The organism is Bacillus sp. FSL W8-0519, from assembly GCF_038005585.1.
Classification (GTDB): Bacteria; Bacillota; Bacilli; order Bacillales; family Bacillaceae_G; genus Bacillus_A; species Bacillus_A paranthracis.
The window spans coordinates 4,870,637-4,928,307 of the sequence record NZ_JBBOTL010000001.1 but is presented as its reverse complement, the minus strand read 5'-3'; the positions used below and the strand labels follow the sequence as shown (position 1 = coordinate 4,928,307).

The following is a 57,671-nucleotide window of genomic DNA, read 5'->3' as shown; positions in this document are numbered from 1 at the left end:
GATATTTAGATGAGCTTTCTGGTGGTCAAAGACAAAGGGCATATGTAGCGATGGTATTGTGCCAAGAGACTGAATATGTACTTTTGGATGAGCCGCTGAACAACCTTGATGTTGCTCGATCTGTTCAAATGATGGAGCATTTGAGACGTGCGGCTAATGAATTTGGAAGAACAATTTTGACTGTTATGCATGACATAAATTTTGCAGCCAAATACTCTGATAAAATTTGTGCGATGAAAGATGGACAAATTGCTGCTTTTGGAACAGTAGAAGAAGTTATGGACTCAACACTTTTGACAGATATTTTTGAAACAAAAATAGAGATTATTAATGGTCCTTATGGGCCGATCGCTGTTTATTAGTTATAAAATGTATACTGTAGCTGCTGTCTATATTTTATAGGCAGCAGTTTTTTTATCAGAAGAATTAACAAACCTTTTATCAGCGCTTCAAAAGCTAACGAAGGTAATTGAAGAGCTGTAGTGGTTGTTACATGTAAAAAGAAGCATAAGCTGACCGTTTTGGTCAGCTTATGCTTCTTCATGTTCTAAATATCAAATATAGATTTTTAATCAAACAAATTAAAAACTAAATTTTGGTTTCATATCACCTGTATAAGGTTCATGTTCAACAAATACAGTGATGTCTTTCCCTGCTTGGTCTTTACCAGTTCTTTTATAAGTAAATTTCTTATTATTTAGTTCAGTAAGTTCAAGAGCCGCACCATATTTATTATTTCCAATTGAAACATGAGCTCTTATTTTATTTTCGTGCAACACATCGAAGTAGCCATAGTCACCGCGGCTTTGGCCTGTTTCGCCATTGAAGAACTCATATTTATTAGACTTGTCATCGAATTTTGCTAGACTTATAAAATTCGAATTAAATTGTGTTACGTCATTACCAGTTTCATCTAATACTTTTGTTCCGTGCCAAAGGGTTCCACCTAAAATCTTATCTCCATCAACGTTTTTAACGATATCGCCTGTAGTCGTGTTCAGCTGCTTGTCCGGATCAGTGAAAGAAAGCTCTTTTTCTTTATATGGAACATGTTCAACGAAAACTTCTACATCTTTACCGTTAGCATCTTTCCCCATTCGTTTATAAGTAAATATATTCTTATTTAGCTTTGTCATATCAACAACAGCTTGATATTTCATTGATTCTGAAATTAATATTCTCTTCTTCCCATCATTTGTGATAAAGAAAGTTCCTTTATCGCCACGACTTGCACCTGTTTTAGCATCAAAAAATTCATATCTTCCAGACTTTGCATCATATTTTGCAAGACCAATGAAGTTTGCATTTTCTTTTGTTAAGTCATTTTTATCTTTATCTAATACTCGTGTACCTTGCCAATTTGTGTCGCTAAGAATGTTAGCCATTTTTTGGCCTTTCGTTAACTTGTTTTCCTTTTTTGTTTCTTTAGCAGCTTGTTCTTGTTTCGGCTTACTATGATTTTCTTCGGCTTTCGTACCAACGCACCCTGTTAGTGCGATTGTGAGTCCGAGCAATATAGATGATAGTGCTTTCGTTTTTTTATTCATTTTTATCGTCTCCTCATTTTATAAATGTAAGTTGTACGGTTTGTGATTATAGTAATAGTTACTACGTTTATTATGTTAATACTCGAGTATAAACTGCCTCTAAATAAAACATTAAAAAAAGATAAACTAATTCCTAAAATTTTTTCATACTTATAAAAAGGTCTTTTACATGAGGTGAATGTAAATCTCTCATTTTGAAAAACGGCGTAATTAAATGGGCGGATTCATATTATGTTTACAGTGCGATTTTAGATGTGATGCTATACTGTGTATAGGATTTTATGTGTGTATGTTGTGTCGTTTTTTGTCGGTAAGTCGATATTCTATGTCGAATCGTCGATATAATGAAAAAATCGTTGATATATTGTGAGTTATCGTCGATATATTTGAAAAATCGTCGATATATTTTGGGGAGGGCTAAAGATGATTGTGAAAGAACGGCAAATGTCGATTTATTTACGGCAATTAGAAGCGTTATTTAGGCGATTACCAGCTCATCATCCGAAACGAGATATGATTGTAGAAAGTTTAGCGAAGCATAAGGCTGGTTATAAAGGTGAACAAGCTATTAATTATCCGCTAAGTTTTCTCTCGGAGGAAAAATATCGTATTTTGCACGATATAAGGTTGTTTGATCAAAATTACCATTTTCAAATTGATACGATTATCATTTCAGCATATTTTCTTCTTTTCCTCGAAATAAAAAATATAGCAGGTACGTTACTATTTGATTCAAAGTTTAATCAACTTATTAGAATATCAGAGGGAAATTCAGAAGGCTTTCCAGATCCAATTCTACAAGTGAAAAGACAAGAGGAACAGCTTAGGAAATGGTTAAGTCTAAATGGATTTTCTCGTTTTCCAATTGAATCACTTGTTGTGATTAGTAACCCCCGAACTATTATTAAAGCTTCAGATGATAATCTCCTTAATACAATTATCCACAGTGCAAATTTACCTAATAAAATCAAATGGTTTGAGAGTAAATATAAGAAAAAAGCTATAAAAAATGTAGATATTCTTATTCGTCAAATAGTAGCCAACCATGCTCCATTACGGCAAAATATTCTTGAACAATTTAAAATTAAAAAAGAAGAGTTGTTACACGGTGTACAATGTGAGGTATGTTCTGTACTACCAATGTTTAAATTGAAAAAAGGCTGGTATTGTTCGAACTGTAAAGCTATCTCTAAAGTGGCGCATGAATTTGCTTTAAAAGATTACGTACTTCTTATTGGTGACACTTGTACAAATATGCAGTTGAAGAAATTTCTTAACGTTCAATCGAGTGCGACTGTCAAAAGACTCCTCCAAACAATGAACATCCCACACACCGGCACCAACAAAGGACGAACCTATGATTTAACCCACCTCCAATTATAATTTTGCTATAATGAATAAGTACTTATACGAAGGGGAGTTTAATGAGAAAATGAAATCATTCAATATTGATCATTTTATCGCGAGTGTTTTACAGTGGATATTAAATATAGCGCTAATTATATTATCCATTGTCTTATCTATCTTTTTAATTAATGAGACGATTACTTTTATTCAATACATATTTTCAGCGAAGAAGTATACGTCATATAAATTAGTTGAAAGTATCATCGTCTATTTCTTATACTTCGAGTTCATAGCATTAATCATTAAGTATTTTAAATCGAATTATCATTTCCCGTTACGTTATTTCATTTATATCGGAATTACGGCGTTAATTCGATTAATTATTGTGTCTCATGAGGAACCGATGGAGACGTTATTATACGCAGGAGCAATTCTTATTTTAGTTATCGCTTTATACATATCAAATATGAGAGATTTGAGAAAAGAGTAGTAGCGCAGACATAAGTTTGCACTACTTTTTTACATCTTGACCTTCAAGTTACTTAAAGGTTTACAATAAAATTAGGGCGTTTGAAATTGAAAAAAATTGAGAAATTAAGTGAAGAGGTTTCTTTTACTTGGAGGTTATAGAAATGAATCAGGAATTGAAATTGCGTCCATTAGAGCGAGAAGATTTAAAGTTTGTACACGAACTTAATAATAATGCACATATTATGTCATATTGGTTTGAAGAGCCGTATGAGGCATTTGTGGAGCTACAAGACTTATACGATAAACATATACATGATCAAAGTGAACGCCGATTTATCGTTGAAAAAGACAATGAAATGGTTGGATTAGTCGAGTTAGTGGAAATCGATTATATTCACCGTAGAACAGAATTCCAAATTATTATTGATCCAAATTATCAAGGATATGGTTATGCAGCGGAAGCGACGCGTTTAGCGATGGATTATGCTTTTTCTGTATTAAATATGCATAAGATTTATTTAGTGGTGGATAAGGAAAATGAAAAAGCGGTACATGTTTATAAAAAGGTTGGATTTATGGTAGAAGGTGAACTGTTAGACGAGTTTTTCGTTGACGGTAACTATCATAATGCGATAAGAATGTGTATGTTCCAAAAGGCATACTTTGGCACAAAATAACCGTTTGGAAGAGCTATAGTAGGGAATCCGTTAATTGAAATAAAACACTCACCATGAAATAGAAACATACGATATGGAAGAAAAATAATAAGTGAGTTGAATCATAATGAATCATTATTTTTATAGTGGTAGACAAGTGGGAGCAGCTATTACGCTCGCTGGGGCGCAGGAGACCATTCATGCTATGAATCAAGCGATTCAAATGCAGCAACAAGCATATTTGGCACAAATGATGCAAGGACAGTATATGCCATACTCACAATTTCCGATGCAAAGTGTGAATTATGATGTGTATCCAGCTAGTTTCTTTTCCATTCCATATGGTGGGACTTATTTCTTATGAAAGAAAGCGACTGATAAGAGTCGCTTTCTTTTTTATATTCCGCCTAGCTGCATTCCAAGGAATGCGAAGAGGATACCAACTATGTAAGTAGCGCTTAAATATAAAAGGAATGTGCTAAAGCTTTTACGATTGAGAAGCTGAACAGATTCTAGTTTAAACGTCGAGAATGTTGTGAATGCACCCATAAATCCAGTACCTAATAATAATTGCCAACCTGTAGTGACTCCGTTGCCAATTATATATCCGAGTAAAAACGCTCCTGTTATATTAATGAGAAATGTAGCAATTGGAAAGGAAGTTTTATTTCTTTTTTTAAACCAATTGCTAATTGCAAATCGCGTAATCGCACCGAAAAATCCCCCTGTTGCGACTAATAAAGCTTCCATCATAAGTGATCACCTTCCGTAAGATGTTTCTTAAGTAAGAAATTACCTAGTGTATAGCCAAGTCCAGACATAATGAGGCCACCAAGTATGCTGCATGATACATATAAGAAGGCTATGCTCCACTCGGAATGATTGATCAATTGAATAGTTTCTACACTAAATGTTGAAAACGTCGTAAAAGAACCAATGAATCCTGTCCCGATGCCTGTGATTACATCTGAAGATAAGATGTTGAGCTTAGCGATATACGTAGTCAGCCACGCTAATAAGAAGCAGCCGACTAAGTTAATCAGTAATGTAGCTAGTGGAAATGTATAATGCCAAGATTCATGAATCGTAAGACCTAAATAATAACGAGAAAGGGCCCCTAATATACCGGCAATGCCGACGATAATATAAATCAATTTTCTCACCTCTTTAAATAGCTTGCTCAAAAAAATAGACTCCTACCAGTAGATACTGGTAGGAGTCATTAGCTAAGCAGCGTTTATGGCGAACTCCATCGCCTATGATTATTACATATAGTGTACTAAACATTGCGCTTGATTTCCAGTGAAGGAGTTAGGGGATTTTGTATTTTTGATAATGTAAGAGCAAGAGTTATTGTTTATAAACTAAATATAGTGATATAAGGTTTTTGATATGATAAAATATTTGTTATGTCTGTCATTCGGTTTTAGTTAACTGAAAATAAGGAAAATTAAGTTGTGTGTTTTAGAAAAGGGGCGTTTATTTGAAGAAGTTATTAAAAATAGTACTTATATGTATTTTAGTAGCATTGGGAGTTGTAGGTGTTTTTTTAGGGTATATGACACTTACTAAAGAACAGCCTGCGGATAGTGTAAGTTTGAAGGTGGAAAATAATAAAGAGCGCGTATTAGCGACAGGAAATGAATTTAAAGTTACAACATTTAATATTGGATATGCTGGATTAGATCAGGAGCAAGATTTCTTTATGGATGGGGGAAAGGGATCTGGTTCAAGTAGTAAAGAGCAAACGGAAGTTAACCTAAAGAATATGCTTTCGTTTTTACAAAATGAGAATAGTGATTTTGCGCTACTACAAGAAGTTGATATAAAATCACTTCGATCATTTGATGTGAATGAACATGAATTTTTGAAAAAAGGATTACCTGATTATGTTTCGTCATTTGGCAAGAACTACGATACGAAATGGGTTCCAGTGCCAATAACAAATCCAATGGGATATGCGGAGGCTGGGTTAAGTACGTTTTCTAAATACACTGTCCAAGAAGCGAAGAGACTCCAGCTTCCTGGAATGGAGCCTTGGCCGAAGCGTTTATTTGATTTAGATCGGGCGATTGTTGAACATACAATCCCTGTTAATAATGGAAAGCATGTTAGACTTGTAAACTTACATTTGTCTGCGTACGATGAAGGCGGGAAAATTAGAAAACAGCAAGTAGAGTTTTTAAAAGAATATATGAACAAGCATTATAAAAATGGTGATTACGTAATAATGGGCGGAGATTGGAATCAATTAGTTTCTGACGTTCAATTAAGTGATCCGAAGTTTGTGAAGGAGCGTCCTGAGTGGTTAGTAGAGTTACCGAAGGACTTTACTGATGGTGGCTTTAAATGGGCTGTAGACCCGTCTGTTATGACAGTGAGAGACGATGTGAAGAAATATGTAGAAGGTGAAAACTTCGTCACGATTATTGATGGCTTTATCGTTTCACCGAATGTTGAGATTGTAAATGTGCAAGGAAAAGATTTAAAGTTTGAAAATAGTGATCATAACCCAGTGAGTGCGGTATTTAAGCTGAAGTAATTAAGTGCAGAAGGTGGGACTATATATGGAATGGTTAAAGAAAACTTGTTTTTCTAACCTTGAGAAAGAATCACAGAAAAATCATTTATTACTGTTTATTACGATTTGTAGTTTCTTCCTTGGAATCATCGCAATTGGGTATTACGGATATATTTTTACAGAGAGAGCAATCGCGTTTTGGGTTTGTGGCATTTCTGTCGTTGTATTTGGAACACTTCTTACTTTTATAAAAAGCATGGAAACGACGTATAAATATATCATGACATTTATGTTACTTATGATGTCTTTCATTATGGTACAAGCTTTTAATGAAAGCCCAGCTGTATTTCAAATGGTCTATTTTACACTAGCCGTTTCACTTATTTATTTAAGTGAACGTCTCGTTGTAATTCTAGGCGGAGTGGCAGTTGTAATCACATTTATTCTTTGTAGTTATTGGCCAGAGCAATTTTTTGCTTATACAGCTGCATCTGAAGCTGCAAATTTCGCAAGCTTGTTAGCAATCGTAACAATCGCTATGTGGAGCGTCACGAAAATTGGTTCTAACTTGCTAGCTCGTTTAAGTGATGAGAAGCAAGAAGTAATGAGAAAAGCTCAGGAATTAGAAGAAACGCAAAGACTTATTGAGGAAACGGTTGTAAAACTAGATCATAATTTCAATTATTTAAGACAAAATATGAATACATCGATGGAGTCAATGAGTGAAATCAATTTCGCTTTTGAAGAGGTAGCAGTTGGTACGCAATCACAATCAGAGATGATGCATCGTTCGGTAGAAGTATTGAATGATATGGAGGGAAATATTGAACAAATTATTTCTCAAGTAAGAAATGCATCGATTCGTATTGATGAAAGCTTAGAAATTTCAAAGGGTAGTGTACATACTTTAAGAAACTTTGAAGTAAATATGAAAAGTTTAAATGATGTTGTTTCACAATCAGGAGTTATATTTAGAGATTTAATGATGCAATCGAAACAAATTAATGAAATTGTAGATGTAATAACGAATATTTCAAGTCAGACGAGTTTGCTAGCTTTAAATGCAAATATTGAAGCTGCAAGAGCAGGTGAGCATGGGAAAGGATTTGCGATTGTAGCGAATGAAGTATTAAAGCTTGCAGAAGAATCGAATCGTTCTGCGGGAAGAATTCAAGGGATTTTGAAGGATTTTAGTAATCAAGCAAGTAAGGTAGAAGTGCAGGTAGAGAAATCAGAAAGAGTACAAGAAGAATGTAATGAAATGTTAGTAAGTGTTTTAACAAATGTAACGGATTTAGGGAAATTTATTGATGAAATTAATGATGTAATGAGGGAAATCGTTGGTCATCAAGAAAGTTTCCAAGTTAAAACGACGAATATCGTAAAGGATGTTACACATGCTTCCAATGTAATACAGCAAACTTCTGCGGCTACAGAAGAAGTGTTAGCAAGTGTGGAAGAAGAAAAACATCGAAATGATACATCTGTGAAGACATTACATACTGTTAGCGAGCAAGTGAAATTGTTAGAAGATATTTTAGAAAAGTAATATCACTTAAAAAGGGCACAACGTTTGTGCCCTTTTTTCATTTAAACGAAGACTTGCTCGGATTTTAATTGCTTTTCTGCTCGTTTTCTGCCAAGCTTAAGAAGATGAAATTCAGCTAATAGCGGAATTAAAATACTTCAAAGAAAGAATTAAATAGGTGACGTATATGATCGAAGTTAAGACTTCTGAACTTAGTGATGGAGAATTTAATAGAGGTGTATTTGCAACTCGTGATATTAAAAAAGGTGAGTTGATACACGCAGCGCCAGTTATCTCTTATCCGAATGAACAGCATGAACACATTGAGAAAACATTACTTGCTGACTACGCATTTGAGTATGGGATTAATCATACGGCAATCCTTTTAGGATACGGCATGTTATTCAATCATTCATATACACCGAATGCGACGTATGATATTGTCTTTGAGAATCATACATTTAACTTCTATGCTTATAAAGATATAAAAGCAGGAGAAGAAATCTTAATCAATTATAATGGTGAAGTGGATAACGATGAACTGTTATGGTTTGATAAAGAAAAAGAAGAGAACGAAAAGTAATTTAAAATAAGTAATGAAAAAGATGCCTTTACCTATGTAAAAGCATCTTTTTTGTTGATGAAAATAAAGTAAAGATTACAAAAAAATACCACTTTATTTTCGTGTGGTATAGTAAGATACTGAAGGGTAGTGTTTTGAAAAAGTAATATATTTTACAAATTGTTGTCTTTCTGATGACATGTCAAGTTTAGTAGCCCATTTGGGTTGCTTTATTATGCAATATATATTTTAATATGAGTGGCACCTCTTATAAATTAAGAGGTTAATAGGTGTCTCGAATTGATTTTGGGTACACTGTATCCACCACTTTAAGTTCGTTCATGTATGTGGGGATATTATGGGCCCGTATAACGGGATAAAAAGAATATAGAAATAGAGGAATCGTAAAATGAATATGCAAGAGGTTTATGAATATTTAAGTACGGTATTGCCTGAAGGTCATGTGAAACAAGATGAAATGTTAAAGAATCATACGCATATTAAAGTTGGTGGAAAAGCAGATGTGTTCGTTGCGCCGACAAATTATGATGAAATTCAAGAAGTTATTAAATATGCGAACAAATATAATATTCCAGTTACGTTTTTAGGAAATGGATCGAATGTTATTATTAAAGATGGTGGAATTCGCGGGATTACAGTAAGTTTAATTCATATTACAGGTGTTACTGTAACAGGAACGACGATTGTAGCACAGTGCGGTGCAGCAATTATTGATGTATCACGTATTGCATTAGAACATAACTTAACAGGGCTTGAGTTTGCTTGTGGTATTCCAGGTTCAGTTGGCGGAGCATTATATATGAATGCAGGTGCATACGGCGGTGAGATTTCGTTTGTATTAACAGAAGCTGTCGTAATGACAGGTGATGGAGAGCTACGTACTTTGACGAAAGAAGCATTTGAATTTGGATATCGTAAGAGTGTATTTGCGAACAACCATTACATTATTCTTGAAGCGAGATTTGAACTTGAAGAAGGTGTACATGAAGAAATTAAAGCAAAAATGGATGATTTAACGTTTAAACGTGAGTCAAAACAGCCTCTAGAATATCCTTCATGTGGTAGTGTATTTAAACGCCCACCAAATAACTTTGCTGGTAAATTGATTCAAGACTCAGGGTTACAAGGTAAGCGAATTGGTGGAGTAGAAGTTTCTCTAAAACATGCTGGATTTATGGTGAATGTTGATAACGGAACAGCACAAGATTACATCGATTTAATTCACTTCGTACAAAAAACAGTTGAAGAGAAATTTGGCGTGAAGTTAGAGCGTGAAGTAAGGATTATTGGAGAAGATAAAGAATAACATATACGTATGAAACTGCGAATTATTTTAAAATAATATTTGGGTATTGTTGACAATTTGTTTTCAATTCAATATAATGGCTAATAATTTAACAAATAACATACGTTGAAAGAGCCCAGTAGCAGTTTGTCACTGTTAACGAGAGAGCTAGGGGATGCTGGAACCTAGCACAAACAAATTTGCGAATTACACTCTGGAGTATCTTAGGTAATGCTAAGCGGATTGGCAATCGATATTATTGCTAAGAGTGGTATGAGTAGCTATGCTATTTATACAAACTGGGTGGTAACACGGTGAATCATCGTCCCTATGTCATAGACATAGGGACTTTTTGTTTTTAAAAAATAAAGGGGATGACAAAAGATGAACATTATTGATGAATTAGAATGGCGCGGCGCCATTAATCAACAGACTGACGCAGAAGGTTTACGTAAGCTAGTAGAAGAGAAAAAGATTTCGCTATACTGCGGAGTTGATCCGACTGGTGATAGTATGCATATCGGACATTTGATTCCGTTTATGATGATGAAAAGATTCCAGTTAGCTGGCCATCATCCAGTTATTTTAATTGGCGGAGCAACAGGAACAATCGGTGATCCGAGTGGGCGTCAATCAGAGCGCCAACTTCAAACGTTAGAAGTAGTTCAACATAATGTGGATGCGTTAACAGCGCAAATGAAAAAGCTATTTGATTTTGGCGGAAATAGCGAAGTAAAGATGGTAAATAACTACGACTGGACACATGAAATAAATATTATTGAGTTTTTACGTGATTACGGGAAAAACTTTAGCATTAATAGCATGTTAGCAAAAGATATCGTAGCAAGTCGTTTAGATACAGGAATTTCTTTCACAGAATTTACGTACCAAATTTTGCAAGCGATGGACTTCCATCATTTATACATGAAAGAGGATGTTCAATTGCAAATTGGCGGTAGTGACCAATGGGGAAATATTACGAGTGGCTTAGATTTAATTCGTAAGTTAGAAGGGCACGAAGCAAAAGTATTTGGATTGACGATTCCGTTATTATTGAAATCAGATGGTACGAAGTTTGGTAAATCAGCAGGTGGTGCAGTTTGGCTTGATCCTGAAAAAACAACACCATTTGAGTTTTACCAGTTCTGGGTGAATACAGATGATCGTGATGTCGTTAAATACTTGAAATACTTTACATTCTTAACGAAAGAGCGCATCGATGAATTGGCAGTGAAGGTAGAAACAGAGCCTCATAAACGTGAAGCGCAAAAAGTATTAGCGGAAGAAATGACGAAATTCGTTCATGGAGAGGAAGCATTGCTGCAAGCTGTGAAAATTACAGCAGCGTTATTTAGCGGAGATATTAAATCGTTAACAGCTGATGAAATTGAGCAAGGCTTTAAAGAAATGCCAACATTCCAGTCTTCAAAAGAGACGAAAAACATCGTAGAATGGCTAGTTGATTTAGGAATTGAACCATCTAGACGACAAGCGCGTGAAGATATTAATAACGGAGCTATTTCTATGAATGGCGAAAAAGTAACGGATGTAGGTACGGATGTTACGGTAGAGAATTCATTTGATGGACGATTTATTATTATTCGTAAAGGGAAGAAGAACTACAGCCTTGTGAAGTTAGGATAATGAAGAAGGTTTAAAAGTTATATCGGCGATTTTTTGAATATATCGACCGTAACTCGAAACATATCGGCGATTTTCAAAATATATCAGCGCAAATCCGAATATATCAGCGATTTCCCCGATATATCGATTTACTGACAAAAAGCGACAATAAGAGCTGTTCCGAACGGGACAGCTTTCATTATAAAAAGTCAGTATATTTAGATAAATTTAAAGGGTATATAATTTTTTTGCCGAATAAATAAGTTAGAGAAAATTACGGATAAAAATAGCCCGAACCATGCAGGGCATGATTCGGGCTTATATTCAGATTAGTAAGCTAAGCTGAATAGACCTTTAATGTGTGATAAGTAACGAACGTTACTTGCTTCTTTCATTAATGATGCTGGTAAGCCTTTAAGTGGAGTATTGCTTGCTCCGATTGTAGCAACCGCATCTTTACGTCCTAGACTAGCAAGTGTTCCAGAGTTTACAGGTGCGAACTCTTCGAATGCTTTGCCTTCTAGTGCTGCGTATAAGTTGTATCCAATTAACTCACCCATTTGCCAAGCGATTTGTGCAGTTGGTGGGTATGGACGTCCGTCTGGAGCGAAGACAACAGCGCTGTCTCCAGCAACGAATACGTTTTTGTGAGAAGTAGATTGTAGGTATGCATCAACTGTTGCACGACCACGGTTTACTTCAAGACCTGATTCACCGATTAGTGGGTTACCTTGAACGCCGCCCGTCCAAACGAATGTGTTAGCAACAAGTTTTTGACCGTCTTTTAAGTCGATTTCATTGCCAGCAACGTTTGTTACAGGAAGACCAGTTAAGAATGTAACGCCGCGTGCTTCTAGGCTAGTAGTTGCACGTTCGATTAAGTGGTCTGGTAATACTGGAAGGATTTTTGGACCTGCTTCAACAAGAAGAAGTTTAACTTCTTTTGGATTTACGCCGTGGCTTTTTGCAAGTTTAGGCATAATGTCAGCAAGCTCACCAACTAGCTCAACGCCAGTTAATCCGCCACCACCGATTACGATTGTAGCATCAGCTTCGTTTTTCGTTTTCGCGTATTCACGAATACGATCTTCAACGTGTTTGTAGATTTTGTTTGCATCAGCAGCAGATTTTAATACCATGCTGTTTTCTTCTAGTCCTGGAATACCGAAGTAAGCAGTTTTACTTCCTAAAGCAACTACAAGTGCATCGTAAGATAAAGTAGTGCCGCCAGCTAGTTTAATTTCTTTGCTATCAACTGAGAATGACTCAACTGTTGCGATTTTTAGATCGATGTCTTTACCTTTGAAAAGCTTTGTAAGTGGCATTGCAACTGCTTGCTCAGACACGTTACCAGCTGCAAGGCGGTGTAGTTCAGTGATGATTTGGTGTGTTGGGTATTGGTTAATCACTGTAACTTGTGCTTCTGATTTGCTGTAATATTTACGTACGTTTAAAGCGGCAAGAAGACCGCCATAACCAGCGCCTAAGATGACAATTTGTTTTGACATAGTATGATATCCCCCGTCTTTACTAATTGTTGTTATAAGTTAACTTATTTATTGTTACGTTCTGCACTAATTTGAAGATATGCGTTCACAAAGCGGAACATTTTTTGTGCTTGTGGATCTTTTAGTAATTTTAAAAGACCGAATAGGCCGATAACTTCGTTGCTTTCGTCAGCACGATCTTTCGCTTCGATTGCAGTAGCAGCCATGCTTTTCACTGTATCTTTTACAGGTTCTACAAGCTCTGTGATTGCACCAACAGTGTCGCTTTTTAATACTTCATCAGTAGCAACAGTTTGAGCGAAGTCATAAGACTTAGTTAAAATGTTAACAAGCTCAGTTAGCTTTGGAAGCTGTTCTACTAGTGTTGTTAATGATTCTTGTACCTCAGGTTTTAACAACTGATCAAGTACATCAAGTTGTCCTTGGCTAGCAGAAATTTGTACAGTTTCTTGTTCTGGCTTTGTTTGAGTCATAGTTTCTGGCATCTCCAATTCTCCTTTACGATAGCAATACTCTTATTTTTGATAAGTAAGATAGTAAACGGTTACGAAACTTTATACAAAGTTTCACAAAACACAATAAAATGCCTTTAAATTTATGACAGCAAGTAAGCTGCAAACATAAATCTAAAACCATAACGTCTTACTTATTATTTATGAACTGTCCGATATATGGCTTGTCCGCATAATGGAAAAGCTCCGTTACCGGAAAGTGTATATAATATATATCCTATATTATATACTATATACACCTATGTTAACATAAAAATGATTCCTAATTATTTCATATCGAGCGTATAACGTAGTACTGACAAGGTATGAAAGCGTATAAAATATTTTGTTTCAATTAGAAATGTACATATATAATAAGAAAAAAAGGAAAAAATGAACAAATTCATGTTCGTTTTTTCCTTTTTCCTATTATTCGCCTTCCGCAATTAGCATCGATGTCTTACCTTCTTTTTCAAGATGGCATTCGCCCCAAGAACAAAGAGAATCAAGAATGGATTCTAAAGACCAGCCGTAATCAGTAAGAGAATATTCTACTTTTGGTGGGACTTGGTTGTATACTTTTCTTTGAATAACGCCGTCGTCTTCTAATTCACGTAATTGTTGTGTTAACATTTTTTGTGTAATACCAGGCATTGAGCGTTTTAATTCACTCGTTCTCTTTGTACCTTTCGTTAAGTGACAAAGGATAACAACTTTCCATTTGCCGCCGATAACTTCTAAAGTTGCCTCTACAGGAATATTGTATTGCTTCATATGAAACCCTCCCATTGTGAGTAAAATAAGTTAAATCATACAAATGTTACTTTTTAGTACCTATAGCACTTTAAAGTACGTACTTTTTATCATGTTAAATATGTTTCATAATAGCACATGTAAGAGGCAAATGAGTAGTACGGTACTGAAAAGTGACTATGTTACTTTTTGGTGCCTATCGTACTTTAAAGTGCGTTCTTCAAAAAAAGAATGAAACCATTCATAATAGCATTTGTAGAGATTAAATATTTTTTTAGAAGATAAAAGGGCCTTTTTATCGCACTATTATGATTGGATTTCTTGTAATAAGGAGGAATTCAATTGAGTTCATATACAGTACCATCTTCGGAAGTTCAGACGAATCGAAGAAGTATGTTTGCTTTATTAGCACTAGCAATTAGTGCGTTCGGGATTGGTACGACCGAGTTTATTAGTGTCGGTTTATTACCATCTATTTCAAAAGATTTAAATGTTTCTGTTACAACAGCTGGTTTAACTGTTTCCCTATACGCATTAGGTGCGGCAGTAGGAGCTCCTGTTTTAACAGCGCTAACGGCTAGTATGTCGAGAAAGACATTATTAATGTGGATTATGGTTATTTTCATTATTGGTAATGGGATCGCGGCAGTAGCAACAAGTTTCACTATATTAATTATCGCAAGGGTTGTATCTGCGTTTGCACATGGTGTGTTTATGTCGATAGGATCTACAATTGCGGCTGCAATCGTCCCAGAGAATAAACGTGCTAGCGCCATTGCGATTATGTTTACTGGATTAACAGTTGCGACTATTACAGGTGTACCAATTGGAACGTTTATCGGTCAACAATTTGGCTGGAGAGCGTCATTTATGGCGATTGTCGTAATTGGAATTATTGCTTTTATCGCAAACAGTATACTCGTCCCATCTAATTTAAAAAATGGTGTACCTGTATCATTTCGTGATCAATTCAAACTAATTAAAAATGGAAGACTGTTACTTGTTTTCATTATTACTGCACTTGGATACGGCGGTACATTCGTAACATTTACGTATTTATCACCTCTATTACAAGAAGTAACAGGATTTGAAGCGAGTACCGTTACCATCATTTTATTAGTGTATGGAATTGCAATTGCGATAGGGAATATGGTTGGCGGAAAATTATCGAATCATAATCCGATTCGAGCGCTATTTTACATGTTCTTAATTCAAGCGATTATATTATTTGTTTTAACATTTACAGCGCCATTTAAAGTAGCTGGATTAATCACAATTATTTTCATGGGACTATTCGCATTTATGAATGTTCCGGGGCTACAAGTATATGTAGTTATATTGGCAGAGCGCTTTGTTCCGAGTGCGGTTGATGTTGCTTCAGCAATTAATATTGCCGCATTTAACGGAGGAATCGCTTTAGGTTCTTATATAGGTGGCCTTGTAACGAATTCGTTAGGATTAATCCATACTGCTTGGGTAGGCGGTCTTATGGTAGTAGCCGCTGTGATTTTAACAGCGTGGAGCATGACATTAGAAAAAAGAGATCAAGTAAAATAAAAGGAGAGAAAATAAAATGAAAAACTTACAAAGTAAAGCAGTATTAAATAACGGTGTAGAAATGCCTTGGTTCGGTTTAGGTGTATTTAAAGTAGAAGAAGGACCAGAACTTGTAGAAGCTGTAAAATCAGCGATTAAAGCAGGATACCGCAGCATCGATACAGCTGCAATTTACGGAAATGAAAAAGCTGTAGGTGAAGGAATCCGTGCAGGTATCGAAGCAACTGGTATTTCAAGAGAAGATTTATTCATCACTTCAAAAGTGTGGAACGCAGACCAAGGATATGAAACAACAATCGCTGCATACGAAGAGAGTCTAAAAAAATTAGGACTAGATTATTTAGATTTATATCTTGTTCACTGGCCTTCAGAAGGAAAATATAAAGATACGTGGAGAGCGTTAGAAACACTTTATAAAGAAAAGCGCGTACGTGCAATTGGTGTAAGTAACTTCCAAATCCATCACTTACAAGATGTAATGAAAGATGCAGAAATTAAACCAATGATTAACCAAGTAGAATACCACCCTCGTTTAACACAAAAAGAACTACAAGCTTTCTGTAAAGAACAAGGTATTCAAATGGAAGCATGGTCACCATTAATGCAAGGTCAATTATTAGATAACGAAACATTACAAGAGATTGCTGAGAAACACGGCAAAACAACAGCGCAAGTGATTTTACGTTGGGATCTTCAAAATGGAGTAATTACAATTCCAAAATCAACGAAAGAACACCGTATCATTGCAAATGCTGATGTATTTAACTTTGAATTAACGAAAGAAGATATGGAAAAAATCGATGCGTTAAACCAAAATCACCGCGTTGGTCCAGATCCTGATAACTTCGATTTCTAAGATTAGGGTAAGAAAGAAGAGTGCGTAAAAGCACTCTTTTTTTTGCATAAAAATAGTTTCTAAATAAATACTACTTAGTATCAAGTTTGTTATAAGGGGCTGTAAACATGAATATAAAGCAATCGTTCAAACTTTTAGCTATGTTTTTAAGTGTTTTATTTGTGTTATTCCCGCTTCAAAAAGCATTCGCAGAAGTCATGGACCATACAAAGTATCAAATGGATTGGAGTTACAGTAAGTCTAAGAAGAAACCAATCCGAACAGAGCTTATTAAAACGGCAGATGGCAAAATTGCTTTTTGCTTAAATGTAGATTTAAAATCTCCAAGCGGTCAAGATTTACCGGAAATGGGGAAAGTGGATATTAACGTATACCGTGTATTATTAAATGGATATCCACAAAAGAGCCCGCAAGAATTAGGTGTTTCTGATTGGAGAGAAGCTCATTATGCAACGCAGCTTGCAGTATGGAATGCGTTAAAACAAATCGATATTAATGATTTAGATTTCCGCAATAAAAATGTAGAAAAGGTAACGAAAGATATCGTTGCAAAAGCAAGTGCTAGTGAAGAGTTACAAGAAATTACAATGAGTGTAACTCCTACAGAAGAACAAGAAGCAGTATTGAAAAATGATTTCTTTGAAACAGGCTTATATACAGTAGAAACAAATGCAAAAAGTGGAACGTATAAAGTGCAAGCAACAGGTGCACCAGCGGGAGCGAAATTTGTAAATGAAAAAGGCGAAGCAAAAACGGAATTTAATGTAGGAGAAAAGTTCCGCATTTTAGTTCCGAAACAAACACCAGCTGGTGGATTTAGCTTTAAAGTAATCGGGAAATTAACGAAGCTACAAGGCATTGCGCATAAAGGTACACCAACAATTCAAAATGCAGTTGTATTACTTGAGCGCAGTGAAGAAGAAACAAGTCCGGAGTTATCAGTAAGTTGGAAAAAAGGAAATGGTCATGATAATAATAAACCACATACTCCAAACGAACCGCATAAACCAAATCAATATAAAAGGTAAGATAAAAAAGCATTGGTTAACACCAATGCTTTTTATCTATGAAACATAAAATTATATTAAGATAATTATTAACCAAATAAAACATTGTTTTTATGTTGTGAAAGATATTCAAATATAATAAAATCCGAACGTTAAGATTAACTGATTAAATTCACAAAATTGTAACATTATTCTAATTGAAAAGGCTATCAAACAAAGTAGAAAGCATGTACAATTCAGTTGGAAAAACTACCTATAGATGGTCATATATGAAGAAAATGTAAGATTCTATTGCTATTTTTATTTTTAGATGTATAGATGACAATACTATAATGATATCTTTTGCTATTCTTTTTTTATGTACGAATAGAACTCATCACAAATAGAGAGAAGTGAGGAGGACATATTACATAAAAATTTTACAAAGTAAGAAAGCGAATACATGGAGGGAAATGCGGTAGTAATAGATACAGGTGCGCGAGGTATTCGTCTATTTATTACATGTTTTTATAAAAATAATAGGATTTTTCATTAAATAAATATATAGGATGGTTTTTCTAAATAAAGGAACAGGGGACACAGATTATGTCGAAGAAGAAAAAGAGTAGGGTATTAGTAGCTGGTATTTGTTTAGCTACGTTGTTAACGCCATATGGACTTGAATTACCTAAGGTGTATGCAGAGATGGCAGTTGAAGACAAGGAGAAACAGCAAGAAGAGCGAGTGTACCAATTGCTGCCAAAAGGTGATGTAGAAGGGATGCGTGAGTTGCATCAGCGGGGAATGAGTTTTTCTCCTTATGAACCAACGGGCATTTATGTAAAGCCAGATGAAGAAGTAGTTATTCAAGTAGAAGGGACTCAACAGATTAAAGCTTATATTGGTACATATTCTTATGAAAAGGAAGAACCTAAACAATTCAATTTACATCCTGGTGAGAATAAAATTTCTTCTTCAAATGGGGGACTATTATACTTTTACAATTATCACAACACAGGAGAAGTAGTCGCTAAAGTGAAAAAAGGTGGTACACCAAATCCTTTATTTATTTTAGGAAAGCATACGACAAAAGATTGGAAGCGTATGTTGGCAGAAAACCCTGATCCATATGCAATAGAAATGAAGGGAGAAAATAGTTTATTAACTATGCATCCTGAAACTGTGGCGGAACATTTGAAGCAAGAAGATCCAGCTGCGCTATTAAAGAAGCACGATGAAATAATTAATATAGAACATAAGATATCAGGTTTATCAAAAGATGGTGCGGGTGTTGCGAATCAAGGTAAACATTCCATTCATTTTGTTGAAGACTGGTATACAGACGATTATATGTATGCGACTTATTATCGAACAGCTTATAGTAAAGGCAATTTAGGGTCAGTACTAAATCTAGAAGAGTTAACTAATGATGGATGGGGGCCTTGGCATGAAGTTGGACATCAACATCAACAAGAAACTTGGTTATGGGATGGACTTGGAGAAGTAACCGTTAATATTTATTCTTTGGCAGTTCAAACTACATTCGGGCATAAAACAAGGTTAGAGCAAGAGGGGCGCTATGAAGCTGCATTTGCTTATTTAGGTAAACCGGATGCACAAGAAAAGATGAATGAATTTGAGAAATTAGTTATGTTTTGGCAGTTGCATTTAGCCTATGGGGATCAATTCTATCCGAATTTACATCAAATGTATCGTTTGTTACATGATACGGAACGGCCTAAATCGGATGAAGAGAAAAAGCAGATGTTTATTTATATGACGTCAAAAGTGGCAGGACAAAATTTAATTCCTTTCTTTGATAAATGGGGATTAAGTGCAAATGATGCTACAAGAGAAAAAATTGCAAAATTAAATTTACCAAAATTAGAAAAAGAAATTTGGTTATCTACAGATAGTAATCCAATTCGTGAAAAACAAATTGAGTTATACGAAGCTCCATATGGCGAGCCAAATAATGAAAAAATACAAAATATAGTAATCGGTACTACATATGATGAGGAAAAAGCAAAGGAACTTGTACAGAATTTAGGAGAAGGTGTAAAGACAACAGGTGTGATTATGCAAGATAAGCCTGAAGTTGGAGAAAAAACTGTAAAAGTAGAAATTGTAGATGGAAAAGGAAATAAGAATTTCATTCCAGTTGTAGTGAATGTTGGATATGGGGATAGCCTACTTGTATATGGATTGAACTATACCTGGGGGGGAGACTTGAAGTCAACCGTAACTCTACATCATGGTACGAAAACATTTAGTGCAACAGATACAAAAAATTTAATTCACGATTACTTTAAAGATGAAAAGTATTTTGAGTTCACGCTGTACGATAAAGAAGGAAGAGAGAAGAAAAATGTAGCGGTAAAAGGCTTGGAGAATACAGAAGCTTTTGCCAAGGAATTAAATGGGCTAGCATTTGAATATGGTGATGTGGTGAAAGTATATCATGCAGAGTCTTCACGTTTACATTGGTATCAAAAAGGTTTATATGTGGGAGAAGGGAAAAACAAAGAAATAAAAGAATTATTCTTCAAAATTACTGAAAATGGATTTGAAAGAGTAAAATCATTGCAAGAAGTAACAGCAAAGCCACAAACAGTAGTAGTCGGAACAGAAGTAGAAAAGCTAGAAGCGAAAAACTTTGTTGAAGTGAAAGACGGAGAGGTAATTGGCTTTGTAGAAAAACCAACTACAACGAAAATCGGAAAACAAACAGCAAAAGTAGAAACGAAAGATCGTTTTGGAAATAAGCAAGTAACAGAAGTTCCAGTAGAAGTGGTTTATGGAGATAGTATTGCATATGCAGGATATGGCGATGATATTGCTTCAATCGTAACTTTAAAGCACGAAGAGAAGAGATTCCATGCAACTGATATGGATAGCGAAATTCATAAGTATTTTAATAAAGAGCTATACATGGGGATTACGTTATATGATGGAGAAGGAAAAGAGAAAAAACATGTAACAGCAGAAGGGCAAGAAACTTCAAAGAACTTTGCGAAGCAAGTGAATGGTATGCAGTTCGAGTATGGAGATGTAGTGAAAGTATTCCACGCAGAACCGAATCGCTTGAAATGGTATCAAAATAATAACCTTACTGGTCAAGGTGAGAAAAAAGGGGCAAAAGAACTATTCTTCAAAGTGACAGAAAAAGGCTTTGAGAGAATGGATATGTTGCAAGAAGTAACAGCGAAACCGCAACAAGTAGTAGTCGGAACAGATGTTGAAAAGTTAGATTCAAAAGCTTTTGTTGAAGTGAAAGACGGAGAAGTAATTGGATTTGTAGAAAAACCAAATACAACAAAAATCGGTGAACAAAAAGTAAAAGTAGAAACGAAAGATCGTTTTGGAAATAAGAAAGTGACAGAAGTACCATTAGAAGTGACGTATGGAGATAGTATCGCATATGTGGGATATAACAATGACATTGCTTCAATCGTAACTTTAAAGCATGATGATAAGAAATTCCATGCGACTGATATGGATAGTCAAATCCATAAATATTTTAATAAAGAGCTATACATGGGAATGACGTTATACGATGGAGAAGGAAAAGAGAAAAAACATGTAACAGCAGAAGGGCAAGAAACTTCAAAGGACTTTGCGAAGCAAGTGAATGGTATGCAGTTCGAGTATGGAGATGTAGTGAAAGTATTTCATGCGGAACCAGATCGTTTGAAATGGTATCAAAATAACAATCTTATTGGTCAAGGTGAGAAACAAGGAACGAAAGAAGTATTCTTCAAAGTGACAGAAAAAGGTTTTGAGAGAATGGACATGCTACAAGAAGTAACAGCAAAGCCACAAACAGTAGTAGTCGGAACAGAAATTGAAAAGCTAGATGCGAAAAACTTTGTTGAAGTAAAAGGCGGAGAAGTAGTTGGATTTGCGGAGAAACCAAATACAACAAAAATCGGTAAACAAACAGTAAAAGTAGAAACGAAAGATCGTTTCGGAAATAAGCAAATAACAGAAGTGCCAGTAGAAGTGATTTACGGAGATAGCATTATGTTCTTCGGTACATGGCACGACGGAACGAATATTAAATCGATTGTTACATTAAATCATGAAGAAAAGAAATTCAGTACAACAGATTCAGAAGGTCCAATGCATACTTCATTTGCAGATGAGAAGTATATGGGAATGAATGTATATGATAAAGATGGAAAAGAAAAGAAAGCTTTATCAGTAAGAGCATCTGAAAATACAAAAGAATTTGCAGCACAATTCAACGGTATGGCCTTTGAATATGGTGATATAGTAAAAATTTATCAAAAAGAATTTGATCGTTTTAAAGTGTATAAAAAGAATGAATTCATTGATGCGAAGTATGGTGTTAACGAAGTGTTCTTTAAAGTGACAGCGCACGGTTTTGAACAAATGGGAGCGCAGCAAGAAGTAAAAGCGTTGCCACAAAAAGTGGTAATCGGAACAAACAGTGAAACATTAGATGCGAAGAAGTTTGTTGAAGTAAAAGGTGGAGAAGTAGTCGGTTTTGTAGGGATGCTAGATACATCGAAGATTAGTAAACAAACAGCGAAAGTAGAAACGAAAGATCGCTTTGGAAATAAGAAAGTGACAGAAGTTCCTGTAGAAGTTACATATGGAGATAGTATAGTATATCAAGGTGTGTCCAATGTAACGCGTTCGATTGTTACATTAAACCATGATGAAAAGAAATTACATGCAACATTTACAAATGATACGATCCATTACCGTTTTGTAAATGAACAGTATATAGGTCTTACAATTTATGATGGAAATGGAAAAGAGAAAAAACATGTAACAGCAGAAGGACAAGAAACTTCAAAGAATTTTGCTGAGCAAGTAAACGGTACGCCATTCCAGTATGGGGATACGATAAAAGTGTATCATGCAGAATCTGATCGTTTAAGTTGGTATAAAACTGGTGAGTTACTTGGAAAAGGAGATGCGAAGAAATTTAAAGAGATTTCCTTCAAGATTACTCCAAATGGTTTAGAACAAGTACAATAATAAAAAGCTCGTAAAACACTATGTTTTACGAGCTTTTTTTATTATTCAGCTTCAGAAACAACTGTGAAGCGTTCGTTTACGTGTTTTGGATTTTCGATTTCATCAAGTGCTGCTACTGCGAAGTCTTCGTAACTTACGTAGCTATCACCTTTTGCGTTCACAAGAAGATTGTCTTTGCCAGCTGTATAAGAACCTGTGCGTTTTCCTAATGCGAATAGTGCAGAAGGGCTGATGAATGTCCAAGTAATATCGTTAGTTTGTTGCAGAATTTCTAAGTTTTTACCTTGGTTTTGAGCTGTTGCAAGGTATTCTTTTGGGAAACCTGGCGTTTCAAATACACGTGTTGTTTTCTCTTCGTCTACAAATAAGCTTCCAGCGCCGCCAACTACAAGTAATTTTGTATTTGGTGCACCTTTCATAGCTTCAATAAGTACGTTTCCTGCATCTACGTGAAGGTGTTCTTCGCCTGCTGGAGCGCCGAATGCATTTACAACTACGTCGAATGCTTGTAAGTCGTTAGATGTAAGAGAGAATACGTCTTTCTCTAAAACCTTTACGTTTTCTTCTGTAATTTTTGCAGCATTTCTTACGATTGCAGTTACTTCATGTCCGCGATCCAATGCTTCTTTTAAAATACGACTTCCTGCTTTACCAGTTGCTCCAATAATTCCGATTTTCATAATAAATCCCTCCAAAGTGTTTTGTTAAAGTGTATATCTGAAAGTGAATGAATGTATTGTAATTAGGTTTGTTACAACCTGTTGTAATCATTATAGTTACAGGTTGGTATTTTTGTCAATGGGTTGTTTAGGAATTTGTTTTTTGTTTTAGTATGTACATTTGCTAAAAAGAGGAGTCATGAAACCTCTAATATTTGGAAATCGAAAATTGTCGAAAAATGTTGATTTTTAAATATTTTTTAAATATAATTCGTTTTATGGAGAAAAGGAGGGGTTAATTGTATGAATATTTTGGAACAATTCGTTTCATCGACGAATACAATTCTTTGGTCGTATATTCTTATTGCAATGTTAATTGGTTTAGGTCTTTATTTTTCTATTAAATTGAAATTCGTACAAATTACTCATTTAGGGGAAATGATTCGATTAATGAGTGATGGATTAACTGGAAAGACGCGTAAAAAAGGTAGTGTATCTTCTTTCCAAGCATTTTGTATGAGTTCAGCAGCCCGTATTGGTATCGGTAACTTAGCTGGGGTAGCTTTAGCGATTTCTATGGGAGGACCTGGAGCAGTATTTTGGATGTGGGTTATTGCGATTATTGGGGCGTCTTCAAGTTTTGTAGAAAGTACGCTTGCCCAAATTTATAAAGTAAAAGACGGCAGTGGCTTCCGTGGTGGTCCTGCTTATTATATGGAAAAAGGTTTAAATAAACGTTGGATGGGAATTTGGTTTTCTATCCTTATTACAGTTAGTTACGGTTTAATTTTCAACTCAGTACAAGCAAATACAGTTACATTAGCGTTTAAAAATGCATTTGGTTTAGAACGTTATATTGTTGGGATTGTATTAGCTGTATTAGTTGCAGTTATTATTTTTGGTGGTGTAAAAAGTATCGCACGTATGTCGGAAATGATTGTTCCGCCAATGGCGCTTATTTATATTGCGGTAGCTATTTTCGTTGTCATTAAAAACTTCTATTTAATACCAGATGTGTTTACAGAAATCTTTAAAGGTGCATTCGGTTTAGATTCAGCTGTAGGTGGTGGTATCGGTGCTGCGATGAAATATGGTATTCAGCGCGGATTATTTGCGAACGAAGCAGGTATGGGTAGTGCGCCGAACGCGGCAGCAACAGCTGATGTAACGCATCCAGCAAAACAAGGTTTTATTCAAACAATTGGCGTATTAGTAGATACATTCTTAGTATGTACATCAACAGCGTTTATCGTACTATGTTCTGGTGCATATAAAGCAACGAATTTAGAAGGTATTGAACTAACACAAAATGCATTAAGTTCACAAATTGGCCCATGGGCAAGTAGCTTCTTAGCGATTATTATTTTCTTATTTGCGTTTAGTTCACTTTTAGGAAACTACTATTATGGTGAAACGAATATTGAATTCATTAAACAAAGTAAAACTTGGTTAACAATTTACCGTATTGCGGTAGTGGGAATGGTATTATTCGGTTCTGTTGCGACGCTTCAAGTTGTATGGAATATGGCAGACTTATTTATGGGTCTAATGGTAATCACAAACTTAATTGCGATTACACTTCTTGGCCGATTTGCGTATGCGGCATTGGCAGACTATGTAAGACAAAAGAAACAAGGAAAAGATCCAGTCTTCCGTGCAGATTCTATTCCTGGTTTAACGAATACAGAGTGTTGGGATAAGTCAGCGGTAACGGATAAAGAAAAAGCAGTGTAAATGAAAAGGCGAGCATCGAGTTGAATTCGATGCTCGCCTTTTTTTGTTGTAGTAAAGGATGAAAAGGATGAGAGGTAATTGTTAATATAATTTTTGTTTGTTCATTTCTCATATTATTTGTAGGGAACGTACTGTCTTAAAGGTATGGCTGGTCACATAGGATGAGTGATTTAGTATTGGATAAATGCGCGTACTAGTTATAATTTTGCGTAAAAAAACACATGTGTTAAGTAAGTTAACCTACTTATGTTAGAAAACCTAACATAAAGTTCTTGATTACTAAGAGTTTTTAGAATATAATTTTCTTATTGTTAGGAAGAGGGGGCAATGCAATTATGGATTTTTTAGCTAAGGTAATTGGGGATATAAATAATGTCCTTTGGTCATATATCATTATTGCGATGTTAATTGGGTTAGGACTTTACTTTTCATTTCGTGTGAAATTTGTCCAAGTTCGTTACTTCGGTGAAATGATTCGATTGCTTGGGGATGGGGCGAGTTCGAAAACGAGGAAAGCACAAAAAGAGAAGAGTGGTGTATCATCATTCCAGGCTTTTTGTATGAGTACAGCTTCTCGTGTAGGTACTGGTAACTTAGCTGGTGTAGCTATTGCAATTTCAGCAGGTGGTCCAGGCGCAGTATTTTGGATGTGGTTAATCGCGGTAATTGGGGGTGCTTCTGCATTTGTCGAGAGCACATTAGCGCAAATTTATAAAGTGAAAGATGGGAATACGTTCCGTGGTGGCCCAGCGTATTATATGGAAAAGGGTTTAAATAAGCGCTGGCTTGGAGCTATTTTCTCTGTATTAATAACAGTAAGTTTTGGATTAATTTTTAATGCTGTACAATCTAATACTGTAGCGGCTGCTTTTGATGGGGCATTCAAAACAGATAGTAGATTAGTAGGTCTTGTAATGGCTGGTTTACTTGCAGTTATTATTTTTGGCGGAGTAAAGCGAATTGCACGCGCGGTTGAAATGATTGTTCCAGTAATGGCGATTATTTATGTAGCAGTAGCATTATTCGTTGTTGTAACAAACATTACGGCAATTCCGTATGTATTTAAAGAAATTTTCTTACATGCTTTCGGAATTAAAGAAGTAGTAGGCGGGGGATTAGGTGCTGCGATTTTATTAGGGGTAAAACGCGGATTATTCTCAAATGAAGCAGGTATGGGTAGTGCGCCGAACGCAGCTGCGACTGCAAACGTAACGCACCCAGTTAAACAAGGTTTTATTCAAACTTTAGGGGTATTTACAGATACATTATTAATTTGTAGTTGTACAGCATTTATCATTCTTTTATCAGATGTGCATAATGCAGCTGATTTAAATGGTATTCAATTAACGCAACAAGCGTTAAGTCAACATATCGGTCCATGGGCTTCTATATTTGTAGCAGTTGCAATCTTCTTGTTTGCATTTAGTTCATTAGTAGGTAACTACTACTATGGTGAAACGAATATTGAATTCTTAAATGGAAGTAAAGTGCTATTAACAGCTTACCGCATTGCTGTACTTGGTATGGTTATGTTAGGTTCTGTAGCAACAATTCAAATCGTTTGGGATTTAGCAGATTTATTCATGGGTATTATGGCTGTTATTAACTTAGTGGCAATCGTATTCCTTTCTAAGTACGCTTTTGCGGCATTATCAGATTATGTAAAGCAAAAGAAACAAGGAAAAGATCCAGTCTTCTATGCGAATTCAATTCCAGGTCTGAAAAATACAGAGTGCTGGGAAGAGCAAGTAGCAGATAAAGAAAAAGCGGTATAATGGAATGGGCATCAAGTGAAACTTGATGCTCATTTTTTTGTTTTATTCAGCTATTTGCAGATAGTAAAAGACGAACATTAATAGATGTTTTATAATAAAATGTAATTTTTTAAAGAAAATTGCGGATATGAGTTGTGATTTATGTTAGAATGGAAAATGCCTTTGAAACAAGAGGTTTTATGATTTTTCCTATCTGATTGAAGATTTTGGAGGGGAAATGGAAAGTTCGGGTTATTTCTTGTTTTAGTGGTCAGACGTTCAACGTTAATGAAGAGTTAAATGGAGGATTTTATTAATGAAGTTTGTTATGTTTCTTGTAGGATTACTCGTTGTATTTGTACTCGGTTTTCTTATAAGCTCCGATCGAAAGAAGATTAAGTATAAACCAATCGCAATTATGCTTATTATTCAGCTAGCATTATCTTATTTCTTATTAAATACACAAGTTGGTTATATTTTAGTAAAAGGAATTTCAGATGGATTTGGCGCGCTTCTTGGATATGCAGAAGCTGGAATCGTTTTCGTATTTGGTGGCCTTGTTAATAAAGGAGAGGTTTCATTCTTCTTAACAGCGTTATTACCAATCGTATTCTTTGCCGTTTTAATTGGAATTCTGCAACACTTTAAAATTTTACCGATATTTATTCGTGCTATTGGTACGTTGTTAAGTAAAGTAAATGGTCTAGGAAAACTAGAATCATATAACGCAGTAGCAGCTGCCATTGTTGGGCAAGCGGAAGTATTTATTACAGTAAAAGATCAATTAAGTAAAATCCCAAAACACCGTTTATATACATTATGTGCATCTTCCATGTCTACAGTATCGATGTCAATCGTCGGTTCTTACATGAAAATGATCGAACCAAAATATGTAGTAACAGCACTTGTATTAAATTTATTTAGTGGTTTCATTATTATTCATATTATTAACCCGTACGATATTACAGAAGAAGAAGATACACTGAAATTAGAAAATAAGAAAAAACAGTCATTCTTTGAAATGCTAAGCGAATATATTATGCTTGGTTTCACAATCGCGATAACAGTAGCAGCCATGTTACTTGGTTTCGTAGCATTGATTACAGCAATCAATAGCTTGTTTGATTCTATGTTCGGTATTACATTCCAAGCTATTTTAGGATACATTTTCTCACCATTAGCATTCGTAATGGGTATCCCGCAAGCAGAGATGGTAACAGCGGGACAAATTATGGCAACGAAATTAGTATCAAACGAATTTGTTGCGATGCTTGATCTTGGAAAAGTAGCTGGTGATTTATCAGCTCGTACAGTTGGTATTCTTTCTGTATTCCTTGTATCATTTGCGAACTTCTCATCAATCGGAATTATCGCAGGTGCAACGAAAGGTATCGATGAAAATCAATCAAATGTTGTATCATCATTCGGTCTACGCCTTGTGTACGGTGCGACATTAGTAAGTATTTTATCAGCGATTATCGTTGGTGTTATGTTATAAAAAAGATGGTCCTAGCTCATAGCTAGGGCTATTTTTTTATGGTAAATTTGCATAGAAAAACCAATTAATTAGGAATATATTAACATATAAAAATCTTTTTAAATTTATATTGCTTTTCAGTTAGATAACGCTTACAATTTGATTTGTAGGTGGTATCAATTTCAGACTTTCAAGTATGGTAGGAGAGAAGAGGCCACCTTTAATAAATTGCAATTTATGTAAACGCTTACTGATTTAGATAACAGTTGAATAGTATTTAGGGGTTTTAAATTTTTTTTAACATCAATGGTCAGACGTCATTCGTTATACGTTATACGACCAATAACTCGTGGGAGAAGTGGAGGATTCACATATGAAAATAGTAATGTTTCTAGTCGGTTTACTTGTAGTATTTGTACTAGGTTTCCTTATCAGTTCAGATCGTAAGAAAATTAAATATAAACCAATTGCACTTATGCTTGTCATTCAATTGGTACTTGCATATTTCTTACTGAATACAAAAGTCGGATTTGTATTAGTAAAAGGGATTGCAGATGGGTTTGGCGCTATTTTAAAATTTGCGGAAGCAGGGGTTAATTTCGTATTTGGTGGTCTAGCAAATGATGGACAAGCACCATTCTTCTTAACGGTATTATTACCAATCATTTTCTTAGCAGTATTAATTGGGATCTTACAACATATTAAAATTTTACCGATTATCATTCGTGCAGTCGGTTTCCTATTAAGTAAAGTGAACGGTTTAGGAAAACTAGAATCATATAATGCAGTAGCACTGCGATTGTTGGTCAAGGGGAAGTATTCATTACAGTAAAAGATCAATTAAGCAAATTACCGAAAAATCGTTTATACACACTTTGTGCATCTTCCATGTCTACAGTATCGATGTCAATTGTCGGTTCTTATATGAAAATGATTGATCCAAAATATGTAGTAACGGCACTTGTATTAAACTTATTTAGTGGATTCATTATCGTTCATATTATTAATCCATATGACGTGAAAGAAGAAGACGACATTTTAGAATTACAAGAAGATAAAAAGCAAACATTCTTTGAAATGTTAGGCGAATATATTATGCTTGGTTTCTCTATCGCTGTAACAGTAGCGGCGATGTTAATTGGTTTCGTAGCATTAATTACAGCAATTAATGGTGTGTTCGATTCAATTTTCGGAATCACATTCCAAAGCATTTTAGGATACATTTTCTCACCATTAGCATTCGTAATGGGTATCCCAACATCAGAGATGCTAACAGCAGGACAAATTATGGCAACGAAATTAGTAACGAACGAATTCGTTGCAATGCTTGACCTTGGTAAAGTAGCTGGTGATTTATCAGCTCGTACAGTAGGTATTTTATCTATCTTCCTTGTATCATTTGCGAACTTCTCATCAATCGGAATTATCGCAGGTGCAACGAAGAGTATCGATGGCAAACAAGCAAACGTTGTATCATCATTCGGATTAAAACTTGTATACGGTGCAACGTTAGTAAGTATATTATCAGCGGTTATCGTTGGGGTTATGCTTTAATAAATAGTAAAGAGGTCGTTTATCTCTCGCCTAGAGGGATGAACGGCTTTTTTTGTTTTGGTATGATAAATAGTGTGGAGAGGGGGAATTAGGGTGAAAGAACAGAATAGTTTAAAGGAATTTGATGAGGTTATAGATAACATTAATCGTTTAACTGGAGAAGATGCTAGAGCGTTTTTGAAATTTATACATGGACATTTGAGTATAGTAGAAGAAGGAGATGGAACTTTTACTCATAGTGACTTTGTTGAAAAGGTTTCTGGGCTCTATAAAAAAGATGTGGCGAGGGTTATTCAACTTAGAGAAGAAATAAAAAAATCACCTTAATCCATTCATTAAGGTGATTGAAATACTACTCAGCTGGAGGCGTAAATGTACGTTTCTCTAATTCAGCATCTAGCATAAATAATGCGTTTGAATCGCTTGTAATACGTTTTAATTTTTGGATGATGCTATCGAATGAAGCTTCTTCTTCTACTTGCTCATCGACGAACCATTTTAAGAATGTAATTGTTGCGTGTTCACGCTCATCCCAGGCGATATCAGATAGGTTGTAAATACGTTTCGTTACTTCACGCTCGTGCTCAAGTGCCACTTCAAAAGCGTTCAGTACAGAGTCATATTCGTTATTTGGATTATCAAATCCAGTAATAATAGCGCGCTCACCGCGGTCATTAATGTAGTTGTAAAGCTTCATTGCGTGGAAACGTTCTTCTTCAGCTTGTACAAGGAAAAAGTTAGCGAATCCATCATAGCTCTCCGCCGTACAGTAAGCAGCCATTGCCATATAAGCGTGGGCAGAGTAAAATTCAAAGTTCATTTGATCGTTTAGTGCGTCGTGCAATTTTTTTGATAACATAAAATCCCCCTTAGTATTGTGACAAGAATATTATACCATAATTGATAATATTCTCATTTAGATGTCTCGAACCTTTTCGAAAGCTTTGTGACGTGTGCGTCCATAATGTCTTGTAAGTCCAAATCATATTTTTGCGAAAGAATAATAAGATTAGATAGTACATCACCAAGTTCTTCTTTTAGTTCTTGTTTTAGCTCTTCTTCTGTTTTCACGTTTTCATCAGGACGATCCCGACCGATTTCGATTGCGCGAACAACGCGTGAAACTTCCCCAACTTCCTCTGTTAAGAAATTTAACCGAATAAAGGCATTATACTGTGACCAGCTTCGTTTTTCGTAAAATTCCTCAACCCATCTTTCAAATGCGACAATATCCATTTCTTTCTCATCCCCTCAATATGTTGTACAATGTTCATTGTATCATAACAATATATAGTTTTGGGGTGTAAGGATGAGAAAGATTTGTGTGTTTGCAGGTTCCAATTTAGGGGAGAGACCAGAGTTCAAAGAGCAGGCAATTGAATTAGGTAAAATGTTTGTTGAGAATGATTATGAGCTTGTATACGGTGGTTCTTGCGTCGGATTAATGGGAGAAGTAGCAAACGAAGTTCTTCGCTTAGGTGGTCGTGTAACAGGTGTTATGCCGCGCGGTCTATTCCGAGGAGAGATCGTTCATACAGGGTTAACAGAATTAATTGAAGTAGAAACGATGCATGAACGTAAAGCGAAAATGGCAGAGCTTGCGGATGCTTTTATTGCACTACCAGGCGGATATGGAACGTTTGAAGAGCTATTTGAAGCAGTATGTTGGTCACAAATTGGTATACATAATAAGCCAGTTGGTTTATTGAACATAAAAGATTTTTATGGACCAATTCTGCAAATGGTTGAACGTGCAGCAGAAGAAGGATTCATGAATCCATCAAATAAAGAGTTAATCGTTTCAGCTGAGACAGCCGATAAATTAATTCATGAAATACAGAATTACGAGCGTCCTGTTTTAGGAACGAAGTGGAAGCAATTATTATAATACAATTGTATAGGAAATTTTGGAAACACATGTCATTTTATCTTGAAAAGGCATGTGTTTTTAATTTGGTTAAATATGTTAATGTTAAGGTGTAATGTTTTGGGAAAAGGAGAAATAGATGGAGGAATTCGTATTTTTAAGGCCGGTTTTTAAATGTATTTTAGCAGCATCTATTCTTGTTATGCTAATTGTTTCAATACAGAAGAAAGAGCTGATTAATGCGTTTTCGCTTTGGTTTATTTCGATACTATGTATCGGTGTTTCCGCGATCACGTTGTTTATGTCTGGGTTTATTGTTGATGAGTATAATTTAGGTGGAGATTCGGTTTCGTTTGATATGTTTATTGGGATAGTTTGTATTAGTGGTTTGAATTTCATTATTTATTATAGGCGGAAATAAAAAGAAGGCATTCCGTATTACTTTGGAATGCCTTTATCACTTTGATTACTTTGTTTTTTATACAAGTACCAGCCACCCCAGCCGCCACTAATTGCTACAACAACGAGGAAAGCATAGTCTTTCACCTCGATACGTATATTGAAAATATTAGCTATAAGTAAGACAATCCCAACTGTTATTAATGCAAAAAATGCTCTAATTAAGTAGTCTTTCAACTGAACCACTCCCGCCATTTAAGTAGTAAATGATGAATATGGAAAAGCTTTTTTTGAATCTATTTTACTAAAGGGTGTTACCTATATTTTAGCATAAAAGAGATTGTAATATATTGATGAAAGTGGGGGAGAGGAGCGCTGATATTGTCGTGATTTGTCGGTAAGTCGATATAATTGAAAAATCGCTGATATATTGGATGGAATCGCCGATATAATTGAAAAATCGTTGATATATTGGATAGAATCGCCGATATAATTGGGAAATCGCTGATATAAATTTCATGTACCAACAAAAGCGACCATTCCATAGAAAAAAGCGACTCTGAACGAGCCGCTTCCGCTTTTAGGTGATATCCAGCTCCAGCGGCTAGAACAGTCGGTTGTTTCACGCCTTCATTCGAGGCAAAAAGCGCCTCGTAATCAGGAGTTCCAACACCCTCCTGTTCTGAACGAGCCGCTTCCGCTTTTAGGTGATATCCAGCTCCGGTGACTAGAACAGTCGGTCATTTCGCGCCTTCCTGTGAGGCAAAAAACGCCTCTTCGTCAGGAGCTCCAATGCCCTCCTGTTCTGAGCAAGTCACCTCCGCTTTAAAGTCTATTATTGATTCAAGAACGCACGTAGCATCCAAGCGTGTTTTTCTAGTTCTGTGTAGATGCCTAGTAGTAGGTCAGATGTCATTTCGTCGTCAGAGTTTTGAGCGATTTCCATGCCTTTTTTCAGTTCGACTAGCATCATTTCGTAGTCTTTCATGATTGCTTCGACCATCCCTTCTGCAGTTTCTCCGTATGCTGCTTCTTGAATAGAAGATATTTCTAGGTACTCTTTCATTGTTGCTACTGGTTTGCCGCCAATTGCTAAAATACGTTCTGCAATTTCATCGATGTGAGTAGCTGATTCTGTGTAAAGTTCTTCGAATTTCTCATGTAATGTGAAGAATTGAGGTCCTTTTACGTACCAATGGAAGTTGTGTAATTTTGTGAATAAAACGCTCCAGTCTGCTACTTGTTTGTTTAATACTTCGATTACTTGTTTGTTCATTATGATCAATCTCCTTTTGAGTTGTTATGTGATATCAATTACTAATTTATAATTATTATAATCTAGTAATTCGTATAAATCAACCCTTTTGCTGGAATTAATTTGAACAAATTATGAACTGTGTAAATAAAAATCCCTATTACTGTAGAGTAATAGGGATTTTGTTTAATATATAGCTCTTGTTCTGAACGAGCCGCTTCCGCTTTTAGCTGTTATACAGCTTTTTTATTCTCTTCTACATCCTGTCCATCCCAGCACTCTGTATTTTGTAAGCCAGGGATAGAACTTGCAACGAAAACAGGATCTTTTCCTTGTTTCTTTTGCTTCATATAGTCTACTAATGCTGCGTAGGCGAATTTGCTTAGGAATGAGATGGCAATTAAGTTTGTCAATACCATTAGTCCCATGAATAAATCAGCTAAGCTCCAAACTGTTTGAAGGGCAGCGATTGATCCGAAGAATACCATTCCGACAACTGCAACGCGATAAATCATTAACCAAGTTTTGCTTTCTTTAATAAATGCGATGTTTGTTTCACCATAATAGTAGTTTCCTAGTAAAGAACTGAACGCGAATAGGAAAATAATAATTGCTAAGAAAGTGCTTGCCCATGGTCCGATTTGTGAACTTAATGCATTTTGTGTTAATTCGATACCTTGTAAGTTTGTTCCTTTGTAAAGGCCCGAACATAATACGATAAATGCTGTTGATGTACATACTAAGAACGTGTCTACGAAAACACCTAACGCTTGAACAAGTCCTTGTTTGACAGGGTGAGATACATCTGATGTTGCGGCTGCGTTAGGGGAGCTACCCATACCTGCTTCTGTTGCGAATAGACCGCGCTGAATTCCGAACTTAATTGCTGCTCCAATACCACCAGCGATGGCTTGGTCTAAACCGAATGCGCCATTAAATATTTCCATAAAAATGCTTGGTAACATAGTAAAGTTGTTAATAACAACAAAAATAGCCACACCAATATAAATGATTGCCATTGGAGGAACAATCATTTCCGTAATACGTGAAATGCTCTTAATACCACCGAAAATAATAACTGCAACTAATAAAGCTAATAGAGCTCCTACGATCGTTCGCTCTAGTCCAAAAGCATTTTCAAATGCTATTGTTACTGTGTTTGCTTGTACAGAGTTGAAAATTAATCCGTACGCAACTGTAATAAGAAGTGAGAACCAAACACCCATCCAGCGTTTGTTTAATCCTTTTTCCATATAATATGCTGGGCCACCACGGAATCTGCTTCCATCTTTTACTTTATAAATTTGCGCGAGCGTACATTCTACGAAACTAGTAGCTGCTCCAAGGATAGCGATAAACCACATCCAAAATACTGCGCCAGGTCCGCCCATTGAGATAGCTAATGCTACACCAGCTAAGTTTCCGATACCGATACGTGCAGCTGCACTTAAGCAAAATGCTTGGAACGGTGAGATGCTATCTTTCTTTTTTTCTTTTCGATTAAATCCTTTACTAATTAATCCGACCATCTCACCGAAATGAGTAATTTGGACAAATTTTAATTTAAAAGAGAAATAAAGACCGAAGCCGATTAGCATTGCAATAAGAATATATGACCATAAAATATTATTCGTTACCTCAAGGAATCTGCTAAAGATATCAACCATATAATACACTTCCTTTTTTCCGTAATAAGAAAATTATATGCAAAAAATATACGAGAATCAATTTTTCTAAAAAATCATGTTACTTAAATGTATTTTGTGTTATGATTATGTTACATGATAATATTTTTAGAATTATTTACATTTTAAAAAACTAAATATAAAGCGAGAAAGAGGGGATGATTTGAAAGAAGAATCTTTATGGAAAGTAAGCCTTGAGAGTTTGAAAATGAGAAGTAATATATGTTTTATCATTACATCTTTTAGTATCTTTTTAGGAGCCACTTATTATTACAATAAAAGATTTCCAAATCACAGGTATCCTGAATGGTTAGAATTTCTAAAATGGATTGGATGAACAAAAGATAGAAAAACAGAAAATTTAAATAAAATTTGAGGAGGAGCTAAATATGAATATTAGAGAAAGTGAACTTCCGGGTATTGGCTATAAATTTCAAATCGTTACGAAAGGTAATGAAAAGATGGTAATTGTTATTCATGATGACGGACGTAGAGAAATGTATCATTTTGATTCAGACCATGAAGAAAGTATCTCAAGTATTTCATTACGCGACTCAGAGGCAAGACAAATTGCAGCAATATTAGGTGGAATGGTGTATAAACCTAGAGCATTGGAAAATGTTGAAATGGTTTTTGAAGGTTTAGCGATTGAGTGGTTTAAAGTAGAGAATGCTGCGCCAGCAATCGGAAAAACAATCGGCGATCTGGAAATAAGAAAAACATATAGCGTAACGATTATTGCAGTTATGAAAAAGAATATGAAAAAGCTATTTAATCCAGGACCAGAAACAGTAATTGAGGAAGGCGATATGCTTGTAGTTTCAGGCGAGAGAGAAGAAATTAAAAAAATTATTAATGAGTTACTTTCGAATAGGGGGACTGACTAGATGGATACGTTAATTTTTGAAGTTGGTACAGCGTTAGTATTAGTTGCAATTGCGGCAATAATTGCTGGAAAGTTTAAATTCTCAGTCATTCCGTTTCTAATTGTTCTTGGGATGCTAGTGGGACCACATGCGCCGACAATAGGTGTGATCGATTTCAAATTTATTGAAAGTGCAAATGTCATTTCCTTCCTTGGACGGATTGGCGTTCTGTTTCTTCTGTTCTATCTAGGACTAGAGTTTTCAATGAAAAAACTAATTAAATCTGGACGTTCTATTGCGATTGGTGGAACAATCTATATTTTAATTAACTTTTCACTTGGGTTATTATACGGATTTATAATGGGATTCCCTTTACTAGAAATCTTAATTATTGCGGGGATTATTACGATTTCTTCTAGCGCTATCGTTGCAAAGGTGTTAGTGGATTTAAGAAGAACTGGTAATAATGAGACCGAATTAATTTTAGGAATTATCATGTTCGAAGATATATTCCTGGCTGTATATTTATCAGTCGTTTCTGGATTAGTTCTAGGGGATCACGCTTCATTCTTAGGTGCCCTTACTTCAATTGGAATTGCTTTAGGATATATGCTTCTATTCTTTATTGTAGCTAGAAAGGCGACGCCGTTATTAAATAAATTGCTCAATATTAGTTCAGATGAAATTTTCATTATTGTAGTATTTGCTTCATTATTCTTTATTGCAGGATTCTCGGAAACAATTCACGTTGCTGAAGCAATTGGAGCACTTCTTTTAGGGTTAGTTTTCTCTGAGACAGAGCATAGTGACAGAATTGAACATCTCGTTGTTCCATTTAGAGACTTTTTCGGAGCTATTTTCTTCTTCAGTTTCGGATTAAGCATTGATCCGTTCTCACTGGGCGGAGCGATATGGTTAACGTTAGGTGCTGTCCTTCTTACAATCATCGGAAACTTTATAGCAGGGATGATTGCTGGGAGACAAGCTGGATTATCTCATAAAGCATCAACAAATATTGGATTAACAATCGTTTCAAGAGGAGAATTCTCCATCATTATGGCCAATATTGGTATCGCGGGTGGTTTAATGTCAGTCTTGAAGCCATTTTCAGCACTATACGTGCTTATACTATCTATCTTAGGTCCACTTCTGACGAAAGAGTCAAAGAATGTATATAAATTTTTAAATAAAGTCTTTAAGTGGGATACGAAGACTAACTAAATTAAAAAAATAAAAGTAAAAGATATGTATGAAAAATTGATTACGGAAAAGGAATCTATGTCGATATAGATTCCTTTTTGATTGGCATTTTTTCAAGGATGAAAGAATACGTTTAATATTTACTATATTGTGGCATACATATAGAAAAAGGATGCTTGGAAAGGGGAATAAAGAGAAATGGAACTCCAGTTTCAAAATGTATATCAACAGGTGGAGAATTGGTATGTGTTGGATTCGGAGCTTCCTTGGGATGTCAAAAGGCTTAGAGACGATTTATTTTCACTGATTGAAGTATGTAAAACACCGGTTATTTTTTGTGATACGTGTGATGCAAATCATGTCCTTTTATCATTAGGAGAAGAAGAAGAGGAATTTTTATTCCCGGTAGGTGGTTTTTATCATAAAGAAAAACAATTAATTTTTGTTTGTATGTGGGAAGAGTATGAGCAAGTCCTTAAAACACTACTGCATGAATTTCGTCATGCAATGCAGCATAAGAGCGAAGTATTGTATGTGGGAAGTGAATTGTACGAAGATAGATGGATTGAGAAAGATGCGAGAAAGTTCGCGGAGAGGAAGTTAGATGAATATAAAAATAGAAAGTTAATGTAAAGCATAGTGGAGAAATGACGCTGTGCTTTCTTTGTTTCTTACTAAAAATAAGTAATTGACTTTTATAAAGTTTAGTTCTAAACTAATGGTATGAAACGAGCGAGGTGATGAAATGAAAACAGAAGATAGACTAGGTTTACTCCTATGGTTTCGTTTATCACGTTTTTATAACAAAAGTATTCGTGAGACGAATCAGCATTTGAAAGAATGGAATGTATCTGCCGCTCAGTTTGATGTACTAGCTCAAGTTGGAGGGCATGATCGTTTAACGCAGCAAGAGCTTGGAAATAAGCTATTTGTTACGAAGGGAAATATTACGCAGCTTTTAAATAAAATGGAGCAGCTCGAGTGGATTCGTCGTGAACAAGAAGGTACTACAAAATATATTTCATTAACAGAAAAGGGAAGAGCTTTATATGAAGAAATCGTCCCGCCTCAAGAAACATTCCAAGCGGAGCAGTTTCAAAATTTAAATGTAGAAGAACAACATCAATTATTACAATTACTAAAAAAGTTACAGTGAGAAAAATTTTAAAATAAATCTTGAATTCGAGATAATATGAGGTGAACGGTATGTTTAGAAAAGTTGATCATAAAAATATGGGAAGAGCAAATCACGGTTGGTTAAATACACATTTTCATTTTTCCTTTGCCAATTACTATAATCCTAATAACATGAACTTTGGTGCATTACGTGTAATTAATGATGACTTAGTAGCACCGCAAACTGGTTTTGATATGCATCCACACCGCGATATGGAAATCATTTCGTACGTTGTAGACGGTGCTTTAACACATGAAGATAGCATGGGGAACCGCGGAACAATTGAGCGTGGACATGTTCAATATATGAGTGCTGGCACAGGTGTATTTCATAGTGAGCATAATTTAGGAAATGAAACATTACGTTTATTACAAATTTGGATTTTACCAGACCGTGAGGATCATAAGCCAAACTATGGTGAGTTTAAATTTGATTGGAGCAAGCGTGAAAATGAATGGTTTCATATGGTATCTCAAGTAGAAGGCGGGGCACCAATTCAAATTCATCAAGATGCGAATTTATATTCTTTATCGTTAGAAGCAGGAAAAGAAATTCATTTTCCAGTGAAAGAAGGCCGTCAATTGTATGTTGTACAAATTGAAGGTAGTAGTGTAATCAATGGTGAGACACTTGTTATGCGTGATGCAGCAGAAGCGATTGAAGAAGATATTCATATTGAAGCGAAAGAGCAATCACACTATTTAGCAATTGAATTGAAAAAGCAATAAAATGTTTATAAAAAAGAGGACGTCCGATAGGATGTCCTCTTTTTTTGAGTGGAATTGTCAGAAAAAACTTTCTCAAATTTTAGGTAAAGGTATCCACTTGAAAACCAAGAACTGTATAAAAGTGTCAAAAATCTTTAGGGAATGGGGAATGTTATAGTGAAAAAGCAAGTCATTTCATCAGCATTAGCGTTAACTGTTATCGCCGGGGGATTTGGAACATTTGGAGCAACGACAACGAAAGCGGAAGAACAAAAAATTCAATACCATCAAGAATTTAAAACGCCTGCATACATAGGTGAAGAATGGAAAGCACCGGAAGGACTAGATAAAAAAGAAACGGTCTTTCAATATTTAGAGAGTAAGAAAGATATGTTCAAATTAGCAGGAAATATTGATAAACACTTTAATGTCGTTGGGGAAGAAAAAGATGCTGAATCCGGTACAACACACGTGAAGCTAGTTGAGAAACATAATAACATTCCTGTGTACGGTTCAGATCAAACAGTTACACTAGATAAAGAGAATAATGTAAAAGCATTCTTCGGACAAGTTATTCCGAATTTAGAGGATAAAAATATTCCTGCATTTGCAAAGATTAGTGCAGAGCAAGCAGAAACAATTGCAAAGGCAGATATTGAAAAAGAAGTTGGTAAAGTAAAGAATTATGACGGTGTGAAAAAAGATTTATATGTGTATGAAAAAGATGGGAATTACTATCTTGCATACTTAGTGAAAGCGTCGATTTCAAAGCCAGCTCCAGGGTATTGGCATTACTTTGTTGATGCAACGAATGGAAATGTGATTGAGAAATATAATGCTGTAGATCACATTACAGGATTTGGTTACGGAGTACTAGGAGCTAGACAATCATTTGAAATTGCTCAAGATGAGAAAACAGGACAATTCAACTTGTTTGATGGTAAACGAGGACAAGGTATCCATACGTTTGATGCAGAAAATATGGATGAAAACTTGTTTAATTTATTCTCACAATGGCTTGGATATACAGGAGAAGAAGTTGAAAGTAAATCTAAGTTCTTCGAAGATAAAGCTGCAGTTGATGCGCATGTAAACGCAGGAAAAGTATATGATTACTACAAAAAGACATTTAATCGTAACTCTTTCGATGATAAAGGCGCGAAGCTTATTTCGACTGTTCACGTTGGAGAAAGCTGGAATAACGCAGCTTGGAATGGTGTACAAATGATGTATGGTGATGGCGATGGAAAAACATTCATTCCATTATCTGCTGGACTAGATGTTATCGGTCACGAATTAACGCATGCTGTAACGGAACATACAGCAAATCTTGTTTATAAAAATGAGTCAGGTGCGTTAAATGAATCGTTATCTGATATTATGGGTGTCATGGTTGAGAAGAAGAGCTGGGATTTAGGTGCTGACATTTATACACCTGGAAAACCTGGTGATGCACTTCGTTCTCTGAAAGATCCAGCGTCTATTCCAAATCCATTAAAACCAGGTGAAGGTTACCCAGATCATTATAATAAACGCTACACTGGAACAGCTGATAACGGCGGCGTTCATATTAACAGTAGTATTAACAATAAAGCTGCATACTTAGTATCTGAAGGCGGGGAGCATTACGGCGTGAAAGTAACAGGAGTAGGCCGTGAAGCGACAGAAAAAATTTATTACCGTGCTCTTACGAAATATTTAACTGCAAACTCTGACTTTAAGATGATGCGCCAAGCAGCACTTCAGTCAGCTGAAGATTTATATGGTAAAAACTCTAAAGCTGTACAAGCTGTAACGAAAGCTTATGATGCAGTAGGCGTAAAATAATAAGAGAAAAAGACCTGACTAGGATGTCAGGTCTTTCTGTATTTAGTCGCGAATACCTAATGCGATTTTCGCCATACGTGACATACGTTCTTTAGACCAGGGCGGATTCCATACGACATTTACTTCTATTTCATTGACTTCAGGTACGTTCGTTGATAATACTTTTTTTACGTCTGATACAATTTGCCCAGCCATTGGACAACCGATAGAAGTCATAGTCATCGTAATGACAGCATTATTATTTTCATCTGCTGTAACGTCATAAACTAATCCAAGATTAATAATATCAACACCGAGTTCAGGGTCAATAACAGCTTCTAAGTTTGCATATAACTTTTCTTCAAATGCTTGTTGTGACATGTGTAGCACCCCCTACATATTAATGATATCGATTCTCATTATAACGGATATATGTATAAAGTGCAGGAAATGAGCTCAAAAAAATATTCCTCTTGGAAGAGGAATATTTTTGGAATGGCTATTCAGTTTTAAAATGTGATACGAGTTGATCTAATTCTTCAACTGTTTGTTTCATTTGTTTAGCTGTTTGTGTCATCTCATTCATTGTAACGACTTTTTTCTCAGCAGATTGTGCTGTTGCCGCTGTTTCACTAGATACTTCAGTCGAAATAGAAGCGATGTTATTCAGTGAAGCGTTCATTTCTTCAGCACTTGCAGCCATTTCTTCAGCAGTTGCTGAGATGTCTTGCATTTGAGTAGATACTTTGTTTACTTGTTCTACAATTGTTGTGAAGGAATTTCCAGCTTCACGAATGACATGAATGCCTTCAGATGCTTCCGAACGGCCTTGTGACATCATAGAGCTCGCAGTTTCAGTGTCTTGTTGAATTTGATGTAGTAATTGGTTAATATCTGTTGCAGCAGTTTTAGATTGTTCAGCAAGTTTTCTAACTTCGTCAGCTACGACAGCGAAGCCTTTTCCTTGTTCGCCAGCACGAGCTGCTTCGATAGATGCATTTAAAGCAAGTAAGTTTGTTTGTTCCGCGATATTAGAAATAGATTGTACAGCTGTATCAATATACTTCGTGTGGGTGATTAGACGTTCGACCACTTCTGACGTAGCATTTACAGCGTCGTGTATCGTTGTCATTTGTGAAACAGATTTTTGAATAACAGTATTTCCATCGTTAGCTTGTTCAGATGTAGCTACAGCAAGTTCAGTTACAGATGTGGCAGATTCAGCAATGCGCTGAACACTTACTGCCATATCGTCCATTGCAGTTGAGCTTTCTTCCATGCTAGCGGCTTGTGATTGAATACTCTCATTTAAGTTGGACATTGTGCTTTGAACTTTTATCGTTGCCTCGCGTGATATATTCGTCTTTTCTAGCATGTTTTCAGAAGCGTTTTGTACTTCTACAGATGTTTTTTGAACACGATTAATGATATGTTGTAGGTTTTCTAACATTTTATTAAATGATGTTGCGATCGTACCAACTTCATCATTACTGTTTACTTGTAGGCGGGCTGTTAAGTCACCTTCTTGAGATGATAATTCTTTTAGTTTACTATCAATTTGTTGAATTGGTTTTACAAGTTTACCAGAGAACCACCATGCAAGAATGATAGCTACGATAATGCAAATAATAAGTGATAAGAAGACAACATATTCAATTTGTAGTGAAGATTGATCAATTTTTTTAATAGATTGATCACGTAATTTAGCCTGTTCATTACTGTAATTTGTGAAGTCACCAATTACTTTATATACAGTATTATTTTCTGCATAAGCTACTTGTAGTGCCTCTTCCCACTTTTGTTCTTTTGCAAGAGGGAAAACTTTCTCTTCAATGAATTTTCTCCAAGTGGATCCTGATTCCATTGTATTTTTTACAGATTCAGAAAGGTTAGGATTTGAAAGAAGTTGCTCTTTCTTATCTTCAAGCTCTTTACTCATTGCATTAAACTTGTCAAATTCAACTTGATCATGTTGTAATAAATAACCTCTTAAAGCAGAGAGCTGTACTTGATAAGCATCCCCGCGCTCTTTTAATTGTGTTGCAAGAGGAGAGATTTCTTTTTGTAATGCTTCAGTTTGATGAGATTGATCCATGGTAAAAAATAAAATAAAAGCTAAGGCGATGCCAAATAAAGCGCAAATCGTTCCCATCATAAACATTAGTTTTTTTCGAATGCTAATAAAATTCATATGATAAAAAGCCTCCTTTGTGAAATCTTAGTATTAGAATTAATAAATTTAAAAAATTGAAAGAAAGCTTTACTCCAGATGGAACAAAGCTTTCTTCTTTCCTTTAGGAATTATAGCAGACGGAATGGGAGATAGAAAGAAATATTTTAAGGTGAAAAAAGAGAGATTGTAAATCCCTCTTTTTAATAGTTTGGAACTCCTAAAAATATAAATGAAAGTTTCGCTTTAAATGTTTGTTTTGAAATGAGAAACGAGAACTTCAAGTTCTTGTACAGTCGTTTTCATTTCAGATGCTTTTTTAGCAACGACACTCATTTTGGTTACTTGGTCACCAGCTGAAGTTGCTGTTTGTGATGTTTCGGTGGCAACCTCATTTGAAATAGAAGCGATGCTATTTAAAGCTGCGTTCATTTCTTCAGAACTTGCGGCCATTTCTTCAGCAGTTGCAGACACCTCCTGCATTTGTGTAGAAACTTTGTTAATGTGGTTAACAATTTCTGAGAATGAAGATCCAGCAGTACGAATGACTGTAATGCCTTCAGAAGCCTCTGATTGACCTTGCGTCATCATTTCATTTGCTATTTTTGTATCTGCTTGAATTTGATGAAGTAAATGGTTAATATCAGTTGCTGCTAGCTGAGATTGTTCAGCAAGCTTTCGTACTTCATCGGCAACAACAGCGAAGCCTTTTCCATGTTCACCAGCACGAGCCGCTTCAATGGAAGCATTTAAAGCGAGTAAATTCGTTTGTTCCGCAATATTAGAAATAGATTGAAGTGCAGTATCAATATGATTTGTATGTGTAATGAGTCGTTCTACTACTTGTGATGTAGCGTTCACAGCTTCATTAATGGTATGCATTTGTGTAATAGATTTCTCAATGACTTTATTCCCACTATCAGCTTTTTCTGAAGTAGTAACAGCTAGGCTAGCAACAGAAGAGGCGGATTCTGCAATACGTTGAACACTCGTTGCCATATCGTCCATTGCAGTTGAACTTTCTTCGATGCTGGAAACTTGTGAACGAATATTATGCTCAAGAGCATTCATAGTCTCTTCAGTTTTGGCGGTATTTTCCATAGAAGCAGTTGTTTCGATAAACACATTTTCAGATGCTTCTTTTACACTTGTTGATGTTTGTTGCACTTGTTTTATTATACGTTGTAAATTAGCGAGCATTTGATTAAAGGAATTGGCGATATCACCGATTTCATCTTTACTCGTTACATGCAATCTAGCAGTTAAATCACCATCTTGCGAAGCTAATTCTTTTAATTTCTCATCAATTTGTCGTATCGGTTTAACGAGCTTACCAGAGAACCACCATGCTAATAAAATAGATGTTACTGTACATGTAATAAGTGAGAAGAAAATAATATATTGAATAAGGGATGAAGAAGATTCTACGTCAGCAATTAATGCGTCACGTTTATCATTTTCTTCATTTGCATATTTCGTAAAACGACTTAAAAGGTCGTTTACGTAATCAGTTTGAGCTAAAGCGATTTTAGATGCTTCGTCCCATTTTCCTTCGCGAGCGAGAGGGAGGACTTCATTATCTATGACGCTTCGCCATTTTCCGCCCATTAAAATGGCTTCTTTCATTCCTTCCGAAAGTTTTTTATCACTGGTTACTTTTTCTCTCGTATCAGCTAGTTTTTTTCCTTCTCGGTTGAATTTATCCAATCCTTTTTGATCATGTGACAGTAAATATTCTTGTAAACCAGCAACTTGTGCTTGGAACCAATCGCCACGTTCTTTTAAAATGGTTGCTCTTTTGGAAACATCATTTTTTAACGTTTCAATTTCGCTCGCTTGGCTCATAGCGAATGAAAGAATAACAATAAGAGCAATGCTAAATAAAGAAGAAATGCTTAAGAGTGTGAACAGTAGTTTTTTTCGAATACTAACATATTTCATCGTTACCCCTGCCTTTTAAAAACTGTTTATTATAATTTATAAATATTTAGAGCAGAATTAATAAAAACATCATTATGAAGTTATTAATCTGTTCAATAAAAATTATAGCAGATAATGGAATATGGCAGATTGATATGAGTAAATGTTCTTAAAATGTATACATTTGTATATCAAAAAATTCATCAATAAAAATGAGAAATGCTATTGTAATTTGAAATAACATCATGTATACTTCTAATTAGTTGATAACGATTATCAGTATCAACTAAAGACATTACTCTTCGTTATGTTGGTCATACCCCTTTTTGACGACGTAAGTCAGAGACGAAATGTTGAAATATCTTGTGTCCTATTCTACAGAATTATGGTAATCTCCAACCTCAACTTATATGCGTGAGCATGCAAAAAGGATCCTATCCGTGAAGGGATCCTTTTTTGCATGCTGTCGCAATTAATGTATAGAGACCCGGTACACGCTCTTCCATTCCTTCCGGTGCAGTAGAAGGGAAGACCCATCTTTGATGAGGCCCGTGTTCTTCAACTAGTTTTTCAATTTTAAAATGTTCTTCTGCAAGTGTTGTAACAATTTCTCCTAGCGTCCAGCGACGGATGGTTGTTTTAGGTAACGATTCTTTCTGCGCTTCTGTAAGAAGGATGCTATAAGCAACATCATCTTCAATCAATTCTTCATCAAAATAATTTCCATTTGCTCGAAATGATGGGTGGTCGACTCCTAATAATTTAGTATAAACAGGGTGATAGTCACGAAGGATCAGCATTCCATCTTCTTTAAGTAAAGTAGCAATTTTTTGAAAGAGCGGTTTTAAATCTAAAAAATAATGGAGTACACCGAGTTCCAGCAATACGATATCAAATGATTCGGAGAGCTGCACATGTAATACATCAGAAACGACATATTCGATAGAGACACCGGCTGCGTCCGCAAGTTCATTTGCATATTTTGCATTACTTGCTGAAATATCAACAACTGTTACGTCAGCTCCTAAAAGAGCGAGAGCAACAGCTTTATTTCCTTTTGACCCGAGTAAATTAATAATACGTTTTCCTTTCGGAGATTGTATGTAAGGTAAATAGTGATCTACCTCACGCATAGGGTCTTCTATGATTTTTTTCGCATAATCAGCTGGTGCCCCGTGACGATTCGTCCAAGCTTCATAAGCAGCTGCATTCCAGCTTTTTTCATTACGTGTGCTTAGTTGTTTTTGATTCAATCGTATCACTCCTTTTGTGAACGTATAGGTATTCGGCAGGGGGATGGAATTTCCTTTTCTTTTTGGATAAAAGTTTGATTTTTCTGTTATTACTTCGTGAAATACGTTGCCGAATAAAATTGATAATGTACAGCCACTATTTGAACGAATCGATGTAAAACAAATTGAGCGTGAGTTAGAAAAGCTATATGGAGCGGTAAAGTGAGATAGAGAAAAAGACCTTTCAAATAAATGAAAGGTCTTTTGTTATGCAGTAGGATTCTCCTTCTTATCCTTTAAGAAGAACAGCACAGCAAGGATTACGAGAATAATAGCTGCAATATCATATGTTATTTTGAATGTGGTATTAAAGTTTAAGTACTCCACCAAAGGGGTTTTGACTGCCCCAGCATATATGCAAATGGGAATGAGGAGAAAATCGTAAAATTTCTTTTCTTTCATACTATCTTATTAGGAAGAAGATACACATAATGGCAAAAAAGGCTACGCTTAAAATAGTCATTTATACCTCCAAATAGATTTGAAATTATACCAAATTGTAACTTTATTTCCATTTATACGCAAGTTAATATTTTTAAGCACTATACACGCGATTACGTTTTTTTTCTTTCCTAGCTGTAAGAAGTTGAGGAGTGAAAATCCCAAGTAATATAACGATAATCCCAATCCACTGCATGAACGTTACGACTTCATGTACAAGTGTAATAGAAGCAATAATGGCTGTTGGTAATTCAGCTGCACCTAGTATTGTACCAAGTCCTGTTCCTACTTTCGGTACGCCAATCGAAAAACAAATGACAGGTACGACAACGCCGAATAATCCGAGGAAGAAAGCATATTTCCATAGGCCAGCTTGCAGGGCACCATCTGTTAAAAAGGTTGGCGGGAAGAATAGGCATACGATAAGCGTAGCGCTTGTTGTCATAAGAAAGCTTTTCGTATAAGGCGGAACTTCTGTAGCAACACGCCCACTGGCGAAAACATAGAATGAAAAAGAGACAGCGGCTAATAGACCAAAGATCATACCTTTCGTGGAAAAGTTTTGTCCGAGACCTTCAAAGACACCGCCTGCAAACAATGTTCCAGCAAATAAAATAATGATAGATATAACTTTCTCACGGCTTGGAAATGTTCGGTTTGCAATTGCTTCAATAACGACACCAATCCATGTGAACTGGAAAAGTAGAACGACAGCGATAGATGCTGGTAGTTCTTCTACAGAAATAGCGTAGAAGATACCGGTCATACTCATCGTTGTGCCAACTGTTAGTAAGGAAAAGAATTGCTTTTTTGTTACTTTATGACGTGAAACGAAAAGAACGAGCAGGAGAAGACCAATCCATCCGAAGACATATTGTCCTCCTAATAGTTGATGTGCTGAAAATCCATTAATGAATCCGAGTTTGAAAATAGTTGAAAGTACGCCGTAGCTACAAGCTCCGAATAAAACGAGTAATGAATACTTAAATTTCTCCATGAAAATCCTCCTTTTACATAATAAAAAACGCCCGCTATCCAAATAGGATAACGGGCGAACGAAACAGAGTCATATACTCTACAAAATTCCGCCACTCATACGAAGTATGAATTTGGGATATGAAATTGTAGTAGGTTTTTACATTGCTTTTGGGAATACAATAGAACATTTTACACCTTGAGGCGTGTTTTGTATACCATAAGGAAATTGATGTTTATCTAGTATTTGTTTTACAATGTATAACCCAAGACCACTACCTTGTACTAAGCCGTGTTTGTCAGGGTTTGCGCGATAGAATGGCTCAAATAAATGAGCAAGTTTATCCTCATCTATTTGTGAACCTGTATTTAATACTTCTAATGCGTAACCGTTTGGCTTTTCATAAAGCTTTATATATACATGCTGATGGTCAATTGTATAATGAATTGCATTTGAAATAATGTTAAAAATGGCAGTTTGAATAAATTTAGGATCAGCTAAAACTTGTACATCTTGTTTAATGTTAGATTGAACATTTAACTGCTTTACAGATACGAAATAATCTACTTTCTTCATAACATCCTCAATAATATTAGTTAATGAGATAACTTTTAAATCAGGTTTAAATTGAGGGTTTTGTATTTTGGATAATTCCGACATTTTTTCCGTTAATATGTTAATGTCTTGCATCATTTCATAGGAACGTTTTAAATATTTATCTCTATCTTTATAAGCTCCAATTCCGTGAATCATGCCATCTAGTTGTCCCATAACGGCTGCGATTGGTGTTTTTAATTCATGGGAAACCATAGACATAAATTCTTTACGAGATTGTTCTAATTGTTGTTCCTTTTTGAGTTCATTTCTTAAATCTTGATTGCTTGCATGTAAATTCTTCACTATATTTGGTATTTGTGAAGCAGCTACTTGTAAATTAAAATCTGTTTGATCCGTATTTTTGTTGAGTAGCTTTTTATCTGAGAAATCAAGATTCATAATATCTTTTAAAGCATCACTCATATATTGAAAAGGTTTAGCAATTAGTTTTGCATAAATTAAAGATCCGAGCAGAGAGAGTGCAAGCATTGTTGCGCCAATATGTGGAGCTAATTGCTGCAGGACATCTGTTAATTTTGGATTATCTTGTGCATCATTTGCTTTACTTGCTGCATTTTGTTTATGTAAGGCATCATTAGTAGCGACTTGCTTTTCCATTTCTGTAGATGGAGCAGAAGCGCTATTTTCCCCCGAAATATTTTGAGCATGTTCTTTTGCTTTTGCAGTTTGGCTAGGCTGCAAAAGGTGATTGATAGCTGTAGAGAGAGAATTATAATCTATAATAGCAGATTGGAAATTAAACATGTCCCCCTGTGATACAGCTTTATTTTGATTCGTTTTACTTTGATCGTTTTGTTTATCTGAATCCGCTTGTTCTGTAGTATGCGTTCCATTTTCTTTCGCAAAACGTTCTTTATCGTAGTTTGAAGCTAAGAAGTAAATAACTTGATAAAGACAAAGTGATAAAAGAATACAAAATAATAAGGTTTTGATGAAAATATTTTTGGTGATGTTGTCTTTGCTACGACTCGATTTTGTAGCCAATGCCTTTCACCGTTTTAATATAAGGAATTCCTAATTTTTTTCGTAAGTTTTTAATATGTGTATCTATAACTCTTACATCACCATAATGTTCATAGCCCCATACCTTATTCAACAAATCACTTCTTGATAATACTTTTCCTCGATTTTGCAGTAAAGTATAAATAATTTCAAATTCTTTTGTTGTCAATTCAATTTGATTACCATGAACATAAGCGGCGTATGCTGTAGAATTTAACATCAATTCATGGAATTGTAGTATAGTCGCAGCTTCGGCTTCCTTCGTTGCTGCCCTTCTTAATACAGCTTCTACACGTTTAATAAATACGGTGTAATGGAACGGTTTCGTAATATAGTCATCAATACCTAATTCAAATCCTTTAATTTCACTTTCTTCATTATGTAAGCCTGTTAACATAATGATTGGTACATCAGATTGTCCTCGCATAATTTTACAAATACTATAGCCATCTATATCTGGTAACATCACATCAAGGAGGACAAGATCGTATGAATTTTTTTGGAAAAGAAGTATACCTTCTGTTCCAGCACCAACGACATCAACAGTAAAGTTTTGTGCCATTAGAAATTCACGAATTAGTTCTTGTATATCTGGGTTGTCTTCAATCACCAGTATATGCGTCATAGTAACACCTCCTAAATAACGCTTTTTACTGCAATATTCGAATTCATCATTTTTTCGATGACTCAGATTGTTTATACATATAATAAGCCCCCGCCATAAAATAATCATGAAAGTAGCAAGGGGAGTTGTTTAGTGAAACTGAATATTTAAGAATTACAGTAATTCTATTATAGTATGTATTGTAAAATTTATAAAATATTATAACTGTATAATTTTAATATCCATGTTTATCAATGTTTGGATGTTACCTAACACAATCTATTCCTATTATATATGTAAATACAGTTGTTTTGCTACTGTAAATGAAGAAATAAAATAAGCCAAGACATAAAATTCTTGGCTACACGTAAATCGCGCTTTGAGGTTATTTTACAGTGACAGTAGCTTGCTGGGGAATACGCTCAAATAACCAGTGTATATCATTGTTATACATACGAATACAACCTAGTGTTGTCCACTTACCAATTGCCTGATTATTGTTCGTACCATGAATCGCATAAGTTGTTCCGTAAGTTCCTGCCATGTTTAGTCCGAGCCAACGGTCACCAAGCGGATTACGTGGATCGCCGCCTTTAATTTTGCCTGTGTAATAAGGACGATTTTTAATTTTATTTACGATTTGGAAAGTACCTTTAGGTGTAGGAGTAGATGCTTTTCCAGTAGCGACAGTAAAACTTTTTATGAATTTTCCGTTTTGATAATAATCCATTTTATTTAACTGTGTGTTTACAATCAGTTGATCTTTCGTTGTAGCTGCCTCAGCATTTGTGAATGGAATAGTTAAAAATCCTAATGATAATAGTGCGCCTAATAATAGTTTTTTCATTATATTCTCCTTTTTACTATTGTAATAGTCTTACATACAATGAATTTGCAATCCTCGTAATACTTTATTTACATTTTCATCTAATGTTTCAAAGAAAGTAGTAATTTTGGCATTGTGTTTGTTGTTTTTATCAATAAGTAATCTTTCATTTAATAAAAGTTCGCCATGTAGTCCAAAACTTTGAACTTGAATATTTAATTCATCTTCCGTTTCAGAAATAATTGGTAAGAAGTAGTGAAAAGCTTTCGTTGGAATGATGTAGCTTTTGCCAATCATGCTTTCTTGATTTGAATTAATCCATTTTTTCGTAACAATCTTAATGTTCTTTTTTGAAACGATAAAAGACAGTGTTGTAGACTTTGTTAAACTTACGTCAAATTCATTTGTTTCACATATGTGTAAATTAAAAACGGTTTCATTTTGGTGAGATTCAACATTTGTATTAATAAAATCGTGCATCTTATAAGCTTCCATTTCGTATTCACCCTTTTTTCAATTTCGAAAAGCGATTAATATTTATTCAAATTAATGTTTAGTCATATATTAGTTAAATTTTTAAACAAATTCCGATATAATCTTACAATACGTATATGAAGCTAATATGAAGTTCGTATGAGTTTGTAGTGGTTTTTTATTAAGAACAAAATATAACGATTTTTAAGTGTTAAAAAATGGATAAAAAATGCATATTAAGGCCTTGGTTTCTCACGTTATATACTTGTTAAGTTGTCTGAAAATGAAAGTAAATAAAGAACGGAAAAGTTTAGTGAGAGCCTTACAAAAATGTAATAAAAATGTAAGCTATTGTGATAGTTATTTCGACAATTTTTTTATACAATATTAGTAAGAAGTTGCACGTGATTGAAAGGAGAGATGACATGGAATGGATTCATGAATTATTTCAGCAATACGGGTACTATGTTGTACTTGTTGGTTTGCTGTTAGAATATATTGCACTTCCGTTTCCGGGAGAGCCAACGTTAGCATATGCGGGATTTTTAGCACATAAGGGTGATTTAAGTTTACCGATTTTAATTATCCTATCCTTCATTGGGACAAGTGTAGGAATGACGATCCAATACTTTTTAGGAAATAAATTAGGAATGCCCTTTGTTCAAAAGTATGGGAAATACGTATTTTTAACACAAAGAAAAATCGACTTAACAAGAATGTGGTTTGATAAGTATGGATACTTCTTGATTTTTATCGGTTTCTTTATTCCTGGTGTACGTCACTTTACAGGATACTTTGCGGGAATTATTAACTTACCGTTCCGCCGTTTTGCAATTACAATTTACTCAGGTGCTCTATTTTGGGTATCATTCTTCTTAATCGGTGGTTACTGGCTAGGTGGCAATTTACAGGATATTTTTGGAGCGCTAGAAGGTCATATCGGTAAAATTATTTTTGGAGTGATTGCGATTGTAGCAATTACGTTAGGAGTTCGTTTCCGTAAACAGTTAAAACGAGCATTATTACAAAACGCAAGTTAATATGGAATCCATTCTATGTCAGAATTTAGGAAGGCAGTGCAGAAGCACTGCCTTTTTTATTTTAATAAGTTTTTGTTTACCTGTTTAAAAATTTATAGATTATATTGTCAATTATTAACGTCAAAATGACAATTATAATTGACAAAAATAAGGATATTATTTACAATTTTATTTAAATAAATGAAAAAGAGGGAAGACATGAAGCTTCAAAATCGAGTGAGGGAATTGCGAGCAAAGCATCGTTTATCACAAGGGGATTTGGGGAAAGCGATTGGATCATCGCGGCAAACGATTAGTTTAATTGAGCGCGGGGATTATGCACCATCTATCGTATTGTCGTTAAAAATCGCACAAATTTTCAATGTACCGGTGGAGGAAATATTTACGTTAGTGGAGGGGGAAGATGATGGTGAAGAGTAAACGAAAAAAACAATTTGATTTTGTGGGGAAAATGGCATTAAGTATGATGGGTGGCTTTTTAACATCTTATATAGCTTTAGATTTACTCTCGGGTGAACCGAGAAAGTTATCATCTAATACATTTATAGGTATATGTACTATTTTTGGAATCTTAATGATGTACTATACTTGGAAGAATACACGTATGTTAGCAGAGGCACGCGATGAAGAAGAGAGTGTACAAGGCAGAAAATTAGGCATTATAAGTATATATTTACGTGTAGGTGATATAGTTACGCAGGCATGGTTTGTATATGCAGTTATCGCATGTAGACGTGCACTGTTGCAGGATACAAATGTTTCATTTGCAGTGTGGAATTTAGTAGCTTCTATTGTTTGTTTAACTATTGTAGTGATTAGTGGGCTCATAACAAAAAATCGTTATAACAAGCTATATCCTGAACAAGGTGTGACATATATGGAATCTATGAAAATGTGGACGAAAAACGCAGATGAAGGATTAAAGCACATTGTGCATGAGGCTGGATATAAAGCTTATGAATTTACGAATACAATATTGGCATATGTATGGTGGGCTGCCGTTATATATACGGCGGCTAGTGATATCGACTTTGTATTAATTGGCTTAATCTCATTTATTTGGATATTGCATCTCGGAAAGTTCATGTACGAAATGCATAGAAAAATGATTTATTAAGGGGAGAAAAAGGTGGATATTTTAAGAAGGCCAGCTGGTACTATGACGGCGGCGTTAGTTTTGTCCATTTTATACGGAGTAATCCGAACTGGGAAATTAGAAGTAATTTTGAACCTGTGGGCAATAGTTGGAATTTCATTGTTAGTATTAGCCATTCATGAGCTAGGGCATGTAGTATTCGGTGTAATAGGTGGTTTGAATTTTAAATTTATGACAGTAGGACCTATTACTGTTCAAAAAGAGAAGGGGAAAGTACGCATTCGAGAAAATAAATTATGGGCGTACTTTGGAGGCATTGCAACACTAGTACCACCTTCTATAGAGACACCGAACCTTTCGAAAAAGTGGGCATGGCTTACTTTAGGTGGACCGATTACGAGTTTACTATTTGGTATTACTTCAGGTTACATATATATGGTGAGTTATTATCAATATCTTTTATATTTTTCCTTTTTCCATTTTGCAATCTTTGCAGTTACAATTGTGCCGATAAAAGGAACGCTTATGAGTGATGGTATGCAATTTCTTATTTTAATTAAAGATGATGAAAGAGCTAGAAATCATTTATATGAGATTCAAATATCGAGTGAGTTATTTAGTTATAAAAGACCGAGAGATTGGGATGAAAGATTGGTAGAACTGAGTGAGGAAAAAATAAAAGAAAATAAAGGGATAAGAGAGATAATGAGTAGACTTATGCTCGTCTTTTTGGCTCGTGCGGATCAAGAGGGAATGGAAAGAGCCGTACCGTATATAAAACAAATTGTTCAACTACCTGTAACGAAAGAAAATAAGTTTTTCGTTAGTAGTTTTCATAGTTGGTACCTTTTATATAAAGCCCTTTATGAGATGGATAGTCTTTCTTTAGAAGAAGCGAGGGAACATGGGAAGGCTATTACAAAAATGGACCTAAACGGATATTATCGCACACAAGGAATTATTAAATATTTAGAGGGCGATATGGAAGCGTCACACATTTATATGAGGAAAGCTGATAAAGAATTGAAGAGCGCTGAAAAGAGTGGAATGGGATATTTACAATTAGAGAGAGAATGGTTTGAGCAGCTAAAGAAGAGGGTATCTTACGATGGGTGAGGTAACCTCTTTTTTCTATGTCTTCTTATGCCGTTCCATAAAAAGTGTGGGGCGAGTAAAATAAGATAAGAAGAGCAAAGCTTGGAGGAATTCTAGATGGAAATTTTAACGATTATTTTAATCGTCTTGCTCATTTATGTTGTTTTTAAAGTGGCATATGTAGCATTAAAAATACTCGCGATCTTATTAATTATCTTTTTAATCGTAGAGTTCGGCAGTAAATTGCTTGGGGGATAGGGTATGTTGAGCGTCTTGATTGTCGAAGAATGTCGGTAAGTCGATATCCTGTGTCGAATCGTCGATATAATGAAAAAATCGCTGATATAAGTGGAGAAATCGTCGATATATTTGAAAAATCGCTGATATAATCTGGTTGGTACTGGATGGGGTATATGGAAAAGGAGTTGCTGTAGAGTAGCTTCTTTTTATTATGGTGACGGGGTCTGCAAACCAACATAAAAAAAGCTGGAAGAATCTCTTCCAGCTTACGAGTTACTTTCAATTTGGCGACCGTTTTCTTCTTCGTTGTCTTGTAATAGGTTGAATACATCTGCTAGACAGAATGCAATGAACCAAGTCCATAGACCGTGGAAGAAAGCTGAGCTTAATTGAAGTGGTAATGTATAGTTAGTCATTGAGTAGGAAATGCATCCGCCGACAATTCCGATCATTGTTAATAACATTGTTTTTTGCGCATTTTCTTCTGGATTAAAGAGGAAGAAAATGTATCCACCTAAAATTGAAGCGCTTACAAGTGTTTCGATTCCATTAAAAATGATATTCTCTCCAAGCTGAGTGTTTGTCCAGAAGCAGATTGTTCCGCCGATAATAGCAAACAGGACAGCTATTGTATATCGTATATATTGATTCATATGTTCATCTCCTTATGTAATAAGATGATTTGGAAGTCAAAAAGGTAGGTATAGTATATTGAAGTGAGTTTTAATTGTACGTATCTTTTTATAAAAAGATCATTGAAGAGTAACTAAGATGATCGGTTATTTAAACCGTTACGTGTATGGTGTCTGAAATATACCTGACTGCTCGTTTCTTTTTGTTTGTAAAATATGAGAAACTTCCAAGTCTATATACTCTTTTTTTGTGAGTCTGTTTTCATTATAACACATTTAGAGACATAATAATAGAATTATCTGATTTTGTAATAAGTGTAAAAAATAAAAAACGCAAGGAAATACCATTAACGGTGCGGTTTAGTAGAAGAAGGAGTTTCATTTATTTTGATGAAATATGTAATCAAGGTGAGATCTAAGTAGACTTAAATATGATAAAAAATGTTTTATGGCATGCATGTAAACGTAAGGGAGGAGAGCTAACTTGGAGTTCACAACAGAAAGATTAATAATTAGGCCTTTTAAAAGTACTGATTTACAGGATGTATTTGCTATTTATAATAGTGAGGATACATGTAAGTTCCTATTACATAATAAGTGGACTTATGAAGACATGCAGGAAAGATTTAATAAGAAGCTAGCAAACAATGCACTTACTAAAGACTCAATATTAAGTTTGGCGGTTATATACAAAACTAAGGTAGTTGGTGATTTATCCGTATGGTACACAAATATGAAAGACACTGTTGAGATTGGTTATAGTTTTTCAAATGAAGTAACTGGGAGAGGTTTGGCAACAGAAGCAGTAAGTCGTTTGGTATTTAAATTATTTCATGAATGTAATGTACACCGTATACAAGCTAATCTTGATGCACGAAATACAGCTTCACAAAAATTGTGTGAACGAATAGGCATGAGAAAGGAAGCACATTTCATACAAGATTTCTGGAATAAAGATGAATGGACAGACAGTATTGTATATGGAATGCTATCCTCCGATTTGTAGTAATAAACGTAGTGATTGTATTATGCTAAAAGGTGCGTGAGTTGAATAACAAAGGGCATCACATATAATATGTGATGCCCTTTCATGTATTGACCTTTTTTATATGCGTTTGAAACGGCCGACAATTTCAACTGTTTCAGTAATGTTCATAAATGCTTTATTATCCACTTGACGGATAATGCGTTTCATTTCGCCTAACTCATAGCGAGTCACGACAGTGTAAATCATTTTTTTCTTATGGTTTGTATAGCCGCCGACAGCATCTACCATTGTCACGCCACGTATGCCGTGATGTAGTAGGGCGCTTTTTATTTCCTCGCCTTTTTCTGTAATTGTCATTATCGTTAATTTAATATGTTTCGTATGCACAGCATCGATCACTTTGCTGACTACAAATCGACTAATTAACGTATAAAGTGTAATATCCCATCCGAAAATAAATCCTGCTACAACAAGTAAGATTAAGTTGAATACAAATATGATTGCTCCAATTGAAACATCTCGATATTTCGCTACAATCAATCCAACAACATCAAAACCACCTGTTGAAGAAGCAAATCGGAATATGATTCCTGAGGCTGCTCCGCAGATTACACCGCCGAATACAGAAGATAGTAAAATATCGTCTGAAACTTGGTGTACAGGGATAATGTTCATCGCTAACGATGATACAGCTACAAAGTACGCTGTTAAAAAGGTTGTCTTCTTGCCTAAGTAAAAGTGACTTAAAATAAGAAGAGGAATGTTTAGTAAAAAGATAAGTGCACCGATATTGTAGTGCATTAAATAACCGATAATCATCCCTACTCCAGCGAATCCACCGCTAATCATGTTATGCGGGATAAAGAACATATTCATAGAAATTGCATACAAAATAGAAGCTACGAAAATAACAACCAACTGTATGATAAATTCTAAGTGAAATGTTTTAGCTGCTGGGAAGGATAAAAAGGCGGTGTCGGGAACGTAATCGGCGTCTCCTAGTTGACCCATAGTATGTTTCATCTCCATATTCATTTTTGATTACAAGAAGAGAATAAAGGTTTTTTCAAAAACTGGCAATAGTTTTATTATAATGCAAAAATTTTATAAATTTCTAATAAATCAAGCCTATTCATTGATGTGTGTGAATATACTAAAGAAAGCGAATACAATGTTTCTCAATTATTATTTTCTTGAGAAAATATGCAAAATACTTTTTTTGACGATAAAAGGAAATAGAGAATGTTTGCCGAATGTGCTAAAATGACCTTATTAAGGATGTGAAGCGATGGAATTTTTATTGCAGGATGCAATTCTATATATATCGTTTGTAACGACAGCACTTTGTTTATTAGAAGTTTTCTTCCTTGCTAACGTTTCTCGCTTTGTGCGTCA

At 35.2% G+C, this 57,671-nt stretch carries 57 protein-coding genes, 1 pseudogene, 1 riboswitch and 1 other annotated feature (2 of these 60 running past the window's edge); of the genes and pseudogenes, 34 read left to right on the top strand and 24 right to left on the bottom strand.

Translation table 11 applies throughout. The annotated features are described in order from the left end of the window. Positions 1 to 362, top strand: the 3' end of a protein-coding gene (locus NST14_RS25985) for an iron ABC transporter ATP-binding protein (protein ID WP_000590067.1). 391 nt of this gene lie to the left of the window's left edge; the window shows 362 of its 753 coding nt (coding positions 392-753); its start codon lies beyond the left edge, outside the window; its stop codon occupies positions 360 to 362. Positions 363 to 581: 219 nt separating this feature from the next. On the opposite strand, the gene NST14_RS25980 is transcribed toward NST14_RS25985, so the two are convergent. Beyond that, positions 582 to 1,547, bottom strand: coding sequence for a DUF4822 domain-containing protein (locus tag NST14_RS25980; RefSeq protein WP_341119243.1), 966 nt, complete (start codon positions 1,545 to 1,547; stop codon positions 582 to 584). Positions 1,548 to 1,970: 423 nt separating this feature from the next. Here NST14_RS25980 and NST14_RS25975 point away from each other — a divergent pair, with 423 nt between their 5' ends. The 4 genes from NST14_RS25975 to NST14_RS25960 all read left to right on the top strand — a co-directional run bounded on the left by NST14_RS25975 (position 1,971) and on the right by NST14_RS25960 (position 4,385). Continuing rightward, positions 1,971 to 2,930, top strand: coding sequence for a nuclease-related domain-containing protein (locus NST14_RS25975; RefSeq protein WP_061185445.1), 960 nt, complete (start codon positions 1,971 to 1,973; stop codon positions 2,928 to 2,930). 49 nt (positions 2,931 to 2,979) lie between these two features. Next, positions 2,980 to 3,384 (top strand): phosphate-starvation-inducible protein PsiE, encoded by a 405-nt coding sequence (gene psiE / locus NST14_RS25970; protein ID WP_000834703.1) that lies wholly within the window; start codon positions 2,980 to 2,982, stop codon positions 3,382 to 3,384. A 142-nt stretch (positions 3,385 to 3,526) separates the two neighbouring features. Continuing rightward, positions 3,527 to 4,042, top strand: coding sequence for a spermidine N1-acetyltransferase (gene speG / locus NST14_RS25965; protein WP_001071086.1), 516 nt, complete (start codon positions 3,527 to 3,529; stop codon positions 4,040 to 4,042). 103 nt (positions 4,043 to 4,145) lie between these two features. Beyond that, positions 4,146 to 4,385 carry a DUF3947 family protein gene (locus NST14_RS25960; RefSeq protein ID WP_033671843.1) on the top strand — a complete coding sequence of 80 codons (240 nt, stop codon included), beginning with the start codon at positions 4,146 to 4,148 and terminating at the stop codon, positions 4,383 to 4,385. Positions 4,386 to 4,417: 32 nt separating this feature from the next. Here NST14_RS25960 and crcB (NST14_RS25955) read toward each other — a convergent pair whose 3' ends face one another. Together crcB (NST14_RS25955) and crcB (NST14_RS25950) are read right to left on the bottom strand one after the other, a co-directional pair. Beyond that, on the bottom strand, positions 4,418 to 4,774 hold the full coding sequence (crcB, locus tag NST14_RS25955; protein ID WP_061536033.1) for a fluoride efflux transporter CrcB: 357 nt from the start codon (positions 4,772 to 4,774) through the stop codon (positions 4,418 to 4,420). Continuing rightward, positions 4,771 to 5,175: a fluoride efflux transporter CrcB gene (gene crcB, locus NST14_RS25950; RefSeq protein WP_000639336.1), complete on the bottom strand. Its 405-nt coding sequence runs from the start codon at positions 5,173 to 5,175 to the stop codon at positions 4,771 to 4,773. Before crcB (NST14_RS25950) ends, crcB (NST14_RS25955) begins: the two co-directional genes overlap by 4 nt. 52 nt (positions 5,176 to 5,227) lie before the next feature. Then, a riboswitch (Fluoride riboswitch) is annotated at positions 5,228 to 5,287 on the bottom strand. A 217-nt stretch (positions 5,288 to 5,504) separates the two neighbouring features. Between crcB (NST14_RS25950) and NST14_RS25945 the strand changes: the two genes are divergently transcribed. The 5 genes from NST14_RS25945 (at position 5,505) to tyrS (ending at position 11,582) form a co-directional block, all read left to right on the top strand. Then, positions 5,505 to 6,563 (top strand): endonuclease/exonuclease/phosphatase family protein, encoded by a 1,059-nt coding sequence (locus NST14_RS25945; RefSeq protein WP_109631400.1) that lies wholly within the window; start codon positions 5,505 to 5,507, stop codon positions 6,561 to 6,563. A 25-nt stretch (positions 6,564 to 6,588) separates the two neighbouring features. Continuing rightward, the gene (locus NST14_RS25940; protein WP_229143377.1) at positions 6,589 to 8,091 is read left to right on the top strand and encodes a DUF4077 domain-containing protein; all 1,503 of its coding nucleotides are present in this window, start codon (positions 6,589 to 6,591) and stop codon (positions 8,089 to 8,091) included. Between the two features lie 166 nt (positions 8,092 to 8,257). Next, a complete protein-coding gene (locus tag NST14_RS25935) occupies positions 8,258 to 8,653 on the top strand; it encodes an SET domain-containing protein (RefSeq protein ID WP_000573649.1) in 396 nt (131 codons plus the stop codon). Positions 8,654 to 9,041: 388 nt separating this feature from the next. Continuing rightward, on the top strand, positions 9,042 to 9,959 hold the full coding sequence (gene murB, locus NST14_RS25930; RefSeq protein ID WP_229143378.1) for a UDP-N-acetylmuramate dehydrogenase: 918 nt from the start codon (positions 9,042 to 9,044) through the stop codon (positions 9,957 to 9,959). A gap of 96 nt (positions 9,960 to 10,055) precedes the next feature. Next, positions 10,056 to 10,271 (top strand) — a binding site (T-box leader). A gap of 51 nt (positions 10,272 to 10,322) precedes the next feature. Continuing rightward, the gene (tyrS, locus tag NST14_RS25925; RefSeq protein WP_229143379.1) at positions 10,323 to 11,582 is read left to right on the top strand and encodes a tyrosine--tRNA ligase; all 1,260 of its coding nucleotides are present in this window, start codon (positions 10,323 to 10,325) and stop codon (positions 11,580 to 11,582) included. Between the two features lie 308 nt (positions 11,583 to 11,890). Here tyrS and NST14_RS25920 read toward each other — a convergent pair whose 3' ends face one another. The 3 genes from NST14_RS25920 to NST14_RS25910 form a co-directional block, all read right to left on the bottom strand. Continuing rightward, positions 11,891 to 13,069, bottom strand: a complete 1,179-nt coding sequence (locus tag NST14_RS25920) for an NAD(P)/FAD-dependent oxidoreductase (RefSeq protein WP_000043204.1) — start codon at positions 13,067 to 13,069, stop codon at positions 11,891 to 11,893. A gap of 44 nt (positions 13,070 to 13,113) precedes the next feature. Further along, a complete protein-coding gene (locus NST14_RS25915) occupies positions 13,114 to 13,554 on the bottom strand; it encodes a DUF1641 domain-containing protein (protein ID WP_001115309.1) in 441 nt (146 codons plus the stop codon). Between the two features lie 435 nt (positions 13,555 to 13,989). After that, positions 13,990 to 14,334, bottom strand: coding sequence for a winged helix-turn-helix transcriptional regulator (locus NST14_RS25910; protein WP_000816344.1), 345 nt, complete (start codon positions 14,332 to 14,334; stop codon positions 13,990 to 13,992). 372 nt (positions 14,335 to 14,706) lie between these two features. Between NST14_RS25910 and NST14_RS25905 the strand changes: the two genes are divergently transcribed. From NST14_RS25905 to NST14_RS25890, 4 genes are all read left to right on the top strand, one after another. After that, the gene (locus NST14_RS25905) at positions 14,707 to 15,870 is read left to right on the top strand and encodes an MFS transporter (RefSeq protein WP_163262942.1); all 1,164 of its coding nucleotides are present in this window, start codon (positions 14,707 to 14,709) and stop codon (positions 15,868 to 15,870) included. Between the two features lie 16 nt (positions 15,871 to 15,886). Further along, the gene (locus NST14_RS25900) at positions 15,887 to 16,726 is read left to right on the top strand and encodes an aldo/keto reductase (RefSeq protein ID WP_000793541.1); all 840 of its coding nucleotides are present in this window, start codon (positions 15,887 to 15,889) and stop codon (positions 16,724 to 16,726) included. Between the two features lie 107 nt (positions 16,727 to 16,833). After that, on the top strand, positions 16,834 to 17,754 hold the full coding sequence (locus NST14_RS25895; RefSeq protein ID WP_001022541.1) for a thioester domain-containing protein: 921 nt from the start codon (positions 16,834 to 16,836) through the stop codon (positions 17,752 to 17,754). Between the two features lie 564 nt (positions 17,755 to 18,318). Next, on the top strand, positions 18,319 to 22,722 hold the full coding sequence (locus NST14_RS25890; RefSeq protein ID WP_229143380.1) for a putative mucin/carbohydrate-binding domain-containing protein: 4,404 nt from the start codon (positions 18,319 to 18,321) through the stop codon (positions 22,720 to 22,722). A 41-nt stretch (positions 22,723 to 22,763) separates the two neighbouring features. On the opposite strand, the gene NST14_RS25885 is transcribed toward NST14_RS25890, so the two are convergent. Then, positions 22,764 to 23,402, bottom strand: a complete 639-nt coding sequence (locus tag NST14_RS25885; RefSeq protein WP_000689898.1) for an NAD(P)-dependent oxidoreductase — start codon at positions 23,400 to 23,402, stop codon at positions 22,764 to 22,766. Positions 23,403 to 23,684: 282 nt separating this feature from the next. On the opposite strand from NST14_RS25885, the gene NST14_RS25880 reads away from it, so the two are divergent. From NST14_RS25880 to NST14_RS25860, 5 genes and pseudogenes are all read left to right on the top strand, one after another. Further along, positions 23,685 to 25,115, top strand: coding sequence for an alanine/glycine:cation symporter family protein (locus NST14_RS25880; RefSeq protein ID WP_001022943.1), 1,431 nt, complete (start codon positions 23,685 to 23,687; stop codon positions 25,113 to 25,115). A gap of 335 nt (positions 25,116 to 25,450) precedes the next feature. Then, positions 25,451 to 26,890, top strand: a complete 1,440-nt coding sequence (locus tag NST14_RS25875; RefSeq protein WP_000346385.1) for an alanine/glycine:cation symporter family protein — start codon at positions 25,451 to 25,453, stop codon at positions 26,888 to 26,890. A gap of 295 nt (positions 26,891 to 27,185) precedes the next feature. Continuing rightward, positions 27,186 to 28,367 (top strand): NupC/NupG family nucleoside CNT transporter, encoded by a 1,182-nt coding sequence (locus NST14_RS25870; protein WP_000673861.1) that lies wholly within the window; start codon positions 27,186 to 27,188, stop codon positions 28,365 to 28,367. A 352-nt stretch (positions 28,368 to 28,719) separates the two neighbouring features. After that, a pseudogene (locus tag NST14_RS25865) lies at positions 28,720 to 29,900 on the top strand (NupC/NupG family nucleoside CNT transporter). A 93-nt stretch (positions 29,901 to 29,993) separates the two neighbouring features. Further along, on the top strand, positions 29,994 to 30,227 hold the full coding sequence (locus tag NST14_RS25860) for a hypothetical protein (RefSeq protein ID WP_229143390.1): 234 nt from the start codon (positions 29,994 to 29,996) through the stop codon (positions 30,225 to 30,227). A gap of 25 nt (positions 30,228 to 30,252) precedes the next feature. On the opposite strand, the gene NST14_RS25855 is transcribed toward NST14_RS25860, so the two are convergent. Together NST14_RS25855 and NST14_RS25850 are read right to left on the bottom strand one after the other, a co-directional pair. Then, positions 30,253 to 30,759 carry a ferritin gene (locus NST14_RS25855; RefSeq protein ID WP_000949389.1) on the bottom strand — a complete coding sequence of 169 codons (507 nt, stop codon included), beginning with the start codon at positions 30,757 to 30,759 and terminating at the stop codon, positions 30,253 to 30,255. A 53-nt stretch (positions 30,760 to 30,812) separates the two neighbouring features. After that, positions 30,813 to 31,136: a MazG nucleotide pyrophosphohydrolase domain-containing protein gene (locus tag NST14_RS25850; protein WP_000355737.1), complete on the bottom strand. Its 324-nt coding sequence runs from the start codon at positions 31,134 to 31,136 to the stop codon at positions 30,813 to 30,815. A gap of 73 nt (positions 31,137 to 31,209) precedes the next feature. On the opposite strand from NST14_RS25850, the gene NST14_RS25845 reads away from it, so the two are divergent. Beyond that, positions 31,210 to 31,788 (top strand): LOG family protein, encoded by a 579-nt coding sequence (locus tag NST14_RS25845; RefSeq protein ID WP_001225737.1) that lies wholly within the window; start codon positions 31,210 to 31,212, stop codon positions 31,786 to 31,788. Between the two features lie 118 nt (positions 31,789 to 31,906). After that, positions 31,907 to 32,188: a hypothetical protein gene (locus tag NST14_RS25840; protein ID WP_000390889.1), complete on the top strand. Its 282-nt coding sequence runs from the start codon at positions 31,907 to 31,909 to the stop codon at positions 32,186 to 32,188. 17 nt (positions 32,189 to 32,205) lie between these two features. Here NST14_RS25840 and NST14_RS25835 read toward each other — a convergent pair whose 3' ends face one another. From NST14_RS25835 to NST14_RS25825, 3 genes are all read right to left on the bottom strand, one after another. Next, entirely contained in the window at positions 32,206 to 32,403 is a 198-nt protein-coding gene (locus NST14_RS25835) for a hypothetical protein (RefSeq protein WP_000656325.1), read from the bottom strand. A 598-nt stretch (positions 32,404 to 33,001) separates the two neighbouring features. Continuing rightward, complete coding sequence (locus NST14_RS25830; protein ID WP_001041890.1) at positions 33,002 to 33,442, bottom strand: Dps family protein; 441 nt, start codon at positions 33,440 to 33,442, stop codon at positions 33,002 to 33,004. Between the two features lie 212 nt (positions 33,443 to 33,654). Beyond that, positions 33,655 to 35,088: an alanine/glycine:cation symporter family protein gene (locus tag NST14_RS25825; protein ID WP_000227570.1), complete on the bottom strand. Its 1,434-nt coding sequence runs from the start codon at positions 35,086 to 35,088 to the stop codon at positions 33,655 to 33,657. Between the two features lie 407 nt (positions 35,089 to 35,495). Here NST14_RS25825 and NST14_RS25820 point away from each other — a divergent pair, with 407 nt between their 5' ends. The 6 genes from NST14_RS25820 to nprB all read left to right on the top strand — a co-directional run bounded on the left by NST14_RS25820 (position 35,496) and on the right by nprB (position 40,883). Then, positions 35,496 to 35,993: a cation:proton antiporter regulatory subunit gene (locus NST14_RS25820; protein ID WP_001026069.1), complete on the top strand. Its 498-nt coding sequence runs from the start codon at positions 35,496 to 35,498 to the stop codon at positions 35,991 to 35,993. Beyond that, the gene (locus tag NST14_RS25815; protein ID WP_229143392.1) at positions 35,994 to 37,193 is read left to right on the top strand and encodes a cation:proton antiporter; all 1,200 of its coding nucleotides are present in this window, start codon (positions 35,994 to 35,996) and stop codon (positions 37,191 to 37,193) included. It abuts the gene before it with no gap. Between the two features lie 177 nt (positions 37,194 to 37,370). Continuing rightward, positions 37,371 to 37,805 (top strand): DUF3920 family protein, encoded by a 435-nt coding sequence (locus NST14_RS25810; protein WP_000422825.1) that lies wholly within the window; start codon positions 37,371 to 37,373, stop codon positions 37,803 to 37,805. Between the two features lie 112 nt (positions 37,806 to 37,917). Then, the gene (locus NST14_RS25805; protein ID WP_000845457.1) at positions 37,918 to 38,328 is read left to right on the top strand and encodes a MarR family winged helix-turn-helix transcriptional regulator; all 411 of its coding nucleotides are present in this window, start codon (positions 37,918 to 37,920) and stop codon (positions 38,326 to 38,328) included. A gap of 50 nt (positions 38,329 to 38,378) precedes the next feature. Then, complete coding sequence (locus NST14_RS25800) at positions 38,379 to 39,077, top strand: pirin family protein (protein WP_061185440.1); 699 nt, start codon at positions 38,379 to 38,381, stop codon at positions 39,075 to 39,077. Positions 39,078 to 39,233: 156 nt separating this feature from the next. Continuing rightward, positions 39,234 to 40,883 carry a neutral protease NprB gene (gene nprB / locus NST14_RS25795; RefSeq protein WP_061131781.1) on the top strand — a complete coding sequence of 550 codons (1,650 nt, stop codon included), beginning with the start codon at positions 39,234 to 39,236 and terminating at the stop codon, positions 40,881 to 40,883. A 42-nt stretch (positions 40,884 to 40,925) separates the two neighbouring features. Here nprB and NST14_RS25790 read toward each other — a convergent pair whose 3' ends face one another. The 10 genes from NST14_RS25790 to NST14_RS25745 form a co-directional block, all read right to left on the bottom strand. After that, on the bottom strand, positions 40,926 to 41,243 hold the full coding sequence (locus NST14_RS25790; RefSeq protein WP_000082521.1) for a metal-sulfur cluster assembly factor: 318 nt from the start codon (positions 41,241 to 41,243) through the stop codon (positions 40,926 to 40,928). A gap of 118 nt (positions 41,244 to 41,361) precedes the next feature. Beyond that, positions 41,362 to 43,053 (bottom strand): methyl-accepting chemotaxis protein, encoded by a 1,692-nt coding sequence (locus NST14_RS25785; protein WP_229143394.1) that lies wholly within the window; start codon positions 43,051 to 43,053, stop codon positions 41,362 to 41,364. A gap of 225 nt (positions 43,054 to 43,278) precedes the next feature. Further along, positions 43,279 to 44,973 (bottom strand): methyl-accepting chemotaxis protein, encoded by a 1,695-nt coding sequence (locus NST14_RS25780; RefSeq protein WP_229143396.1) that lies wholly within the window; start codon positions 44,971 to 44,973, stop codon positions 43,279 to 43,281. 413 nt (positions 44,974 to 45,386) lie between these two features. Beyond that, complete coding sequence (locus tag NST14_RS25775; protein WP_001072269.1) at positions 45,387 to 46,205, bottom strand: class I SAM-dependent methyltransferase; 819 nt, start codon at positions 46,203 to 46,205, stop codon at positions 45,387 to 45,389. Positions 46,206 to 46,451: 246 nt separating this feature from the next. Continuing rightward, positions 46,452 to 46,646: a hypothetical protein gene (locus NST14_RS25770; protein ID WP_324255450.1), complete on the bottom strand. Its 195-nt coding sequence runs from the start codon at positions 46,644 to 46,646 to the stop codon at positions 46,452 to 46,454. Positions 46,647 to 46,779: 133 nt separating this feature from the next. Continuing rightward, positions 46,780 to 47,682 (bottom strand): EamA family transporter, encoded by a 903-nt coding sequence (locus tag NST14_RS25765; protein ID WP_000410516.1) that lies wholly within the window; start codon positions 47,680 to 47,682, stop codon positions 46,780 to 46,782. Between the two features lie 138 nt (positions 47,683 to 47,820). After that, a complete protein-coding gene (locus NST14_RS25760) occupies positions 47,821 to 49,263 on the bottom strand; it encodes a sensor histidine kinase (protein WP_048557415.1) in 1,443 nt (480 codons plus the stop codon). Beyond that, positions 49,241 to 49,906, bottom strand: coding sequence for a response regulator transcription factor (locus NST14_RS25755; RefSeq protein WP_000148833.1), 666 nt, complete (start codon positions 49,904 to 49,906; stop codon positions 49,241 to 49,243). Before NST14_RS25755 ends, NST14_RS25760 begins: the two co-directional genes overlap by 23 nt. Positions 49,907 to 50,270: 364 nt before the next feature. Then, the gene (locus NST14_RS25750) at positions 50,271 to 50,732 is read right to left on the bottom strand and encodes a L,D-transpeptidase (protein WP_000734937.1); all 462 of its coding nucleotides are present in this window, start codon (positions 50,730 to 50,732) and stop codon (positions 50,271 to 50,273) included. 30 nt (positions 50,733 to 50,762) lie between these two features. Beyond that, positions 50,763 to 51,206 (bottom strand): DUF3978 domain-containing protein, encoded by a 444-nt coding sequence (locus NST14_RS25745; protein ID WP_000388752.1) that lies wholly within the window; start codon positions 51,204 to 51,206, stop codon positions 50,763 to 50,765. Between the two features lie 404 nt (positions 51,207 to 51,610). Between NST14_RS25745 and NST14_RS25740 the strand changes: the two genes are divergently transcribed. The 5 genes from NST14_RS25740 to NST14_RS25720 all read left to right on the top strand — a co-directional run bounded on the left by NST14_RS25740 (position 51,611) and on the right by NST14_RS25720 (position 54,674). Beyond that, on the top strand, positions 51,611 to 52,225 hold the full coding sequence (locus tag NST14_RS25740; RefSeq protein ID WP_000454760.1) for a DedA family protein: 615 nt from the start codon (positions 51,611 to 51,613) through the stop codon (positions 52,223 to 52,225). A 198-nt stretch (positions 52,226 to 52,423) separates the two neighbouring features. Next, complete coding sequence (locus tag NST14_RS25735) at positions 52,424 to 52,645, top strand: helix-turn-helix transcriptional regulator (protein WP_000776166.1); 222 nt, start codon at positions 52,424 to 52,426, stop codon at positions 52,643 to 52,645. Beyond that, the gene (locus NST14_RS25730) at positions 52,632 to 53,342 is read left to right on the top strand and encodes a DUF3169 family protein (protein WP_048557416.1); all 711 of its coding nucleotides are present in this window, start codon (positions 52,632 to 52,634) and stop codon (positions 53,340 to 53,342) included. The genes NST14_RS25735 and NST14_RS25730 overlap by 14 nt, the downstream gene beginning before the upstream one ends. A 42-nt stretch (positions 53,343 to 53,384) precedes the next feature. Then, positions 53,385 to 54,437 carry a cytochrome c oxidase subunit II gene (locus NST14_RS25725; RefSeq protein WP_048557423.1) on the top strand — a complete coding sequence of 351 codons (1,053 nt, stop codon included), beginning with the start codon at positions 53,385 to 53,387 and terminating at the stop codon, positions 54,435 to 54,437. A gap of 96 nt (positions 54,438 to 54,533) precedes the next feature. Then, the gene (locus NST14_RS25720; RefSeq protein ID WP_000404784.1) at positions 54,534 to 54,674 is read left to right on the top strand and encodes a DUF3985 family protein; all 141 of its coding nucleotides are present in this window, start codon (positions 54,534 to 54,536) and stop codon (positions 54,672 to 54,674) included. A 248-nt stretch (positions 54,675 to 54,922) separates the two neighbouring features. Here the strand turns inward: NST14_RS25720 and NST14_RS25715 are convergent, their stop codons facing one another. Further along, on the bottom strand, positions 54,923 to 55,309 hold the full coding sequence (locus NST14_RS25715) for a DUF3938 domain-containing protein (RefSeq protein WP_001077770.1): 387 nt from the start codon (positions 55,307 to 55,309) through the stop codon (positions 54,923 to 54,925). Between the two features lie 463 nt (positions 55,310 to 55,772). On the opposite strand from NST14_RS25715, the gene NST14_RS25710 reads away from it, so the two are divergent. Continuing rightward, a complete protein-coding gene (locus tag NST14_RS25710) occupies positions 55,773 to 56,294 on the top strand; it encodes a GNAT family N-acetyltransferase (protein WP_000397311.1) in 522 nt (173 codons plus the stop codon). Between the two features lie 99 nt (positions 56,295 to 56,393). On the opposite strand, the gene NST14_RS25705 is transcribed toward NST14_RS25710, so the two are convergent. Continuing rightward, entirely contained in the window at positions 56,394 to 57,287 is an 894-nt protein-coding gene (locus tag NST14_RS25705) for a YitT family protein (RefSeq protein ID WP_000530037.1), read from the bottom strand. 277 nt (positions 57,288 to 57,564) lie between these two features. Between NST14_RS25705 and NST14_RS25700 the strand changes: the two genes are divergently transcribed. Next, positions 57,565 to 57,671, top strand: partial view of a hypothetical protein gene (locus NST14_RS25700; RefSeq protein WP_000394930.1) — the 5' portion only. 178 nt of this gene lie beyond the right edge of the window; the window shows 107 of its 285 coding nt (coding positions 1-107); it begins with the start codon at positions 57,565 to 57,567; the stop codon falls past the right edge of the window.

What these genes read in the sequence shown, in the direction of transcription:
- NST14_RS25980 (WP_341119243.1), bottom strand. Translation starts at nt 1,547, where the DNA reads ATGAATAAAAAAACGAAAGCACTATCATCTATATTGCTCGGACTCACA.
- NST14_RS25975 (WP_061185445.1), top strand. Translation starts at nt 1,971, where the DNA reads ATGATTGTGAAAGAACGGCAAATGTCGATTTATTTACGGCAATTAGAA.
- psiE (WP_000834703.1), top strand. Translation starts at nt 2,980, where the DNA reads ATGAAATCATTCAATATTGATCATTTTATCGCGAGTGTTTTACAGTGG.
- speG (WP_001071086.1), top strand. Translation starts at nt 3,527, where the DNA reads ATGAATCAGGAATTGAAATTGCGTCCATTAGAGCGAGAAGATTTAAAG.
- crcB (WP_061536033.1), bottom strand. Translation starts at nt 4,774, where the DNA reads ATGATGGAAGCTTTATTAGTCGCAACAGGGGGATTTTTCGGTGCGATT.
- NST14_RS25940 (WP_229143377.1), top strand. Translation starts at nt 6,589, where the DNA reads ATGGAATGGTTAAAGAAAACTTGTTTTTCTAACCTTGAGAAAGAATCA.
- NST14_RS25935 (WP_000573649.1), top strand. Translation starts at nt 8,258, where the DNA reads ATGATCGAAGTTAAGACTTCTGAACTTAGTGATGGAGAATTTAATAGA.
- murB (WP_229143378.1), top strand. Translation starts at nt 9,042, where the DNA reads ATGAATATGCAAGAGGTTTATGAATATTTAAGTACGGTATTGCCTGAA.
- tyrS (WP_229143379.1), top strand. Translation starts at nt 10,323, where the DNA reads ATGAACATTATTGATGAATTAGAATGGCGCGGCGCCATTAATCAACAG.
- NST14_RS25920 (WP_000043204.1), bottom strand. Translation starts at nt 13,069, where the DNA reads ATGTCAAAACAAATTGTCATCTTAGGCGCTGGTTATGGCGGTCTTCTT.
- NST14_RS25915 (WP_001115309.1), bottom strand. Translation starts at nt 13,554, where the DNA reads ATGCCAGAAACTATGACTCAAACAAAGCCAGAACAAGAAACTGTACAA.
- NST14_RS25910 (WP_000816344.1), bottom strand. Translation starts at nt 14,334, where the DNA reads ATGAAGCAATACAATATTCCTGTAGAGGCAACTTTAGAAGTTATCGGC.
- NST14_RS25905 (WP_163262942.1), top strand. Translation starts at nt 14,707, where the DNA reads ATGTTTGCTTTATTAGCACTAGCAATTAGTGCGTTCGGGATTGGTACG.
- NST14_RS25900 (WP_000793541.1), top strand. Translation starts at nt 15,887, where the DNA reads ATGAAAAACTTACAAAGTAAAGCAGTATTAAATAACGGTGTAGAAATG.
- NST14_RS25895 (WP_001022541.1), top strand. Translation starts at nt 16,834, where the DNA reads ATGAATATAAAGCAATCGTTCAAACTTTTAGCTATGTTTTTAAGTGTT.
- NST14_RS25890 (WP_229143380.1), top strand. Translation starts at nt 18,319, where the DNA reads ATGTCGAAGAAGAAAAAGAGTAGGGTATTAGTAGCTGGTATTTGTTTA.
- NST14_RS25885 (WP_000689898.1), bottom strand. Translation starts at nt 23,402, where the DNA reads ATGAAAATCGGAATTATTGGAGCAACTGGTAAAGCAGGAAGTCGTATT.
- NST14_RS25880 (WP_001022943.1), top strand. Translation starts at nt 23,685, where the DNA reads ATGAATATTTTGGAACAATTCGTTTCATCGACGAATACAATTCTTTGG.
- NST14_RS25875 (WP_000346385.1), top strand. Translation starts at nt 25,451, where the DNA reads ATGGATTTTTTAGCTAAGGTAATTGGGGATATAAATAATGTCCTTTGG.
- NST14_RS25870 (WP_000673861.1), top strand. Translation starts at nt 27,186, where the DNA reads ATGAAGTTTGTTATGTTTCTTGTAGGATTACTCGTTGTATTTGTACTC.
- NST14_RS25855 (WP_000949389.1), bottom strand. Translation starts at nt 30,759, where the DNA reads ATGTTATCAAAAAAATTGCACGACGCACTAAACGATCAAATGAACTTT.
- NST14_RS25850 (WP_000355737.1), bottom strand. Translation starts at nt 31,136, where the DNA reads ATGGATATTGTCGCATTTGAAAGATGGGTTGAGGAATTTTACGAAAAA.
- NST14_RS25845 (WP_001225737.1), top strand. Translation starts at nt 31,210, where the DNA reads ATGAGAAAGATTTGTGTGTTTGCAGGTTCCAATTTAGGGGAGAGACCA.
- NST14_RS25840 (WP_000390889.1), top strand. Translation starts at nt 31,907, where the DNA reads ATGGAGGAATTCGTATTTTTAAGGCCGGTTTTTAAATGTATTTTAGCA.
- NST14_RS25830 (WP_001041890.1), bottom strand. Translation starts at nt 33,442, where the DNA reads ATGAACAAACAAGTAATCGAAGTATTAAACAAACAAGTAGCAGACTGG.
- NST14_RS25825 (WP_000227570.1), bottom strand. Translation starts at nt 35,088, where the DNA reads ATGGTTGATATCTTTAGCAGATTCCTTGAGGTAACGAATAATATTTTA.
- NST14_RS25820 (WP_001026069.1), top strand. Translation starts at nt 35,496, where the DNA reads ATGAATATTAGAGAAAGTGAACTTCCGGGTATTGGCTATAAATTTCAA.
- NST14_RS25815 (WP_229143392.1), top strand. Translation starts at nt 35,994, where the DNA reads ATGGATACGTTAATTTTTGAAGTTGGTACAGCGTTAGTATTAGTTGCA.
- NST14_RS25810 (WP_000422825.1), top strand. Translation starts at nt 37,371, where the DNA reads ATGGAACTCCAGTTTCAAAATGTATATCAACAGGTGGAGAATTGGTAT.
- NST14_RS25805 (WP_000845457.1), top strand. Translation starts at nt 37,918, where the DNA reads ATGAAAACAGAAGATAGACTAGGTTTACTCCTATGGTTTCGTTTATCA.
- NST14_RS25800 (WP_061185440.1), top strand. Translation starts at nt 38,379, where the DNA reads ATGTTTAGAAAAGTTGATCATAAAAATATGGGAAGAGCAAATCACGGT.
- NST14_RS25790 (WP_000082521.1), bottom strand. Translation starts at nt 41,243, where the DNA reads ATGTCACAACAAGCATTTGAAGAAAAGTTATATGCAAACTTAGAAGCT.
- NST14_RS25785 (WP_229143394.1), bottom strand. Translation starts at nt 43,053, where the DNA reads ATGAATTTTATTAGCATTCGAAAAAAACTAATGTTTATGATGGGAACG.
- NST14_RS25780 (WP_229143396.1), bottom strand. Translation starts at nt 44,973, where the DNA reads ATGAAATATGTTAGTATTCGAAAAAAACTACTGTTCACACTCTTAAGC.
- NST14_RS25770 (WP_324255450.1), bottom strand. Translation starts at nt 46,646, where the DNA reads ATGAAAGAAAAGAAATTTTACGATTTTCTCCTCATTCCCATTTGCATA.
- NST14_RS25765 (WP_000410516.1), bottom strand. Translation starts at nt 47,682, where the DNA reads ATGGAGAAATTTAAGTATTCATTACTCGTTTTATTCGGAGCTTGTAGC.
- NST14_RS25755 (WP_000148833.1), bottom strand. Translation starts at nt 49,906, where the DNA reads ATGACGCATATACTGGTGATTGAAGACAACCCAGATATACAAGAACTA.
- NST14_RS25750 (WP_000734937.1), bottom strand. Translation starts at nt 50,732, where the DNA reads ATGAAAAAACTATTATTAGGCGCACTATTATCATTAGGATTTTTAACT.
- NST14_RS25745 (WP_000388752.1), bottom strand. Translation starts at nt 51,206, where the DNA reads ATGGAAGCTTATAAGATGCACGATTTTATTAATACAAATGTTGAATCT.
- NST14_RS25740 (WP_000454760.1), top strand. Translation starts at nt 51,611, where the DNA reads ATGGAATGGATTCATGAATTATTTCAGCAATACGGGTACTATGTTGTA.
- NST14_RS25735 (WP_000776166.1), top strand. Translation starts at nt 52,424, where the DNA reads ATGAAGCTTCAAAATCGAGTGAGGGAATTGCGAGCAAAGCATCGTTTA.
- NST14_RS25730 (WP_048557416.1), top strand. Translation starts at nt 52,632, where the DNA reads ATGGTGAAGAGTAAACGAAAAAAACAATTTGATTTTGTGGGGAAAATG.
- NST14_RS25725 (WP_048557423.1), top strand. Translation starts at nt 53,385, where the DNA reads ATGACGGCGGCGTTAGTTTTGTCCATTTTATACGGAGTAATCCGAACT.
- NST14_RS25720 (WP_000404784.1), top strand. Translation starts at nt 54,534, where the DNA reads ATGGAAATTTTAACGATTATTTTAATCGTCTTGCTCATTTATGTTGTT.
- NST14_RS25715 (WP_001077770.1), bottom strand. Translation starts at nt 55,309, where the DNA reads ATGAATCAATATATACGATATACAATAGCTGTCCTGTTTGCTATTATC.
- NST14_RS25705 (WP_000530037.1), bottom strand. Translation starts at nt 57,287, where the DNA reads ATGGGTCAACTAGGAGACGCCGATTACGTTCCCGACACCGCCTTTTTA.